We start from the raw sequence: 55,686 nt of genomic DNA, 5'->3' as shown, positions 1-55,686 counted from the left end.
CGAAAACGCGCTGATCTTCGCCCTCGTCGGCCAAGTCGCAGCCGAAGCCGGCGTGCTGCTGATCATCATGTCTGCGGGGCCGGGCTGAGCGCCGTCCCGAAAAATCGACTTCGGCAGCGGGCTGTTAGAGCATGCGGTGACGGATCAGGTCGCGGCCCTGCAGCAATCGCAGCGTTCGCTGCTGGCGGAGATCGCCGAGCGCGAGCGGATCGAGGAGGCGCTGCGGCAGAGCCAGAAGATGGAGGCGATCGGACAGCTCACGGGCGGCGTCGCCCACGACTTCAACAACCTGCTGACCGTCATCCTCGGCAGCATCGATCTTCTCGCCCGCCCGAATCTCGCCGAGGAGAAACGGCAGCGCTATCTGACCGCGATCATGGAAACGGCGGAGCGCGCCGCCAAGCTAACGAACCAGCTTCTGGCGTTCGCGCGGCGGCAGCCGCTGAAGGCGGAGGACTTCGACGTGGTCGAACGCCTTCATCTCAATGGCGACGTGCTGCGGACGGTGACGGGATCGCGGATCGAGATCGGCCTCGACATCCGCTGTGACCCTTGCGTGATCAATGCCGATCCCACCCAGTTCGACACCGCGATCCTCAACATGGCCGTCAATGCCAGGGACGCGATGCAGGGCGAGGGCAAGCTGACGATCCTGGTGGAGGAGCGCAGCGGCATTCCCGCGACCTGGGGGCATGCCGCCGTGGCGGTACGCTTCATCTCTGTCGTCGTCTCCGACACCGGCGCCGGTATCAGCGAGCAAGACCTGCCGCGGATCTTCGAGCCATTCTTTACCACCAAGGATGTCGGTAAGGGGACCGGTCTCGGTCTCAGCCAGGTGTTCGGCTTCGCCAAGCAGTCGGGCGGCGAGATCGTCATCGAGAGCGAACCCGGGCGCGGCGCGTCGTTCACCCTCTATCTCCCCCGCGCCGAGGATCGGAGGGTGCAAGGCGGCGTCGATCTCACGCCTTCAGCGGCCCCGGCGCCTGTTTCGGGCGGCGGATGCGTGCTGCTGGTGGAGGACAATCAGCTCGTCGGCGAGTTCGCGGCGCAGCTCATCGGCGATCTTGGTTATGGCAACATGTGGGTGCCGAGCGCACAGGAAGCGCTGGCGTTGATCGAGGCGGAGCCCGGCAAGTTCGACATGGTCTTCACCGACGTGGTGATGCCGGGCATTTCCGGCGTCGAGCTTGCCGAAACCCTGCGAAACCGCTTTCCGAAGCTCCCCGTCGTGCTCACCAGCGGGTACAGCCAGGTCCTGGCGGCAGAGGGTACGCACGGCTTCGAACTTCTCCAGAAACCCTACACCGCCGATGGCCTCGCGCGCGTGCTGCGCACAGCGATGACGAAATGACCGAGATGGATGCAGCGCAGACGACCTGACTGGAACCCATCGTCTCGGGGAAGGTGTCCCTATCGAATTTGCACCCCCACGTCGAACCCCGCGACGTTGCACTCGTCATGCCGGCTGCCGTTCACTCAGAGCCTCGTGAGCGGAACGTCCCGCGTGCAACTCTCTTGCGAATGCAACTGACTCGCAGTAGCGGGCTTCTGCGACGCACATGAATGAGGGATAATATGCGCACCACTTCCACGGCTTTGGCCGCCATCATCGCATGCCATGCAGGCAGCGCGATGGCGCAGTCTGCCGCAGACGCCGCTCCGGCGGGGCGAGAGATCATCGTCACCGCCACCGGCAAGTCCTCAGCCACGTCGAGCACCAAGACCGACACGCCGATCATCGAATCGCCTCAGTCGATCTCGATCGTGAGCCGTGAGGAAATGGACCTGCGGGCTTCGCCGACTATCGCCGATGCACTGGCTTATACGGCCGGCGTTCAGGCCGAAGCTTTCGGCATCGACAGCCGCGTGGATGAAGTTTCGGTCCGTGGTTTCGGTGCGGGTGGCTTTTCGTCCAACAACAACTTCGTCGACGGCCTGCGCTTGCCTTCGGGCGGCCAGTGGACGCGTCCGGGCTTCGATTCCTTCGCGCTTCAGCAAATTGAAGTTCTGAAGGGGCCTTCCGGCGCGCTTTACGGCCAGACGGCTCCCGGCGGCGTCGTGAATGTCGTGAGCAAGAGGCCGACGGACACCTTCCAGGCCCAGTTCATGCTGCAAGGCATCGGGACGACGGATATGTCCAACTGGAACTATCAGGCTGCCGCCGATCTCTCCGGGCCGCTTACGGGCACGCTCTCGGGCCGTGTGGTGGGGCTTGCCCGCTATGGCGACACACAGGTCGATGGCGTGGAGATCGGGCGCCAGTACATTTCCCCCAGCCTCACCTGGAAGCCCGACGAGAACACCACCTGGACGCTGCTCGGGCAGTACCAGCGCGACGAAGGCGGATCGACGTTCCAGTTCCTTCCCGCGCTCGGCTCGCTCACCGAGACCAACGGCGGCTTTATCGCCAATGACGCGAACATCGGCGAGCCGGACTGGAACACTTTCGATCGCAACCAGTATCTCGCTGCCAGCTTCTTCGAGCACAAGTTCGGGGACAGCGGCCTGACGATCCGCAACAACACCCGCTATACGCATCTCGACACGCTCTACAGGGTCGTCGTCCTCTCCGGAAACACTCTCACGACCTGCCCGGCGACGATTGCCGGGTGCATACCCGGCCAGACCGTCGCTCGCCGGGCGGTACAGGGCATCGGTGAAAGCGACGGCATCGCCACCGACACCCAGTTTCAGTTCGACTTCGAGACGGGGCCCGTCAAGCATACTCTTCTTGGCGGTTTCGACTACTTCCACACCGAATGGCAGCACTACCGCGATCTGGTGTCGGCATCGCTGGTCCTGCCGGTGCTGGACATCCTTGATCCAGAACCGCGAGGCTCGGCAGGATTCGCGACCAATTTGTCCCCCCAGATATATACGGAAACCGTCAGCCGCCAGTCGGGCGCTTACCTGCAGGACCAGATCTCGCTGGGCCGCCTTCGGGTCACCGTAGGTGGGCGTCAGGACTGGGCGCGCGACAAGACCACGAACCCGATCTCGGGGCGGACCTACGTCAACAAGTCCGATGCCTTCACCTGGCGCGCCGGTGCGGTCTACCTGTTCGACAACGGCCTGGCACCTTACGCGAGCTATGCTGAAAGCTTTCTGCCGCAGGTCGCCGATCCGTCCACCACGATCGACGGGCTCGGCTTTGTGCCCACCACCGGGCAGCAGTACGAGGCGGGTTTGCGCTATCAAAGTGGCAGCAACATCTACCTGAGCCTGGGCGCCTACCAGATCACGCAGCAGAACATCGTCACTCCCGCGACACTGGCCGACCTGCCCGCCGGCAGCACCCAGGCGCAATTCGAAGCGCAGGCATGTTACCCGAACTGCCAGGTCCAGACCGGCGAGGGCCGCATTCGGGGCATCGAATTCGAAGGCAAGGCCTCGCTCCCCTGGGGCATGGCGGTGATTGCCACGACCACCAAGAGCTGGAGCAAGATCACCGAAACCAACACGAGCGCACAGCTGGGCAACAAGCTGCCTCAGGTACCGGAATGGATGGCCTCGCTTTTCCTCGACCAGCGCATTACGTCCGGTCCGCTGAACGGCCTCGGCCTTGGCGGCGGTGTGCGCTACACCGGCAAGAGCGTGGGGGAGAACGCCAACACGCTCGACATACCGGATTACGCGCTGTTCGACCTATTCGTGCGCTATGATTTCGGCAACGGCATGGTCGCCTCCGTCAATGCCCGCAACATCGCCGACAAGCGTTATGTCGCGACATGCACGGCGGTCTCTGCGTGCTACTACGGTCAGGGGCGCAGCGTCACCGTCCGCCTGGACACGCGCTGGTGAGGGGCCTGTGGCAGCTTCTGGCGGTTCTTGCGCTGACCGGCGCCGGGCCGCTCGCGGCCGAGCCGTGGCAGCTTGAGCGTTCGAACGTCGAAAGCGTCACCGCGCCGGACGGGCATTCCTACCGTGTGATGGTTGCATGGCCGCAGGGAGAACCTCCTGCCCAAGGGTGGCCGGTGCTGTGGCTGCTCGATGGTGAGGACAACTTCGCCATCGCCGCGACCACTGCCCGCAGGCTCGAGCGCGCGGGTGCCCGGTCCGGCATCGAGCCGGGAGTGATCGTGGCGATCGAGAGCGGCGACCTGCCGCGCCGCGTGCTGGACTACACGCCGCCCGCGCCGGGCTACACGATCCCTCAAGGCATGCCGGCGCACGGGCTTGCGGTAGGCGGAGGCAGCGCATTCCTCGACTTCATCGACCGGCGCCTTCGCCCGCAGATCGCAGAGCGGTTTCGCCTCGATCCCCGCCGCCAGACGCTGATGGGGCACAGCTTCGGCGGCCTTTTGGCTCTCGAGGCCATGTATGAGGGGCGCCCTTACTCGGGCATCGTCGCGGTCAGCCCCTCGCTGTGGTACGGAGACGGTGTGTTGGCACGTGCGGAAGCAAAGGCGGCAAGGGACGCGGGAGCGTCGCTGCTGCTGGCGGCCGCACCCGGCGAGCGAACCGTTGCGGGTCTCTCCGGCTCCGATGGCGAGGCGCTTGTCGGCCGCTGGCGCGCTCAGGGCCACGCCGCTCGCTATCTGCCGCTCCCGGGACAGAATCACGGGTCGACGATGATGGCGGCGATGACGGCCGGGATCGCGGCGGCATTCGGAAAGGGCGGGCAGTGACGCTGTTCTGGATCGGGGCGGCGCTGGTCATGGCGGGCGCGTTCCTGTTGTACCTCGCATCGCCCAACCAGTCCGTCACGGCCGCCGCTCTGCCGCGCCGCACTTTCGGGTGGGGTGGGGCTGCGGGCCTGTCCGGAGGGCAGGCGGTGCTGCTGGGATGGGCCGGTCCGGCAACGGCCGTGTTCATAGCGCTGACCTTCGCCTCGCTGGTCTGGAGCATCGTTCCGTTGCTCTTCCTATGGCTGGGCACCCGCAACGGGGCGGAGCGATGAGTGCGCCGCAACTGACGAGCCGCAACTGGCTGGGCAAGGCGAGCGCGGGGCTGATCCTAGGCTTCGTGCTGGCGCTCGGCCTCAGCGGGCTACTCGCCTGGTCGATCGGGGTGAGCGACACGTTCTTCTCGACCAAGGGCCAGTTGGCGATGTGGTCGATTTCGCCGGTGTGGTGCACCGTTCTCAGCCTCTGCTTCCTGTTCCGCTCGGGACTACGGGCATGGATCGGGCTGGGTCTTGCCAGCGCCGTCGTCTGGGCGGCCCTTTATGGCACCGGAATGCTGGAAGGAATGCTCGCATGAAAGTGCGCACCGACATCGTGCGGATGTACAAGGACATCCACGGCTGGGTCGGCATCGTCTCGGGCCTTGCGCTTTTCGTCGCCTTCTACGCCGGCGCGATCACGATGTTCGAGGAACCGCTGCAGCGCTGGGCTTCGCCGCCGAGCGTGCTGGCGCCGCCGGTGCCTCTCGAACGCACGCCCGAACTGGTGAAGGCAGTGCTGGCGGGGCACCCCGAGGCCGCGAAGGGCTATCAGGTGCACCTGCAGACCGGACGCGAACAGCCTGCGCGGGTAAGCTGGCAGGTTGACGATCCCGCAGGTGGCGAACATGGCGCGCGAAAGACTTTCTACGCAGCGCTCGACGCGGACGGGAAGCTGCAGGTGGAGGAGCGGGGCCCCTCTCCGGTAGCGGAGTTCATCGATGTCCTGCACCAGCAGGTCGGGCTGATGCTGGATCACGAGATCGCGATGCCGATCATGGGAGCGATCTCGCTGCTCTACGCCATTGCGCTGGTCTCCGGCGTGATCGTGCTCCTCCCCAGTCTGGTGAAGGACCTCTTCGCGCTGCGGGGTGGAAGGAACGTCAAGCGCATGTGGCTGGACGTCCACAACCTGCTCGGCGTGTTCAGCCTGCCGTTCCATGTCATCATGGCGCTGACCGCTGTCGTGTTCGCGTTCCACGATCAGTTCTATGACGCACAGGGCGCGACTTTCGCCCAAGCCCGGGAACGCCCTGCCGTGGCAACGCCACCGCAGCCGCTTTCGGCCGGGCCGATCCCTCCGGCTGCGCTTGTCCGGACGCTTGCGCGCGAGGTGCCGGGCTTCACGCCAGTGGCGCTCGCCTACGGCAAGGGACCCGACGGCTCGTTGACGCTGCGGGCGATGGGGCGCGATCCGCGCTATGGCCTGCGGGCGCCAACGTACACCCCGGCCATCCTTGGCCCCGTGACCGGCAGAGTTACGGGCGCAGACTACCTGGGCGGCAGGCAGGATGGCTGGGGCGCGACGATCACCAGCTTCTTCGCGCTGCATTTCGGCAGCTTCGGTGGAGCGGGAGTGCGCTGGGCCTATTTCCTGCTGGGACTGGGCGGCGCATTCCTGTTCTATACCGGCAACCTGCTATGGGTTGAAAGCCGGCGTCGGCGTGAGCGCAAGTCCGGTGCGGTCACGCAGACCCGGTCCACCCGCGTGCTTGGCGCGCTTACCGTCGGTGTGCCTCTGGGCTGCATCTCCGGTATCTCGTTGACGGTGGCTGGTGCCAAGCTTCTCGGCGCGGCTGCAACCTTGGGGTCGCACAGCCTGATCTATCACGTGACGTTCTTTGGCTTCGTTTTCTGGGCGATCGTGCGGGGAAGCGCGCGCAGCGCCGTGGAGCTGTTACCGGCCACCGCGCTGGCCATGGCCTGCATCCCGGCGGTGACGATCCTTGTCCGTTCCATGCACCCGGCAGAGGTTCTGCTTGTAGACTGCGTGGCGGCGGGCGCGGCAGCAGTCTTGCTTGCAGCCTGGACTGCCACGCGCAGGCGCGCCGGCTTCGGGCCGGTCGATAGCGTCTGGAGCGCGCGACGGAACGCGGCCTAGTCCCGAACCTTGGGGGGATAGATGACCACCCTCCGGACAGGGCGTCCTTGCGACCGGATGCAACGGAAGTTCCAGCGTTGCGCTGTCAGGGGCGGGACTGCGACCCAATGTCTCCGACCCACTGGCGCCGTTTATCCGGGCCGCTTCGATTGTGCTTGAACTGACGCGTGTCGTGGTGCTGGTATGGCGCGATGCTGACCTGCCGCCCTCGTGCCTGTCGTTCCCTTGATGGTGCTGCCGCATGACCACGGCTCTGGCCAGCCTTGAAGCGAAGGCGCGGGCGGCCCTTGCGGATGGCGACCTCCAGACGGCTGCTGCGGCCGCGACCGCGCTGGTCTCGCAAAGCCCGGAGCGGTCTGAGGGCTATTTCCTCATGGGCATGGTGGCCGCCGAAGCCGGCCAGATCGGGCGCGCGGTGCCTCTCGTCGAGGCGGCGGTGGAACGGGAGCCTTGTGCAGAGCATCTGGCCCAGCTGGCGCGGCTGCTGATCCTCCTGCGCCGGGACGGGGACGCCGGGAACGCCGCGCGCCAGGCGCTGGCGCTTTCTCCCCGGGATGCCCTGACCCTTGATACCATCGGCTGTGTCCTGGCCCGCCTCGGCGACCACGAGGCGTCGATGGCCCCTTTTACGGCAGCGGCGAACATCGCGCCGGACAATCTGGACTATCGCTACAACCTGGCGGCGGCCAGCGGCTTCACCGGGCGCGTGGAGGAAGCACGCCGGCATTACGAAGCGATCCTGAAGGTCGATCCGGCCAATGCCCGTGTGCACTATGCGCTGGCTATCCTTTCGCGGCAGACGGCGCAGGCCAACCATGTTCCGCGACTGAAAAAGGCGCTGGCATCGGCAGAGCGGCCCGACGACGCGCTTCGCATCCGCTACGCGCTTGCCAAGGAGCTGGAGGATGTCGGCCGCGCTGCCGATGCGTTTTGCCACTTGTCCGCCGCCAATGCCGCGCACAAGCAGGCGATTAGCTATGACTTCGCGCAGGATGCCGCGATCTTCGACGCGATCGAGGATATGTTCACCCGACAACTGGCAACGAGCAGCTTTGATCGCGGCGGTCATGGCAATCCCGATCCGGCGCCGATCTTCGTGGTCGGCATGCCGCGCACCGGCACTACGCTCGTCGACCGGATACTTTCCTCGCACCGCGACGTGGAAGCGGCGGGAGAGTTGCAGGCCATGCCGCTGGCGGTCAAGCAATTGTCGGGCACGCCTTCGCGCCAGGTCATCGATGCCGCGACGATCGCGGCCAGCGCCGCCATCGACCCTGCCGAAATCGGCGACGCCTACCTCGCGCGGGCGGCGCATCATCGGGCGAACGGCAAGGTTCGCTTCACCGACAAGCTGCCGGCCAACTTCCTCTACCTCGGACACATCCTGAGAGCACTGCCGAACGCGCGGATCGTGTGCCTGCGGCGCAACCCGATGGACACGGTGTGGAGCAACTACAAGAACCTCTTCGCCAGCCAGTCGGCCTATTACGCGTACTCCTACGATCTCATGGACACCGCGCGCTATTATCAGCGCTTCGACCGGCTGATGGCGCTTTGGGAAGACCTGTGCCCGGGACGGGTGCTGCAGCTGTCGTACGAAGGACTGGTCACTGATTTCGAAGGCCAGACCCGCCGGCTGCTGGAGCATTGCGGGCTGGATTGGGATGCGGCCTGCCTGTCTTTCCACACCAACCGCGCCGCTGTGGCGACGCCAAGCGCTGCGCAGGTGCGTCGGCCGATCAACGGCGATGCCGTGGGCCGGTGGCGCTCTCACGCGAAGGCGCTGGAGCCGGTGCGTGCCTGGTTTCAGGTGCAGGGCATAAGGCCGGAGTAAGAGCTGTTGGAGGCGCTTCCCCGGCCGGAAAAGCGCCTCCTGCGACATCAATACTTGATGCGTGCCTCGATGCCCACCGTGCGCGGGTTCAGCACCGTCTGGCGATAGTAACGCGCCGCTACTCCATCGTTTACGCCAATGCGCGAGCGATCCTGACCGACGGACACCACCGCGTACTTGTCGAAGATGTTGTTCGCGAAAAGGCTGACTGTGTACTTGTCGGTATCATACGACAGGGTTGCCCGGTGCAGGACGTAGCTCGGGATCTTGTCGCCGTATCCGCGATCCCAGCCGAGGCGCGAGACCACGTTGCCGCGATAGGTCGCGGTCCAGTTCGCACTGAACGTGCCGTCGCCCATCGGGACGGTGTAGGTGGCGCCCAGGCTGCCCGAGTTCTTTGCCGAGCCCGGCAGGCGGTCGCCGTCGAGCGCGTCGAGCTGGGTGAACTTGGCCGGCAGGTTTGGGTTCGCGGCCGACCTGTATGGGCCGTAGTAGCCGGGTATGGTGCGAATGGTGATGATGCCGGGGACGTCCTCGGTCAGCTTGGCATCGGTGTACGAATAGGTGCCCTGGATCGACAGCGACGGGATGGGGCGGAACTGGAACGAGGTTTCGAACCCCTGCGACTTGGCGGAGCCGCCGTTCACGGTGATGCCGGTCACGCCATAGAACGTGGCGGAATCCACCTGAATGCCATCCCATTTGATATGGTAGACGTTGAAGTTGAACGACAGCTTGCGCTCGAACAGCTGCATGCGCACGCCGATTTCCGCGTTCTTGGTCTTGTCCGGGCCATACTGCACTTCGTTCGGCAGAGCGCAGGCATTCTGCTGGTCGGCCGGCACCGGATCGGGGCAGGGTGCCACACGGTTCGGGCCGCCGATGCGGTAGCCCTTGCTGTAGGTGCCGTAGAGCATGAAGTCGGGCGTGAAGTTGTACGAGGTGTTGAACTTCCAGACCCAGCCGTCCTGCTTCGCCTTGCCGCCGGCCGAAGCGACGTCGTAGGGGCTCAGCGGATCGCCGAGCAGGGGCAGCACCAGCGCGCCCTCGACGTCCGACGAATACTTGAAGTACCGCGCGCCGCCGGTCACCTGCCATTCGGGGGTCACCCTGAAAGTGCCCTCGCCAAAGATCGCCTTTTCGGTGATCTTGGACTTTGTAAAGCTGACGTATTCCAGTTCGTCCGGATTGTCGGTGATGCCGTAGAAGCCGGTCAGGCCGGGAACGTATTCGGCGTAGTCGCTGTGCTGCTTCTGCTCGTTGTAGAAGCCGCCCAGCACCCAGCTGAACGGGCCGCCATGCCTTGAGACGAGGCGGATTTCCTGGTTGAACTGCTTGCGGCGGTTATCGGTCTCGTTCCAGCTGGAGAAGGCCGGGAACAGCTCGTAATCATAGTCGAGGTCGAGCAACAGGTCGGTGTTGTCGCTCTGCAGACGGGTGCGCACGTTGGTATAGGCCGTCGTCGAGACGAGATCGGCGATATCGGCCAGGTTCGCGTTCAGTTCCACCGAGGCAAGGTGTGCGCGGCGATTGGCGGGCTCGGCATAGCGGCTGGCGCTCTCGTACTTGCCGGTGCCCATCACGCCGGCGCTGTTCGCCTGCGCGCCGTCGCTCTTGGTACGCTGGAAGGCGTAAGTGAAGATCAGCTTGAGATCCTCGGTGGTCTGCAGGAGCAGCTGGTTGCGCGTTGTGAAGGTCTTCTCGAAGTTGAGATCCTCACGCTTATGGAGATTATCCGTATAGGCCGATCCGGTCGGACGTACATTCCCGCCGGGCTGGGGCAGGGATACACCGGGCTCGTTGATGAGCAACGGATAATCGATGAAGCCCGGATCGTAGTAGTAGCCCGTGGCGGACCGGAACGCGATGTGATCGCGCACGAGCGGGATGTTTATCATGCCATCCACCTGGACGCCCACGTCCACCGAATGGCTCTTCACATAGAGGCGGCCGTGCGCTTCGCTTTCGAAGGCATCGGTGTTGGGACGGTTGGGGATGTAGCGGATCGCGCCGGCAAGCGTGCCGAGGCCGTAGAGCGTGCCTTGCGGGCCGAGCAGCGTTTCCACGCGCGCGATGTCGAGCAGCTTGAAGTCGTAGTAGAGCGGTACTTCGCCAAGGTATACGCCCAGCGCGTCATCGTAGCTTGCGCCGTTCGAATCCGTATCGGAAGCGTTGAGGCCGCGCATGACGATGGATCCGGTCCCACGTGGGCCGGTATCCGAGATCGTGAGGCCGGGCGTGAAATCCGCAAGGTCGCGCACGTCGTCGATCCTCTGCCGCGCAATCTCGTCCGCTCCCAGCGCCGTGATATTGATCGGCGTGTCCATGATCGTGGTGGCGCGGCGTGTGCCGGTGACAACGATGGCGTTGCCGTCGTCGGTCACGGTCGCGTCCTGCGCCATGGCGGGCAGGCCCAGCGTCGTTCCGGTGAATACGGTTGCGGACAGCAGCCCGGCTCTCAATTTCGCGCGATATGTCATGTGCTTCCCCATTTTTCGGTTGATTTGACCCATCCCCGCCTGCTCCCGACAGGCGTGGCGGGATTGTTTTTGAGGACCCTCATTCGGGCGCCGATCCTTGTCGTGCGGTTGCCGCATCGACGCCCGTGCTGCCTCCGGCGGTCTCAAAACCCGCCGGAGCGTTCACTCCCTGTGGTATTCTCGCCCTATTTCGTCGGCGTTCTTTGCTATTCTTGCGTCAGTTGGCGGTGGCCGCCGCTTCGCCCGGCCTTGTCCTGAAGCGGTCGATCAGCGGCTGGAACGGGAACAGGAACTGCTCCTTGATGGACAGGCGCTTGAGATCGTCCTGGCCGACCACAGCGGCCTCGCCCTCGCGGTAGGTGCCGAAGATACGGTCCAGGAGGATCAGCGAGTTGGCGTAGTTGCAGCGCGTGCTCTCGTAGTCCGTCGAATGGTGCAGGCTGTGATGGCGGATGGTGGTGAAGACCTGCGAGTAGAACCGCGGCGGGTTCGCGCGCACGTTGGCGTGGGCGAACGTCGATACGACATTCAGCACGTTGTAGGCGCAGAACACCGCGGTGGGTGAAAGGTCGAACAGCGCCAGCACGCTCAGGCTGATTAGGAACAGCTCGATCGGGTTGCCCACCGCACCCTTGGCGGCGTTCAGCTGCGTGATGTGGTGGTGCGGAGCGTGGGTCAGCCAGAACGGAGTGGAATTGTGCATCAGGCGATGCAACCAGTATTGGCCGAACTCGATGACGAAGACCGCCAGCGCCACCTGCACCAGGAAGGGCATGTGCATCGCCCACTGGGTGCTGATGCCCAGCGAGGCCTTGGCCGCCCTCAGCGGATCCTCCACCAGCGCAACCGAAACCCAGGCGATCGCGGTGGCGCTCAGCACCACATAGAACAGGTCCGTGAAGAACTCGCGCCAGTTCATGCGCCAGCCGGAATGCCGCTCGTGCACGAACTCCAGCCCCAGCACGCCGACGGTGATCAGGGCGGACACGATGACGATGGTCGAGGGATTGCCGAGCAGCGCCTTGGGGCCGAAGGCCCAGAACGCGACGACCGCCGCCACGAACGCCGGGGGCAGCAGGTTGAACACGGTCTGCTTCAGCGCACTGGCGGTGCGTTCACCGGCGGGCGCATGAGCGTCGCCTGGAAGAACCGTGTTGCAGACTGGCAGTCGTTCCATAAGAAAACCCCCCATCCAAGCCGGTTGACCAGCTTGCTGTTACAGATTCTCTCTCCCTGTATTATCGCTCTGCCAGGCGAATTAGCACACGGTATGGATATTACGTTTCTCGTCAAGCGTATTAATTTCGATGGGCCCGTTCTGATTTTGACGCAGCCCGAACCACGCAATCCTGCCGCCTGAATGAACCGGCGTATCACGATGCCGGTGGACCGGGAGCGATAGCGCCCAAGGTCACTGGCGGGCGAATCGGCCGCGGTTGCCTGACTTGCCGTTTCCCTCGCTACCAGGAGGGCCTTGCCGTCAGGTATAGCGATAGGGATTGCGATCGATCGTCGTCGTGCCGCGCGTCTGGTTGCACAGGAACACGGTGCCGGTGAAGTAGATGCCCGGCTCGGTGATGGTCTGGGCATAGGCGTAGGCTTCGCGCAGCTGCTGCACCGTCATCTGCACCGGAGCCTCGTCGGGCTGCCACGTCAGGCCGTAAGGATAGTCCTGTCCGTCCTTGCTGATCTCGACGTGGCAGCCCATCACGTGAGTCACCGGGTGCGTGTCGCAGAAGGCGATCAGGCGCTTCATGCTTTCGAACCAGGGCTCCCAGAACGTGATGTAGCAGCGCCCGCGATAGAACATGTCCCCGGTGTAGAGGATCTGGCTGTAGCTGTCGTAATAGGCGAGTTCCGAGACGACGTGGCCGGGCGAACCCCAGATCAGGATATCGCGCCCGCCAAGGTCCAGCGTCACTCGCTCCTCGGGGAAGTTGGTCATGCCCCAGAAGCCGACGAACTCCTCGTGCGTCAGGCCCATGTAGCGCGTGTTGGGGCGATCTGCGAACTGGTTGGTGGCGGCATAGTGGTCCGCGTGCAGGTGGCTGAAGGCGACCAGCAGTTCCAGGCTGGCGGGATCGCGGCCATTGCGCCGACACCAGTCTTCTATGCACTGGTCCACCACCCCGCGCAGGTCCCAGTCGTTGCGCAGTTGCACGAAGCCTTCGTCGAGCAGCAGCACGCGCTCGTTCCCGAAGTAGAGCGGGGCGAAAGGCGCCTCGTAGCTGTAGGCCTTGTTCTGGCGCAGGATCGCCGTATGGGGATTGTACCAGTGGACCTGCACGGGCGGGTCGGTGTTGTCCATGCACGACGGGGAACCGCAGATCCAGCGGTCCGGGAATGTGCCGGCGGCGGGCAGGTTGCTCTTGAAATCGATCGGCGCGGGCCGGGATGCGGCAACGGCGGCCCGGGACAAGCCGGTGAGCGCCATGCCGGTCAGCGGAACGGCGGCAGCGGCGGCGTTGTAGGTCAGGAAGGAGCGGCGGTCCACGAGCGGTCTCCTCAGAAAGGGCGCGGCGGGTTGATGTTGGGCACGCCCTCGGGCCATACCGGGGTACGCTGGTCGGGGCTGACGCCATTGAACAGCACGAAGTCCGGCCGGATCAGCATCATGTCCTTGCCCCGCACCTCGCGGGCATGGCGCAAGGCATCGCCGATCAGGTCCGGCGTCATCTCCAGCACCCGCTCGTAAGGCTTGTAGGTCGCGAAGCGCGGATAGTATTTGCCGGGCACGAACATCATCTCGACATGCCCGCCCAGCAGCCACTTAACCGGATGGGCGCTGGCGAAAGTCTGCAGTCGCTCAAGCGAGGCAACGAAATCGCCGTCGTTGCCAATGTTTATCTTGCCCGGAAAAAGCAGGTCTCCGGTGAACAGGAAGTCGCAGTAGGGATCATAGAAGGTCACCCCGTCGCGATGGGTGCCCGGCGTGGGGATCACCTCGATCACCCGGCCGCCCAGATCGAGCCTGCCGGTGCCGGCGGGCCAGTTCGTGAGACCATAGGCACGCTGCATCGCTGCCAGCGGCTTGGGGACAATCGTGGTGCCTGGCCGGTCGGCGAACTGTACCAGTCCCTGGTTCTGGGCGACATCCTCGCCCGAAGTGAGCGCCACCGTCAGCGGCACCTTGCTGCGCCCGCGCGCCCTGGACCAGCGCGCGATGATCGCGTCCACCGTTTCGCGCAAGGGATAGTGCGCGGCATTGGCGGTGGCGCCGGTGTCGATCAGCAGCGCGCCTTCGTTGCCGAACAGCAGGTAGGTGAACGGGGCCTCCCAATGGACGCACACGTTCTGGCGCAGGACGAAGGTATCCTCGTTGTACTGCACCACCTGCACGCGCGGATCGCGATTTTTCGCCGCGACATTGGAGCCGTAGGTCCAGCGGAAGGACAGGCTGCCCGGCGCCGGCCCCTCGCAGGCATAGTCGTGCGTGACGGGCTTGCTGCGGTGCAGCGGCACGGCGCTGTCGGTATTGCGCACGCCCGGCGGGTTGTAGCCCAGCGCCGGATTGCCATTGGGATAGGCGCGCCCGGTCGCCGCCTGCGAAGTACTGGAAAACCCGGTGCCACGGGTCGAACTCTGGGCCAAGATATTCCCCCCGGAACAATCGCGAGCGGCGTCGCCGGCTCGATCTGGAGGCAGCATGTAGATATTACGAAACGTGTCAATGTTAATATCATCGTGCCGTCGCAGTATGACGGCCCCTCGATCAGCGGGTGTCATCGCGGTCCTGCTTGGTATAGGGAAGGCGCGAGCCGTCATGCGACGGCGCCGTTTCGAGGACCCGATGATGATCGAGAGGGATGCCGCGTGAGCACCGATCCCGCCAGCCTGGCCCGCCTCAGCATGAGCCTGCCTGCGGACCTGTTCCGCCAGCTGGACGCCATGGTCGAGGAGCGCGGGCTGCCCTCGCGCTCGCAGCTGATCGCCGAGCTTATCCGCCATGCCCTGGCCGAGCACGAGGCGCTGACCCGGCCCGAGGAGATGCTCGCCGGTACGATCACGCTGGTCTATCGCGGAGACAGGGGACGGGTGCGGCATCAATTGGCGCAAAGCCAGGCCGACTACCTGAAGGAAGTCATTTCCTCGCAGCACGTCTTCCTGGAAGATGACCAGTCGCTGGAGGTCCTGCTGGTTCAGGGACCGGCGGCGCGGCTCAAGGAACTGTGCGATGCGCTGCGCGCCATTCGCGGCGTTCACCAGCTCCAGCTCGTCACCACGACCGCGCTGCTGCCACCCCTGCACGAGCAGGACGAAGTGGAGAGGGAGGAGCGCAGAGCTGCCGTGCGCCCCGTCACCGCCTGAGCTTCGGGCGGTCCCGGCCATGACCGGGAACGGCAGCCTTTACCGCAGGCCTTCCTGCGCGAAGTATTACAAAACCAACCAGTCGTAATATTTTTGATGGACAACGGTTCGAATCGCAGCAATGTTGCACTGCGAAAGGGGACCGAGTCATGATCGTATCGATCCGCAGCATTGCCAAGGCCGCATTGTTGGCCGCCGTGATGCCTGGAGCGCTTCTCACCTCCGCCTGTTCGCAGGGACCGGCCGAGGCAACCAAGCGCACCGAATTCAACATCGGATGGTCGATCTACGCGGGCTGGATGCCCTGGCCCTATGCCCAGCAGGCCGGCATCGTGAAGAAGTGGGCCGACAAGTACGGGCTCAAGATCAACATCGTCCAGGTCAACGATTATGTGGAGTCCGTGAACCAGTACACGGCCGGCAAGCTGGACGGCGTGACGGTTGCCAACATGGACGCGCTGACGATCCCCGCCGCCGGTGGCAAGGACACCAGCGCCATCATCGTCGGTGACTATTCCAACGGCAACGACGGCATCGTGATGAAAGGCGCCGCCGACCTCAAGGCGATCAGGGGCCAGTCGGTCAACCTCGTGGAGCTTTCGGTCTCGCACTACCTGCTTGCACGCGGCCTCAACTCGGTCGGGATGCAGCTCAGGGACGTGAAGACGGTCAACACCGGGGATGCGGACATCGTGGGTGCCTTTGCCAGCCCGGACGTCAAGGTGGCGGTCGCATGGAACCCGCAGCTCAACGCGATGAAGGCGCAGCCCGGTGCCAAGGTGGTGTTCAGTTCCGCCGACATCCCCGGCGAAATTCTCGACCTGCTCTGCGTCGACACGGCTACGCTGAAGGCCAATCCGAACCTTGGCAAGGCGCTGGCCGGGATCTGGTACGAGACGACCGCGCTGATGGTCCGCCAGGATGCGCAAGGGCAGGCGGCCCGTGCGGCGATGGCCAAGCTGGCCGGTGCAACGCCTGAAGCGTTCGACAGCCAGTTGAGCACGACACACCTCTATTCCGATCCGAAGGCCGCCGTCGCCGCGACGGATGCGCCCGCGCTGGTCACCACGATGACCCGTGTGCGGGATTTCAGCTTCTCCAAGGGGCTGTTCAAGGGCGCCAGCTCGGCCGACGCGGTGGGCATGTCGTTCCCCGGCGGCAAGACGCTGGGCGATGCGCAGCACGTCACGCTGCGGTTCGACGACAGCTTCATGAAGATGGCAGCCGACGGCAAGCTCTAGTTCGGCGAAGGCCGGGACTGTTCGTCATGGCGAGCGGGGCTTCGGTCCGCCCGCGCCGGCGAAGTGCACTATCAAGACGGGATCGAACACAATGCGCTGGGTGAATCGTCAGGTCGGACGAGGAGGGCGGGTGCTCCTCGGCGCTGTGCCGATCCTGCTGCTCCTGCTCCTCTACATCGTCATGGCCGCGAGCCGCCATGCGGTGAACCCGGCGGACAAAATTCTTCCCCTGCCCGGCGCGATGGTGGAGAGCATGTCCGCCCTGCTGTTCGTGCCGGACCAGCTCACCGGCCAGCTGGTGTTCTGGGCGGACACCGCGGCAAGCCTGCAGCGGCTTGGCATCGGGCTTGGCATCTCCACGCTGACGGCGCTGGTGGTGGGGCTTGCGCTTGGGGTCCTGCCGCCGGTGCGCGCCACCTTCGGCCCGCTCGTCACGGGGATCGCCGTCATACCTCCCATCGCGCTCCTGCCGATCCTGTTCATTGCCCTTGGACTGGGCGAGACGGCCAAGATCGCGCTCATCGTCATCGGCATCGCGCCCGTCATGGTGCGGGATATCGCCGCGCACGTCGCCGCACTCCCGCGCGAGCAGATCATCAAGGCGCTGACGCTGGGCGCGAACAGCTGGCAGGTGATGATCCGCGTAGCCCTGCCGCAAGCCATGCCGCGCCTGCTGCACGCCATGCGCCTGGCGCTCGGCCCGGCATGGGTCTTCCTGATCTCGGCCGAGGCGATCGCGTCGGACGTGGGCCTTGGCTACCGCATCTTCCTCGTGCGCCGGTACCTGTCGATGGACGTGATCCTGCCTTACGTGGCGTGGATCGCACTTCTGGCCATCGTCATGGACGTGGCGCTGACTTTCCTCAGCCGACGGATGTTTCCCTGGGCACATGGAGAAAGCCATTGAGCACGCTCCTGAGCTTTCGCGACGTCTGGGTCGAATATGGCGACCGGATCATCATCGAGAAGCTGAACCTCGACATCGAGGAAGGCGCCTTCGTTTCCATCGTCGGTCCCTCGGGCGCGGGCAAGAGCAGTTTCCTGCGCCTGATCCTGGGCCAGGAGGGGCCGAGCCGGGGCGTCATAACCCTGGACGGCACGGCGCTCGCGCCCGAATGCGGCCCCGATCGCGGGGTGGTGTTCCAGCGTTATTCGGTGTTCCCGCACCTCACCGTGCTGCGCAACACGGTCTTCGGTCTGGAGTGCGCGAAGGCGCCTGTGCTGGGGCGGCTGTTCGGCCGCACCCGGCACGCGGCAGAGGCGGAGGCGACCGAGATGCTGAACGCGGTGGGCCTCGGCCATAGCCTCGATCTTTATCCTGCGCAGATGTCGGGTGGGATGCAGCAACGCCTCGCGATCGCGCAGGCGCTGGTGAAGCGGCCCCGCGTGCTGTTGCTCGACGAGCCGTTCGGCGCGCTCGATCCGGGCATCCGCGCCGACATGCATGCGCTCATCCGCAGGCTTTGGCGGGAATATTCCCTGACCATCGTGATGGTGACGCACGACATCCGTGAGGCCTTCACGCTGGGCACCCGCGTCCTCGCGCTCGACAAGCGTCGCCACGATCCGCACGCACCGCATCGTTACGGCGCCACGGTGGTCTACGACCTGCCCATGCGTGCGCGTCCGGAAGAACTATCCGAAACGAGCGATGATATTACGATTGACGTAATTCGTAATAACTGAAAAGAGTATCGTCATGGGCTCCGAATCCACAAGCCTGGCGCGGCTCAGCATGAGCCTGCCGGCAGATCTCTTCAGACAGCTCGACCTCATGGTGGCGGAACGCGGCCTGCCGTCGCGCTCGCAGTTGATCGCCGAGCTGATCCGCCACGCACTGGCGGAGCACGGTTCGCTGATGCGTCCCGAAGAGATGCTCGCGGGCACCATCACTCTCGTCTACCGGGGCGAGCGCGGCCGGGTGCGACACCTGCTCTCGCAGACCCAGGCCAGCTACCTGAGGGAAGTGATCTCCTCGCAGCACGTCGTGCTCGAGGACGACCAGTCGCTCGAAGTTCTCCTCGTGCAGGGACCGGCCGTGCGGCTGAAGGAACTGTGCGACGCCATTCGCCGGGTGCGCGGGGTGCAGCAGCTCGAGCTGGTCACCACCACCGCCCTCCTGCCGCCCCTGTACGATCAGAGCGGCGACGATTTTCACAGTGTCGGAGCCCATTCATGACCGAGATCCTGGCCGATCCGCTCGCCGCCCGCGACCACGCGCGTGCCCAGGAAGGCACCGTGGTCGAAAGCATGCCCGTGCTGCCGCCCGTGGCCGACGACCTTCCGGACGGCGTGGCGAGCGACGATCTCGTCTGGGAAGAGACGATCGCGGCCGGCGGCTATGCCACGCGCCGCCTGTCTCGCGGCAGCCGCCTGCGGCTGATCGATCTCCAGGGCGATGCCTGCGCCTCGATCCTGGTGTTCAACGCCGAGATGCCGACCGAGCGCCTCAACGTGGCCGACACCGTGAAAGTGCAGTGGAACGCGTACCTCGGCAAGGGCAAGCTGCTGCTGTCCGACATGGGCCGCGTGCTGATGAGCATCGTCTCGGACGACGCGGGTACGCATGATACGTTCTGCGGCACTTCCAATCCCGCCACCAACGCGGCGAAGTACGGGGAGGGGCGCAACTCCGGTGCCTGCCCCAGCGGCCGCGACCGCTTCCTGCTCGGCGTCGCCAAGCACGGCCTCGGCCGCCGCGACGTGCATCCGTGCGTCACCTTGTTCAAGGGCGCGAGGATCGAGGCCGACGGCGCGATCACGCCCGTGGTCGGGCCCTTCGCACCGGGCCGCAGCCTGGTGCTGCGCGCGGAGATGGACGTGATCGTGGTGATCGCCAACGTCCCCCACGTGCTCGATCCGCGCGCGCAATACACGGTGACGCCGCTGCGCGCCTCGGCGTGGCGCGGGGCGGTGACGGGCGAGGACGATCCCGTCCGCACCGCGACGCCCGAAGGCCTGCGCGCCTTCAGGAACGTCGAAGACTACTTCCGCCGCTGAAAGGACACGCGATCATGAGCACCGATCCTCACCTGTCCGGCCTCACCGGCACTGTCGTCCACGACATCGTCGTTCCCGCCCGCGCGCCGTGGCTGCACCCGATCGAGGCCGGGCAGACGCTGCGCATCGTCGATCTGGAGGGCAACCAGGCGGTCGACTTCCTGATCTATTCCGCCGCCGACGACGCCGAGCGCTACAGCGCGCAGGACACCGTGGCCGCACAGGGCAACCTGTTCCTGCGCGAAGGCACGAAGCTGCTTTCCAACGAGGGCAACGCGCTGATGACCATCGCGGCCACCTCGGTCGACTACCACGATACCATCGGCGGCGCATGTTCGTGCGAGAGCAACACGTTGCGCTACGGCCACCACACCAAGGCCGAGCACGCCTGCGTCGAGAACTTCCTGGAAGCCAACCTCACGCAAGGGCGCGGCAAGCGCGACATCGTTTCGAACATCAACTTCTTCATGAACGTGCCCGTCGAGCCCGATGGCTCGCTCGGCATCGTCGACGGTATTTCGGCGCCGGGGCTCACCGTGGACTTGCGCGCCGACATGGACGTGATCGTCGTCGTCTCGAACTGCCCGCAGGTGAACAACCCCTGCAACGGGTTCAATCCCACGCCCGTGCGCATGATCGTCGCCGCATGAGCTTCGACACTGTCCTGATCGCGAACCGCGGCGCGATCGCCACCCGCATCATCCGCACATTGCGCAAGATGGGCCTGAAATCCGTCGCCGTCTATTCGGAGGCGGACGAGAACTCGAACCATGTTTCCGAAGCCGACGAGGCCGTGTTCATCGGCGGCGCCAAGGCCTCGGAAAGCTACCTCAACATTCCCGCGATCCTTGCGGCGGCGAAGAAGACGGGCGCGGGGGCGATCCACCCGGGCTACGGCTTCCTTGCCGAAAACGTCGATTTCGCAGAGGCCTGCGCCGGGGCTGGCATCGTCTTCATCGGACCGACGCCCGACAACATCCGCACTTTCGGCCTCAAGCACAGCGCCCGTGCGCTCGCCGCCGCGCACGACGTGCCGCTGGCGCCGGGCACGGGCCTGCTCACCGACGAGGACGAGGCGGTCGCGGCTGCGGCGGGCGTCGGCTATCCGGTGATCCTGAAGGCCACTGCAGGCGGCGGCGGCATCGGCATGAAGGTCTGCGAGAACGAGGCGGACCTGCGCGAGGGGTTTGCCACTGTCGCGCGGCTTGGCCTTGCGAACTTCGGCGATGCCAGCGTCTTCCTGGAACGCTACGTGCGCCGTGCCCGGCATATCGAAGTGCAGCTGTTCGGTGACGGTGAGGGCCGGGTCATGGCGCTTGGCGAGCGTGACTGCTCGCTCCAGCGCCGCAACCAGAAGGTCGTGGAGGAAGCCCCGGCGCCGCATCTGCCGCAGCACGTGCGGGCCGAACTGATCGCCTCTGCCGTGCGTTTGGGCGAAGCGGCGCGGTATCGCTCGGCGGGTACGGTCGAATACCTGTACGACGCCGATCGCGAGGAGTTCTTCTTCCTCGAGATGAACACCCGCCTGCAGGTGGAGCACGGCGTCACCGAAATGGTGATGGGCATCGACCTGGTGGAATGGATGGTACGTGGCGGCGCGGGAGACTTCGCCTTCCTCGATGCCGAGGCGCCGCACCCGCAGGGCCACTCGGTCCAGATGCGCCTCTACGCCGAGGATCCCGCGCTCGATTACCGGCCCACCTCCGGCCAGCTGACCTGTGTCGAGTTCCCCGAAGATGCGCGCGTCGAGACCTGGTGCAGCTCGGGCGGCACGGTCAGCGCCTGGTACGATCCCATGCTGGCGAAGCTGATCGTCCATGCATCGAGCCGTGAGGAAGCCGTGGAAGCGGCGCAGCGGGCGCTGGACGCAAGCCGGGTGGACGGCATCGAGACGAACCTTCGCTGGCTTCGCGATGTGGTGCGCTCGCCCGCTTTCGTCAGCGGCGAGGTCTCCACCCGGGTGCTCGACGACATCGTCTATCGGCCGCGCTCCATCCGCGTCGTCAGCGGCGGCACCGCGACGACGGTGCAGGACTGGCCGGGCCGCCAGAAGCTGTGGGCCGTGGGCGTGCCGCCTTCGGGACCGATGGACGACCAGTCGTTCCGCCTCGGCAATCGCCTGCTCGGCAACCCGGAAGGCACCGTGGGACTGGAAGCCACTGTCACCGGGCCGACCCTGGCCTTCGTCTCGGCGGCGCGGGTGTGCCTGACGGGTGCGGACTTCGGCGCCACGCTGGACGGCATGCCGGTGGAGCGCGGCGTGCCGATCGACATCGCGGCCGGCCAGACGCTGGCGCTTGGCCGCGCGTCGACGGGTGGCCTGCGCGGCTACATCCTGTTCGCCGGCGGCCTCGACATCGCTCCCTACCTCGACAGCCGCAGTACCTTCGAGCTGGGCCAGTTCGGTGGCCATGCCGCGCGCCGCCTGCTCGCGGGCGATACGCTGCATATGGGCGATGATCCGACAGGCGCGGCCCTGTCGGCGGCGGCCTGTCCAAAGATGGGCAACGAGTGGGCCTTGCGCGTCCTTTACGGCCCGCATGGCGCGCCGGACTTCTTCACGCCCGAGGACGTGGAGATGGTGCTTTCGGCCGAATGGAAGGTGCACTACAACTCCAACCGCACCGGCGTGCGCCTGATCGGGCCCAAGCCCCGCTGGGCGCGCACCGATGGGGGCGAGGCGGGGCTGCACCCCTCCAACATCCACGACAACCCCTATGCCATCGGCGCGGTGGACTTCACCGGCGACATGCCGATCATCCTCGGACCTGACGGACCGTCACTCGGCGGGTTCGTCTGCCCCTTTGTGGTGATCGCCGCCGACCGCTGGAAAATCGGCCAGCTGTCTCCCGGCGACAAGCTGCGCTTCATGCCGGTCACCATCGAGGATGCGACCGCAGCCGATGCTGCGCAGCGTGAACTGATGGCGATGGGCGCGGCGCCTGCCGTCACGCCGATCCGCACGCTTGAGAGCCTCACGCCGATCCTGGCGGAAACTCCCGAGGGCCCCGGGCGGCCGCGCACGGTCTATCGCCAGCAGGGCGACCGCAACATCCTCGTCGAATACGGCCCGATCGTGCTCGACATCGAGCTGCGCATCCGGGTCCACGCGCTGATGACGGAACTGGATCGGCTTGGCGCTCCCGGCATCGTCGATGTGGTGCCGGGCATCCGCTCGCTCCAGCTGCACTTCGACGGCACGACCATGGACCAGAAGGCCGCGCTCGCCATGCTGGTCGCGGCCGAGGAGCGGCTGGGCGACCTTGAGGACTTCGCCATTCCTTCGCGCGTGGTCCACCTGCCGCTCAGCTGGCGCGATCCGGCGACGATCGAGACGATCGAGAAGTACATGGCCACCGTGCGCGACGATGCGCCCTGGTGCCCGGACAATATCGAGTTCATCCGCCGCATCAACGGACTGCCCGATCAGGCCGCGGTGGAGAACCTGATCTTCGAGGCGAACTACCTCGTCATGGGGCTCGGCGACGTTTACCTCGGCGCGCCCGTTGCGACGCCGGTGGACCCGCGCCACCGTCTCGTCACGACGAAGTACAACCCTGCGCGCACGTGGACGCCGCCCAACGTCGTGGGCATCGGCGGCGCCTATATGTGCATCTACGGCATGGAAGGGCCGGGCGGCTACCAGCTGTTCGGCCGCACCGTGCAGGTGTGGAACACTTATCGCGAGACGGAGGCCTTCACCAAGGGCAAGCCCTGGCTGCTGCGCTTCTTCGACCAGATCCGCTTCTATCCCGTGACCGCCGAGGAGCTGGCCGAGTGGCGGCGCGAGTTTCCTGCCGGTCGCCGCGCGCTGAAGATTGAGCCCAGCGAGTTCCGCCTTTCCGACTACCGCGCCTACCTTGCCGAGAATGCCGCCGGGATCGCGGAGTTCGAGCAGCGCCGCCAAGCCGCCTTCGATGCCGAACGCGCCGAATGGCAGCGCCTCGGCGAGTTCGACCACTCGGCCGATCTCGCGGCTACGGATGCGCCGGCAGAGGAAGCGATCGTGCTGCCGGAGGGTTCGGACCTGGTGGAGGCGCCTTACGGCGGCAGCGTCACGCGTCTGCTCGTCGGGCCCGGCGATACCGTCGCGGCCGGAGACCGTATCGCCGTGATAGAGGCGATGAAGATGGAATGCTCGGTGGAAAGCCCGGGTAGCGGCACGGTCGAGGCGCTCTATATGCGCGAAGGCCAGTCGCTGCAGCCCGGCGCGCCGATGCTCGCCCTGAGGAAGCACGCATGACTACAGTAGACCGCCTGAGCGCCAGCCGGATCGCCGCCGCCGTCCGCGCCGGAGAGACGACCGCGCTCGCCGTGGCCGAGGATACTTTCGCCCGCATCGCGGCTTACGACGCGGTACAGCCGCAGGTGTGGATCAGCCGTGCCACGCGCGACGACCTGCTGGCAGCGGCACGCGCCGTCGATGCGCGGGTGGCTGCGGGGGAGGATCTTCCGCTGGCGGGCGTGCCCTTTGCGGTGAAGGACAACATAGACGTGGCCGGCTTCGAGACGACCGCCGCCTGTCCCGCCTTCGCCTATGAGCCCGAAAGCGACGCGGGCGTGATAGAGCGGCTGCTGGCGGCTGGCGCCGTCTGCGTGGGCAAGACCAACCTGGACCAGTTCGCCACCGGCCTCAACGGGTCGCGCAGTCCCTATGGCATTCCCCGCAATGCCTCCAACCTGAACTACGTGAGCGGCGGGTCGAGTTCCGGTTCCTCGGTCGCGGTGGCGGCGGGACTGGTGGCGTTCGCGCTCGGCACCGACACCGCCGGGTCCGGCCGCGTCCCTGCCGCGTTCAACCACCTGATCGGCATGAAGCCCACCAAGGGCCGCTGGTCCACCCGAGGCCTCGTGCCTGCCTGCCGCACGATCGACTGCATCACTGTCTTCACCGACGATACCGCCGATGCCCGGCTGGTGGACGGCGTGGTGGCCGGTTTCGACGTGGCCGATCCCTACTCCAAGGCACTGGCCGACCGGCCCCTTGCCGCAAGGCGCATCGGCGTGCCCCGCCGCGACCAGCGCGTGTTCTTCGGCGATGTCGAGGCCGAGTACCTTTACGAGCGCGCGCTCGCCCGGCTGGCTACTCTGGGCGAGATCGTCGAGATCGATCTTGCGCCGCTGCTCGAGGCGGCACAGCTGCTCTACGGCGGCCCTTGGGTGGCCGAGCGTACGGCCGCGATGGCAGGCATCCTTGCCACCAACCCGCTTGCCGTCGATCCCACCGTGCGCACCGTCGTCGAGCCCGGCAAGGATGTCAGCGCGGTGGAGCTTTTCAACGGCATCTACCGCATGGCCGAGCTCAAGCGACACGCCGACCTGATGTGGGAAGGGATCGACATGCTCGCATTCCCCACAACCGGCACCACGTACCGCGTGTCCGAGATGCTCGCCGCGCCTGTGGCGCTCAACAGCAACCTGGGGCTCTACACCAATTTCGTGAACCTGCTCGACATGGCGGCGCTGGCGGTGCCGGCCGGCGTGCGTGCCAACGCCACTGGCTTCGGGATCACCCTGATCGGCCCGGCCGACACCGACCGCGCCCTTCTGGACGCGGCCGACGCCTACCTTGCGGTCGCGGATTTGCCCGCGCCGCCACCACTCGACCTGGAGGGAAAGATGCAGACTGTGAAACTCGCCGTCGTCGGCGCGCACCTTAAGGACATGCCGCTCCACTGGCAGCTGACCAGCCGAGATGCCGAATTCGTCGGCGCTTTCGAGACCGCGCCCAGCTACAAGCTCTACGCCATCGCCGACAGCGTGCCGCCCAAGCCCGCGCTGGTGCACGACGACGAGGGCGCAGCGATCAAGGTGGAAGTGTACGAGCTGGGCGTCGCCGAGTTCGGCAGCTTTACCGTGGACGTGCCCGCGCCGCTCGCCATCGGCAACGTGACGCTGGCGGACGGAACGAGCGTCAAGGGCTTCGTCTCCGAACCGCGCGCGCTGGTCGGAGCTGAGGACATCACGCAGCTGGGCGGCTGGCGCGCCTACATCGCCAGCAAGGGCTGATCGCCGCGACCACCAAGGGGGGAAATCCATGCGCCGTTTCGCAACGTTGTTTCTGGCGGCCAGCGCCGCACTGCCCTCGCTCGCGTTTGCGCAGGAGGTCATCGAGGTTCCCGGCTTTGCGGATTTCCTGGCGGTTGACGGTGAAACCGTCTGGACCACCAACAAGGGCCGGGTCGAGCAGTGGTCGCGCAAGGGCAAGAAAGCCGAAGTGGCGCTGGCCCGCCCCTGCGGCGCGATGACGATCGCTGCCGGGTCGCTGTGGGTGGCGGACTGCGCGGAGAAGGCGGTCAAGCGGATCGACGTGAAGACGGCGAAGCTCATCGCCACGATCCCAACCGGGATCGCTTCCACCGGCGAACTCAACGTGGTGGCGGGCGCCGGTTCGGTCTGGGTCGCCAGCGACAATGAGAAGGGCCTCGTCGCCCGCATCGATCCCGGCACCAACGCCGTCATCGCTTCGGTGCCTGTGGATGCGGGGACATGGTACCTGACTTCGGGCGTTGGCTCGATCTGGGCCGTCAGCGCGACCGCGCAGTCGCTCCAGCGCATCGATCCGGCCAGCAACACCGTGGTGGCGAAGATCGCACTCGGCAAGGAGCCCGGTTTCCTCGCCGCCGGGGAGGGCGGCGTGTGGGTGCAGGAGCAGGGGGACGGCACGCTCGCCCGGATCGATCCTGTCACCAATGCGATCGCCGCCCGCGTCAGAGTGGGGGACAATCTCAAGTGGGGCGATGTCGATACCGGGGACGGCAAGGTCTGGCTGCGTACCACCGACGATCAGGTCTTCGCGGTGATCGATCCCGCAACCAACAGCGTCGTCGCGCGGATGGGCAAGCCTGCGGGAAGCGGCGCGCTGCGCTGGACGCCCGAGGGCATCTGGACCAGCGCGCATGACGAGCACACGCTGTCGTGGTGGCCTGCTGCGGTACTGGCCGCGGAGGCAGGCTCTCCATCCCGGCCATAACGGAGGTTGACCTCTCCTGCCGCTGTTGCATCGATTTCGTCTATGACCGGGCAGCAACGCGCTATATCGTGCGACCGGGCCTGGGAACGAAAGAAGCATGAGCGAAGATACGCCGTTGACCGACCGGATGTTCGCCAGCCGTGTCGATTGGAACCTGATGCGCACTTTCGTGGACATCGTGCGCGCCGGCGGGATCGGCGCGGCGGCACGCCAGTTGAACAAGCAGCAACCGAGCATCAGCGCGGCGCTGAAGCGGCTGGAGGATCATGTCGGCGCTACCCTGCTGCGCCGCTCCGCGACCGGGGTGGAGATGACTGCGGCCGGCAAGGCGATGATGGCGCTGTGCGAGGATATGCTGGAATCCGCGCGCATGGTGCCGCACCAGATCGCGCAGGCGACGCGGCGTGTCGAAGGCGTCGTGCGGATCCAGATCGTCTCGGCCATCGTCTCCGAAGCATTCGACGAGGCGATCGCCAGCTTCCACCGCCGCAATCCCGACATCCACATCGAGATCCGGGTCTCTCCCTGGCGCAAGGTGCTCGACGCGCTGGAGCGAGGGGAAGTGGAAGTCGGCATCGGCTACGACAGCAGCGTTCGCGGCGGTCTGGTATACGAACCCCTGTTCGTGGAGCGACAGCAACTCTATTGCTCGCGCAATCATCCCTACTGTGGGTATCGCATCGGCCAACTGCGCGAACTGGCGGGAGAGGGCTTCGTGCTCACCGGCGAGGACGAGATCGAGACGGTGACGCACTTGCGCCGTCGATATGGGTTGGGGGCCCGCGTTACCGGACAGGCCGAGGACATGAACGAGGCGCGCCGGCTCATCGCATGCGGAGTGGGGATCGGCTTCCTGCCGGTGCCCGCGGTGCGGTCGGAGGTTGAACGCGGCGCGCTCTGGCCGTTGTTGCATGCGGACTTCGAGCCGTCCTACGACATCTTCCTGCTCGCCCGGGCCGAGCCGGAGCGGGATACCGCCACCCAGCTGTTCATTGATGAAGTGTTCCGGCGCATCCGCGCATCGGCCCGGTCATAGTATTCGTCTATGTTCGCCATAGGAAAATAGCGTCTGCCTCGATGCCTTGCCGCGCCGCACTCTCACGGCAACAGACAAGGCGAAGCGCGGGTATGCGGATCACGGCAATTCTCGAGTTGATGGGGACAAGCGGTTTCCAGGCCGCCTTGCGTTTCCTGCGAAGCGGCCTCGAAGCGCGCGCCTCGGCGATCGGCAGCTTCTCCCGTCAACCCGATCATGGAAGCCGGCCGTGAAGGCGAACTCGAAAGCGGCTCACGTGCTGGCGATTGCAGGCGCGGCCTTTGCCGCAGTGCAGGCGCCGGGCGCCATCGCCGCGCAGGAACCCGCCACCAAGCTGGTTTTCTGTGGGAAGAACGACTGCCTTCTCGTCTCCGGCTTCCGCGCCGATCCTGCATCGCAGGTTCAGTTGAACGGCCATCCGGTGAAGGTCGAAGGCGGCCGGGCCTGGAAGGTCCGTGTGCCGATCGCCACCGTGCGGGCATGGTCCCGGCCAAGGGCGCGGACTCTCGACGTGATGGTCCTGAATGCAGATTCGCGGCTAAATCGCGCCGATCAGGCCGCTTTGCCGATCGGTTTGCTGGGGCAAACGACGCAGCTTGCGTCGCTGGTCATTCGCAGCCGATAGGCCCTGAGTATTACGGCGGACGTTATCGGCTGCAAAAAGGCCCGTTGCGACAAGGGCCTGGAATGCGATGCGAAAATTCTGATGTAGTGAGCGCGTAATACCGGTCACTACCAAGGCCGACTTTTGTACTTGTGCCTGCGATCGCTTGATTGTCAGGCCCTTTTCCGATCGCTATAAGATGTGCCCAACGTAGAGTGCACAAGCTTGTACGTGTTCAGGAGAAGATGATGAAGATCGGTTTCATGGCGCTGGCTTCGCTTGCCTTTGTCGCTACTGGCGTTAGCGCCACCGCAGCGGAAACGCCCTTCGCCCGCGACAAGGCGGTGCTTCACCTCGATGGTCTTGACCTCGCAACCGTTGACGGTCAGCAGCGCCTGTCCGTCCGGATGGATCAGGTTGCACGCACCGTCTGCGGAGAGAACCTCTCTCACCTGCACCTTTCGCTGGAGCGCAAGGCCCAGGATTGCCGCGCGGCGGTGGTGGCGGATATCCGCACGCAGATCGAAACCCGCACCGCCGAGGCCCCTGCCGCGACGCCAGTGCATTTCGCAAGCGCCCGCTGATCCGGCAAGGCCAGAACCGGTCCCGCCGCACCCCGCATGGGCTGGCGGCGGGATCAGGTCCGGGTATGGGCCTGACGCTCAGGCTCTTGCAAGAAGGGGTTCCTGCGGTTCCATCAGGTTCTTCCGGAACAGGGACCTGACCAGCCTCTGTTCCAGGATCCGGCCGACAACATAAAGCGCTGCGAAAATCCCCGCGAACACGTACCCGGGCGTGGGCAAGCGCTTCTTCTTGTCTTTTTCCTTGTCCTTGCTCTTGTCCTTGGCCTCATCCTTCTTCTCAGGGGCTGGCGCGCCAAGGAACTTGTCGATCGAGTGCATTGGGACTTCCGCCTTGTCGGCGTTCTTCTTCTCGAGTTCCTCGGCCAGAGGTTTGTCGAACTTGGCAAGGACGAGGTTCATCTGGGCAAAGCCGAGGAACAGCAGTGGCGCGAGGAAGCAGAGCAACAGCACGCGGCTGGTCAGGTGGTAATGCAGCACCGAAGCGCCGCTGCCGCTTTCGATCCGCAAGGTACCGCCATCGAACACCGACATCTTGTCCTGCGCGGCTTGATCCTTCTTGCGGAAGACCAGGGTATCGCCCTTGCGCTCGTGCGTGGTTCCGACTTCGCGAAACAGCGGGCGGAGGCGCTCGAAGGCATCGTCGCTCGATTGCCCGGGAGCCAGCGTCAGGCTCCCCTTGATGTGCCAGATCCAGTCGATGAAACGTGCGCTCATGTGATCTCCATTGGGAGAGCGGTTCGGTTCTTCTTCACTCGGCCGGTACGGCTACGGGGCGTGCAAAGCGTTCCTTCAGCGACTTCCAGCCCTCGGTGAAGGGGAAAGTCATCTGCTCGCCCAGCGACATGCGGCGGCCGCCTTCCATGCCCAGAAGCTCTGCCTCGCCATCGATGCAGGTTCCGAAGATGCGGTCGATGAAGATGTAGGTATTCGTGTAATTGCTGCGGCTTGCCTCGAAGTCCTGCGAGTGATGAACGCTGTGATGTTCGGTGGTGTGGAACAGGAACCGCCACCAGCGCGGCGAATTGAAGCGCACGTTGATGTGCTGGTACGTGCCGACGGCCATGCCGATGGCGCCGGCGAGCAGAGCGGCCCGGGGCAGGAAGTCGAAGAAGCCGCCGATGCCAAGGCCAATCAGGAACAGCTCGACCGGATTGCCCACCGCGCCCTTGTTGATGTTCAGCTGGGTGATGTAGTGGTGCACCGAGTGGGGCAACCACAGCGGATACCAGTTGTGCATCCCGCGATGCATCCAGTACTGCCCGAAATCGAAGATGAACGAAATCAGGAACGCCTGCAGCAGCAGCGGCATCCCAAGGAACCACGTGAACTTGTCCGCATCGAAGTAATGCTGGATGGATTCGATCCACACTTCGTCACCGATATAGGTCTCGACCGTGCGCAGTATGGTGTAACCCAGCCCGACGAAGAACAGGTCCGTCGTCAGTTCCTTCCATGTAAGCCGCCAGCTTTCGTGGCGGGGGAAGAACCATTCGAGCGCCAGCAGCAGCACCTTGAAGCCGATGCCGATGCCGATCGCGGTGGATGCCTTGGCGATGGAGTTGGGGGCATAGTACCAGAAGGCGATCAGCGCGAACAGCACGGTGGGCTGGAACCACGTGAAGACGAACTGCTTGATCGGCCCGCCTTCGACACGGGGGATGTTCTCCCAGCCGACGATGACGGGCGCTTGCGTGCCTATCATTCGCTTGCCAACCCGCACTCCGTTCATACCCTTGCCCTCGTATTATTTGGTGACTAGCCTAAGTAATACTAATGTCAAATAAGGTAATACGATTCGCCGGGAGCGTCCACACGGTATTGTTGACGCTGAGCGCACGACTTTGCACACAGCGTACTTGTCGGCCTGGAATTGTAGTTTGAGTGATCCCGAAGCGCCATCGGCGGCTCTGCACGACCGCTCGGAGAATGGCGCGAAGCTCCGCAGGCGCGAGTTGAAAGCGACGGCTCCGGCGCGGGCGGTCACCCGGCCAGGCAGCCCCCGTCACCGCCCGTCCGCCCATCTCGTCACCGGGCGTCCAACCGCCCGGGCAGCTTGCTCAGTAGGCCGGTGCCTGCGAGGAGGCGAACTCCTCCAGCACGGGCGCGCGGCCGAGGGCGAGAGGCGCGCGCCATGCGCCGGGGTCCGCGCCGTCAGCGGCAAATCCCTCGAACGGCTGCCACACGCCGCCGCGCTGCTCCAGGATCTGCCTGCCGCTTGCCAGTGCAAGGGCCGCGCCGCCCGCGACGTCCCATATGTTGGGCTGCTCGAACCATGCCATGTCGAGGAGCCCGGCGGCGACGAAGGCGCATTCGATCGCGGCGGAGCCGGTCTTTCGGCCGTCCCAGCTCAGCCGCTGGCGCGAGGCATGGGGTTCGCCGCCCAGCCTGCGGCGCACGGCCGGGTTCCCGTGGGCAGCAAGGGGCGCGCCGTTGAAGCGCAGGTCGCGTCCGACGACCGCGTGGTAGACGCCCGCTTCCAGAGCGTGGCTCGTGCTGCACCAGAGCGCGCCTGCGACGGGACGGCCGCGATAGAGAACGCCCACGCAGGAGGCGAACAGCGGAAACCCGTTGATGAAGTTCGCCGTTCCGTCGATCGGATCGACCGCCCAGGCAAAGTCGTGGCCGCGACCGGGGCGATGGTCCATCTCCTCGCCGATGATGTCGTGCTCGGGGAACTTCCGGGCGAGGTGTTCGCGGATCATCTCCTCCACCCGGCCGTCCACTTCGGAGACCGGGTCCGTCAGCCGCAGGGGATCGTCCTCCAGGCCCTTGTAGCGGATGCGCAGCATGCCGCCGAGCGCGGCCTTGATCTCGTTGCCGCCCAGCTGCGCGAGTTCGACGGCCAGAAGTTCGAGGTCGGCCAGGAAAGCCGGGTCGAGATCGGTTTCAGGGGTCATGTCGTGCCTGCCTTGTCGTGGACGAGGATGCGGACCGGCTGCGGCCGGATGCGAATGGTGACGATGCCCGAGAGCCGATCGTCGGGGGAACGATCGTCGAGGCGGAAGCAGCGGTCATGGACGCCGAGGCGCACCATGGAGGCGCGGCGGGGGGGAAGAGGGCAGGGCGCAGCTTCCGGATCCTTCACCCAGTCGCGCAGGGCCTCGCGGTCGCCCGGCTCCACGATCATGACGTCGAGCAACCCGTCGCCGGGGTCAGCGCCGTGAGCGAGCCTCAGCCGCGGCCCGACGAAGGGGATGCTCAGCACTTCCACCATCAGGCAGTCGCCCTCCCACGACCAGTCGGCGCCGTCGATCCGGCAGGGGAACGGCGCGGCCTCGGCGAGCGCCTGCCGGAAGGCCGCGCGGCCGTTGGCGCGCTTTTCCTCAGCGGTTTCGGGATCGTCGTCGACGTAATCGACGGACTGGGTGAGGACACCGGTGCCCACGGCCTCGATGAACGGACGGCGTCCCCAGGGACCGTCCGCCTCGCACCGGTCGAGAGGCCGCCAGCGCGAGAGCGACCAGTGCGCCGGAATGTCCCGCCAGTCGCCCTCGACGCCGAGCGCGTGGGCGATGTTGTTCGATCCTCCCAGGGGCAGCACGCCAATGGGCCGCTCCACATCGCAGAGGCTCGAGGCGACATCGGCGAGCGTGCCATCGCCGCCTGCCGCGACCACCATGTCGAAGTCCCCCTGCAGCGCCGCGTCGAGATCGTCCTCCAGGTGCGCGCAGTAGGTCGTTCGCAGGCCGACCGCGTGGAGAGCGGCTTCGATCCGTTCGCGAGGCGTGGGGTCGGTGCCCGCGTTCCGGTTGTGGACGAGGAGCGCGCGGCGGGAATCCAGAGGCGATCGGATAGGCATCGCAGGGACAATGCCGCGCCGCCGGGCACGTTCCACGCCGGACATGCATTGTAACAGAGCGGGCGCGGACGTCCCGAGCGGCCCCGGGCACCACGCCGCCGCCGGGTTTGCGCGGTGATGCGGCGCCGGTCCCGGATCGCGCCGGGACCGGCGGCAGGCTAGAGCACCAGCGGTGCGTGGTTGATTTGCGGCAGGACGTGGCGGGAGAACAGGTCCGCCTCGGCCGCGTGCGGGTAGCCCGAGAGGATGAAGGCGTCGATGCCTTCCGCCTGGTAGGCGCGCAGCTTGGCCAGGACCTGGTCGGGATCGCCGACGATGGCAGCGCCGCAGCCCGAGCGGGCGCGCCCGATGCCGGTCCACAGGTTCTCCTCGACGAAGCCGTCGCCGCCCGCCGCCGAGCGCAGCTCCGCCTGGCGGGTGACGCCCACGCTGGCGCTGTCGAGCGACTTCTGCCGGATATCCTGGCCGGTCGCATCGTCCAGCTTGGAGAGCAGGCGGTCGGCATAGGCCCGCGCCTCGTCCTCGGTCTCGCGCACGATGACGTGGGCGCGGTAGCCGAACTTGAGCGTGCGGCCGTGCCTTGCGGCGCGGGCGGTCATGTCGGCGATGGTCTCGCGCACCTTGTCCATGGTGTCGGGCCACATCAGGTACACGTCGCAGCCTTGCGCGGCCGCTTCGCGCGCTTCTTCGGAAAGGCCGCCGAAGTAGAGCGGCGGGCATTTGCCCGAGACGGTTCCGATGCGCGGCGGCGCAAGGTCGAGGTCGTAGAACTCGCCCTGGTACTTCAGATGCTCGCCGTTCAGCATGATCTTGAGGATCTGCATCACCTCGAGGGTGCGCTGGTAGCGTTCGCGGCTGCCCAGCTTCTCGCCGGGAAGGTCGGACGAGATGATGTTGACCGTCAGCCGCCCGCCAAGGATCCGGTCCAGCGTGGCGATGCGGCGCGCCAGCTGCGGCGGCCAGTCCTCGCCCATGCGAACGGCCCAGAGCAGGCGGATCTTCTCCACCAGCGGGGCGATCGCGCCCGCGAACATCGTGGTGTCGATGCCAAGCGCATAGCCGGAGGGGAGCAGGATATTGTCGAACCCGCCCTTTTCCGCCTGCAGGACGATGTTGCGGCAATGCTCCCAGCTTGACGCGAGCGCGGGGTCAGGCTGGCCCAGGAACTCGTAGTCGTCGTCGCACAGCGCGGAGAACCAGCTGACTTCGCAGGCTTTGGTGTCAGTCATGGCAGCGGCTCTCCTTTCGATGCGACCAGCACCGCGTACCAGTCGGCCCGGGTCCAGCGGACCTTGAGGGCGTCGGCCGCCTCGGCGATGCGCTCGGCCTTTTGCGATCCGACGATGGGAATGGGACGCGCTGGGTGCGCCATGATCCAGCTGTAGGCGGCCGCCGTACGCGAGACGCCGTGCTCCTGCGCCGCCTTGTCGAGCAGAGCGGCGACGGCCTTCGTGCGCTCGTCCACCGGATTGGCGATGCGCCCACCACCCAGCGGCGACCATGCCAGCACCGCCATGTCCATGGCTATTGCCTGGTCCAGCTCGCCGTTCTCGAGCGGGGCGAGCCGCAGGGGCGAGAACTCGGGCTGGGTGGAGACGATCGGCACGCTCAGGAACTGGCTCAGCGTGGCGATCTGGCTGGTGGTGAAGTTGGATACGCCGAAGCTGCGGATCTTGCCCGCCTTATGCGCTTCGTCGATGGCCTTTGCGATTTCCGAAGGGTGGGTGAGGATGTCGGGGCGGTGGATCTGCCACAGCTCGACCGTGTCGGTGCCGAGCCGCTCGAGCGAGGCGTCGATGGCCGAGGCGATGTAGGAAGCGCTCGAATCGTAGGGCACCCCCATCGAGATGCCGCCCTTGGTGGCGATCACGAACTTGCCGCGCAGCGACGGGTCCGTGGCCAGCGCGCGGCCGAGCAGGGCTTCCGAGGCGCCGAAAGCCTCGTCGTTGTCGGGGCCATAGATGTCGGCGGTGTCGATGAGCGTGATGCCAGCGTCCAGCGCGGCGTGGAGCAGGCGCACCACCGCGTCCACGTCGTCGCCGCAAAGGCGCCAGTTGCCCCAGGCCAGGGCCGATACTTCGATGCCGCTCGTGCCGAGCGGGCGGCGGGCGGGTGGGAAGGGAAGATGCGTCATGAAAGGTCCTGTCAGCGGAGGATATCGGGATTGATGGGAGCGACCGAGGCGCGTTCGACCAGATCGTGCGGCAGGCGCCGGTGGGTAAGCTGCGCGCCGCCCAGAAGCAGCCGGGTCGCCTCGAGCGCGAGTTCGCGCGTTGGCTGGCGGATGGTGGTGAGCTGCGGCCAGACCATGCGCGCGACCATGGTGTCGTCGAAGCCGACCACCGAGAGGTCCTGCGGCACGTCGAGCCCCATGTCATGCGCGACCGAGAGCACGCCCGCGGCCATGTCGTCGTTGCTGGCGAAGATGGCACTGGGGCGGCGGGCAGCGGACAGCAGATGGCGGGCGGCCACGACGCCGCTCTCGAAGTCGAACGCGCCGGGCATGACGAGGGCCGGTTCGAAAGAAAGACCCGCCCGGTCGAGCGCGCGGCGATAGCCGAACAGCCGCTCCTCGGAGGCCATGTGGTTGGAGTGGCCCTTCACGAAGCCGATCTGGCGATGGCCTTTCGCGATGAGGTAGCTCGTCATGTCGTCGGCGGCCTGCGCGTCGTCCATGAAGACCGAGGAGGTTATCGCGCGGTTGGCCCCCGGCGAGATGCGGACGAAGGGAATGTCCATGCCGTCCAGCGCCTTGAGAACCGGCTCGCAGTCCGTCACTGGAGAGGAAAGCACCACCCCGTCCACGTGCGTTTCGGTGACGAGGCCGCGAACCTGTTCGCCCACCAGCGGGTCGGCGACGTCCACCGGCTGCGCGAGCAGGCGCGAGCCCGCCTGCTGGCACGCTTCCCAGCAGCCCATCTGCACCTGGTTCATGTAGTAGGGGCTGTGATTGTCGTAGATGAGCGCGATCTGCCCGGACTTGGTTCCGGCCAGGATGCGCGCGGCGACGCTCGGCCGGAAGCCGAGTTCCTGCATCGCCTTCTCGACGCGCTCCTTCGTGTCGGTGCTGACGTAGCGATGGCCGTTCAGCACGCGGCTGACCGTCTTGATCGACACGCCCGCCAGCGCCGACACGTCCTTGATGTTGGACCGCTCGCTCATCCGCTCTCCCTGACGCGGGCGAACAGAGGCGCGAACGGACTGGCGGGCAAGTAGAAAACGGGCGGCTCGCCGTACGGCGCAGGGATGGTGTGAGTGCCCGGCGCGAAGTCCTCGCCCGTCCACAGGTGGCGCCACGGCGTGTCGCCCGGAAGGATTACGTCGCGCGCCGCCGCATCAGCCTCGACCACGGGGGCGACGAGCATGTCGGCGCCGTAGAGGTACTGGTCCTGCACGGCGAACAGCGCTTCCTCGAAGTAGTGCAGGAACAGCGGGCGCTGGACGGGAAGACCCGTGGCCGCCGCCTCGTCGCTGAGGTGGCGTACATAAGGGGCGAGCGCCTTGTGCACGCGCGACATGCGGGCGAACTGGGCAAGAAGCTGCGGGCTGGAATCGATCTGCAGGTTGTCGTCCGGACGGTTGCCCTCGTGGCTGCGCATGACCGGGGAGAACGCGCCCAGTTCGCACCAGCGCATCATCAGGTCCGCCGTGCGCACGTTGCCGTGCAGGCTGGTGTAGCCGCCCACGTCGCTGTGCGAATAGGCATTGCCGACGAGCCCTGCGGAGAGCGCGGCGGTGATGACGGTGTTGATCCCGTCGTGCCGGGTGAAGTCCACCGACTGGTCCCCCGCCCACAGCAGGGGGCAGTGCGCCTGCACGCCCGAGAACCCCGCGCGCATGAAGAACACGGCCTCGCCCGTCAGCCCCCGCGATGCCACGGCACGCGCGTTCGCCTCGGCCCAGAGCACCGGCCAGCGGTTGTGCATCAGCATCGGGTCGCTGCCATCGTGGAGCCTGAGGTCCACCGGCAGGTATTCGCCGAAGTCCGCCATCCAGCCCGAGAGGCCGAAGTCGAGCATCTCGCGGCCGATCACGCGCTCGGCGAACCAGTCCATCGCGGCCGGGTTGGTGAAATCCACCACGCCGCAGTCGAACTCGCCGAAATCAACGAGGTAGACCTCCTCGCTGTCCTGCCGCAGCGCGAGGTAGCCCAGCGCCTGCGCCTCGGCGAACTGGCTGCCGTCGTTGGCGAGATAGGGGTTCACATAGCCGAGGAACCGCACGCCGCGTTCCGCCAGCTCCGCGATGCGCCCGGGAAGGGCGGGATAGCGTGCCTCGTTCCAGGACCAGTCCCAGAACAGGCGGCGCCCGAACGTGGTCTGGCGAATGCCGATCCAGTCTTCGCACCACAGGGCTGAGACTTCGCTGCCCGCTTCCATGATGGCGGCGAGCCGCGCGAAGCTGTTGTCGCCGTCCTTGAGGCCGACGATGGCGCCGCCGATCGTCCAGTCGGGCAGGGGAGGCTGGCGTCCGAAGCGGCCGGCGAGCCTGCCCACCAGCGCCGGCAGGTCGTCGGCCGCGAAGAATTCGAGAGTGAAGGCGCCTTCCCACACCTCCACCCGGTGACGGTCGGCACAGGTGAAATCGAGCACCGAGTAGGCGCTGGAGCCCAGATGGCACGCCCACAAGCCGGAGGTAAGGAAAGTGGGCTGCGGGTAGTTGGTCCACCAGTAGTCGCCGCCCGCCATGCCCTGCTCGTCCATCAGGCGGGTAAGCTCGGTGGACTTGTCGCGCCCCACGCCGGGTTCGCTGGTCCAGATGGGGAAGCGGCGGCCCGACAGGTCGAGGTAGCTCATCTGCTCGCCTCCGCCCCAGACATGCTCGCCCGGCAGCGCGGCAAGGTCGACCCGCACCCGGTCGTATCCGGGCTCGAGCGTCTGCACGCGCAGAGCCTCGCCGTCTATCGCAAGGCGCAGAAGAGGCGCGCCGCCCGGTTGCGCAGACAGGAGCAGGTCGGCGCCGTCGAGCCGGGCGAAGGCGGGTGCCACCTCATCGAACGGGGCATCGTCGATGGCGAAGTTGCCGCGCACCATCTTCACCTGCGGCGCGCCGCGCGCAATGGCAAAGGCCGGCGCGCCCGCAAGGCTTCGCAGCACTTCGCGCGATCCCAGCAGGCAGGCGAAACCATCTTCCCGAACGTCGAAGGTCAGCGACACGAATCCAATCCCGGCGAGTGCCCATAGTCCGGCGAACAGGTCGCCGTGTGTTTCTTTTGCAGCACTGGCGTTCGCGCCGCTTGGTCCTGATGTGACAACGGTTGACAGAAATGGCAGGGGCAATCAAGAGGGTCGCAACCGACAGGGCCACCTGAGGTTTCAACGACCCAGGCTCATCGGATTCGGAGGGGAGAATCATGATTTTCGCACAAGGCACCACCGCGTCGGCCAAGCGCGCCGTGCTGGCGCTTTCGGCGTCGGCGGCCGCGCTCCTCGCCGCGCAGCCCACCCTTGCGCAGGTCAACGAGATCGTCGTGACTGCGCAGAAGGTGGAGCAGAACGTCCAGGACGTGCCCATCGCCATCTCCGCCGTGACCGACGAGGCGTTCCAGCGCGCCGGGGCCCGGAGCCTCGAGGACATCACCACCATCGTCCCCTCGGTGACTTTCCGCAAGGGCACGACCAACGCCAACAGCGCCATCGTGATGCGCGGCGTGGGCACCATCAGCTTCTCGATCGCGGCCGAGCCCAGCGTGTCCACCGTGGTCGACGGCATCGTGCTCAGCCGCTCGGGCCAGTCGTTCCTCGACCTGGTGGATTTCGACAGGCTTGAGGTCCTGCGCGGACCGCAGGGCACGCTGTTCGGCAAGAACGCGTCCGCCGGCCTCGTCAACATCGTGTCGAAGGGCGGCACCGAGGACTTCGAGGCCGAAGCCAACCTTTCGGGCACCACGGACGAGGAATACCGCGCCCGCCTCACCCTGTCGGGCCCGCTGGGCGAGAACCTGTCGGGCCGCCTGACCGGGTTCTACGGCAACTTCGACGGCAACATCAGGAACACGTTCCACGACGAGACCGTCAACGGCTACGAGCACTACGGCGCGCGCGGCGTGCTGGACTATGACGGCGAGGGCGGGCGCCTGCGCCTCATCGCCGACTATTTCAAGGCCGACGACGACTGCTGCGCCGAAGTGACCGGCGTGTCGCGCGGGTCGGTCATCGACGGCGAGCTGGGCATCGTGCCGCGCGGCGAAGACACGCGCGACGTCAACCAGAACCTCGTCACCCGCTCGCTCGACCGCCAGTACAGCTTCACGCTGAACGCGGACATCGACACTTTCGCCGACCACACGTTCTCGATCGTGACCGGCTACCGCAACTGGAAGAACACCGAGGTCCGCGACGGCGACTTCCTGCCCCGCGCGATCATTGATCCCTCGCAGACAACCCCCGTCAGCACGCCGGAACTGCACGACCGGGGCACTGTCGAGACCGACCAGGTCTCCGCCGAGGTCCGCCTCGCCTCGCCGCAGGACCAGGCGCTGACCTATCAGGTCGGCGGGTTCCTGTGGTATTCCAAGAACACGCAGGACTTCACCCGCCGCGACGTGACTTGCGCCGCGTCCACATCGCCGGTCGATCCGGTGACGGGCGCGCAGCCGTGCAACCTTGCGGACACCGTCAACACGCTGTTCCCCACCGCCACCTCGCGCAGCGACGTCTCGTTCCGCAACTGGGCGGTCTTCGGGCAGGCGACATATGCCTTCACCGAAGCGCTGCGCCTGACGCTGGGCGGGCGTTTTACGCATGACGACGTGCGGTATGTCCACACCCGCGCGCCGTCGGTCAACGCGGCCACCGGTCTTCCCGCCACCGGCGCCGGGCTTTCCGGCGTGGGTGCGGGGGGCACGATCGCTGGCGGCGGCAACGGCACCAACACCTCGCGCGGGCAGACCGAGGCCGACAACTTCTCGGGCAAGGCCGTGCTGCAGTACGACGTGGCCGACGACGTGATGGTCTATGGCAGCTATACGCGCGGCTACAAGGGACCGGCGTTCAACGTCTTCTTCAACCACACCGCGCCCACCAATTCGGCTCCGATCGATCCGGAAAAGTCGGACAGCTTCGAGCTTGGCTTCAAGAGCCAGTTCCTCGACCGCATGGTTCAGCTGAACGCGGCGGCCTTCCTGGTCGACTACAAGGGCTTCCAGGCGAACAACTTCGTGCTGCTGAACGGCGCGGTGGTGACGAACCTGACGAACGCGGGCACCGTGCGTTCCAAGGGCTTCGAAGCCGACCTGACCGTCGCTCCGGCAGAAGGGCTGACCCTGCGCGCCAACGCCGCCTACGCCGATGCGAAGGTGCGCCGCTTCAATCCCAACCCGCTGACCAACGCCCCCGACGCGCGCGACGGCACTCGCCTGCCGCTCGCCCCCAAGTTCAGCTACACCATCGGCGCGGACTACGACGTGCCCGTCGGCCCGGTGAAGCTCTACCTGTCGAGCGACTGGCACCACGTCAGCAAGCAATATTCGGACCTTGGCGAAAGCGGCCCGATCGACCACTACGGCATCTGGAATGCCAGCATCGGCGTGTCGGATGCGCAGGACAAGTATCGCCTGACGTTCATGGTCAGGAACATCCTGGATGACAGTTACGTGCTGCTCAATACCACGGCGGGCCAGCGCCTGATGATCCCGCGCGACGCGGATCGGTTCGCCGGCCTCAACCTGCGGGCGCGCTTCAACTGACGCGATTGGCCCGGTCAAGCGCCAGGCCCTGCAAGAAGAAGCCCCGGGCAGTCGCTGCACCGGGGCTTTTCCTTGCGCGCTTGACTTGTATAACCAATTAGGTTATACGCCGCAGCATCGATTTTGATCTTTTTGGATCACGATCGAGCAAAGCGGCGGGCCGGGAGCGTGTAGCTGACGCTTTCCCTCTCCCGGCGCGGTCGGCGCTTCGGTCGTGGACACCGGAACAGCCACACCAGGATGCGCGGACGAAGATGAGGGTATGCCCTCAGGGAAGACGGCATGGGATGCGAGCCCTGCCCGTCACCCCCGCGCACCGCACGGGCTCGGCCATCGGGAGTTCTTCATAGCCTCTCCCTAGGCCCTCGGCGAACAAAAGGTTTGAACCGGCAGTCCTTGCGTGATGCCCGCAAGGAACCCCCAGCGCCGACCGCCTCGCCGTCCGCTGAACTTCCCCCCGGCGTTATCCCGCAGTCGCCAGCGGGCGATCAGGCGTGCCCGGCGATCAGTCCGCAGCGCTGAGGCGCGGCTGCATCAGGTGGATGAACGCCGTCGCCACCAGATAGGCCGAGCCGCAGATGACGAACAGCGGCGCGTAGCCGAGCCCGTTGTCGAGCGACCATCCTGCGAACTCGATGATCCCGGTCCCCGTCAGGTTTCCGGCCACTGCGCCCAGCGCGATCACGGTCGCCATGCGGCGCGCCGGGATGATCTCGGTCGCCATGCCGAAGATGCTGGTGGAAAAGCCCTGGTGCGCGAAGAGGCCCAGCCCGATGCACACCGCCGCGATCCACGGGTTCTGCGCCAGGAGCGCCAGCGGCATCACCAGCACGATCAGCGCATAGGCCAGCATCGTGCCCTTGCGCGCGCGATTCATCGAGATCCCGCGCAGCAGCAGCGCGGGATAGAGCGCGCCCGAGCTTACCGCGCCCAGCGCCGCAAGCGTGAAGATGACCGCGATCGGCCATCCCAGCGCGCCTTGTCCGAGCCCGAACTGGCGCGAGAAGAAGTCCGGCGTCCAGAACAGCACGAACCACCAGACAAGGTCGGTGAAGGCCTTGGCGCCGATCACGGTCCAGCTGCGCCTGTCGCGGAGGATGGCGCCCCATTTCACCTTGCCGCCTTTTTCGGCGGCGGCGAGCGCGGGCGCGGCGCCTCGCACCGGCGTGAGCTTCGCGGTGTTTAGCTGCCAGGCGATCAGCCACACGATGCCCAGCGCTCCGGTGACCAGGAAAGCCGCCTGCCATCCGAACGCAATGGCGAAAGGCGGGATCACCAGCGGCGTCAGGATCGCGCCGATATTGGGCGCGGTGTTGATGATGCCGATGCCCACCGACCGGCGCGCTGCCGGAAGATAGACGGCCGCGGTCTTCATCGCGGCGGGCGTGTTGACGGATTCGGCGGTGGCCAGCACGGCCCGCGCGATGACGAACTGCTGGACGGTGGCGGCCAGCGCATGGGCCATGCCCGCGAGGCTCCATACGAGCACCGCGATTCCGTAGGCGAAGCGCACGCCGAAACGGTCCACGAACCAGCCCACGCCCAGCAGCGACACCGCGGCCGCAAGCTGGAAGACGGACCCCAGGTGGGCGAACTGCTGGTCGCTCCACTGGAACTGCGCTTCGAGCATGGGCTTGAGCAGCGCCAGCACCTGACGGTCGATGTAGTTCAGCGCCGTCGCGAAGAAGATCAGCGCGATGAGCACGTTCTGCGCGCGGGTGGCCGCATGGTCGGCGGACGGGTGCGGCTCTGCCGCGGCGTTCTCGATGGTCATTCTCGCTCTCCCCTATCCCACGCTCGCACCGGCGGCAATTCGTTCGCGCCGCCTTTCGCAAAGCTCTTGCCCCGTCTTCAGCGCCGCCATACAAAACCTATGACAGCGCAGGACAGGCGGCAAGCGTCTTCGGCCAGGGAAAGGGCGCGAGGGAACAGGGAGAGGTCAGTGAGCGCACAGCACGCAGGTGATCTTTACGGCGAGATGTTCCTTGCCGAGCAGCCCGGCCCTGCCACCCGGCCGAGCCGCCTGGAGCTGTGGAAGACGTTCTGGCCCGGCCTTGCCCTTTGCGGGATCGCGAGCATCGCGGCGGCATGGCTTGCCGAGCACTACGGCGCGCCGATCATCCTCATGGGGCTGCTCATCGGCCTGTCGCTGAACTTCGTGACGGGCGAGGCGCGCACGCACGCCGGCCTCGATTTCGCCTCCAAGTCGTGCCTGCGCTGGGGCATCGTGGTGCTGGGCACGCAGGTCACGCTGGCGCAGATCGTGGCGCTGGGCCCGGTTCCGTTCCTGGCGCTGCTCATGGTCATGGCCGCCGCGATAGGCGCGGCGCTCGTGGTTGCGAGAATGACGGGCGCGTCCCTTGCCATCGGGGTTCTTGCCGGCGGCGCCACCGCGATCTGCGGTGCGTCGGCCGCGCTCGCCCTGTTCGGCGTGCTGGGCGCGAGGCGGGTGAGCCAGGCGCAGTTTGCGCTGACCCTGGTGGTGGTCTCGATGGCGAGCGCCATCGCCATGTCGTTCTACCCGCCGCTCGCGGGGGCGCTGCACCTTGACGACCGGCAGGCCGGGTTCCTCATCGGCGCCTCGATCCACGATGTCGCGCAGGCGATCGGCGGCGGCTATGCCTTTTCCGACGTCGCGGGCAGTTACGCCACCATCGTCAAGCTTTCCCGCGTGGCGCTGCTGGCGCCCGTGGTCGCGGCGGTCTCGCTGCTCTGTTCTGACCCGGGGGAGGGACAGCGCCACTGGATCAAGAAGCTGGCGATGCCGTGGTTCATCACGCTGTTCCTGGCGGTGGTGGTGCTGAACTCCCTTGTCGCGATCCCTGCATGGCTGGTGCAGGTGAACCTGACGCTTTCCAAGGCGCTGCTGCTGCTGGCGGTAACGGCGACGGCGATGCGCTCGCGGCTTGACCTCGTTATGCAGATGGGCTGGCGCGGAGCGATGCCGGTGGTCGCGGCGACGCTCGCCTCGCTGGTGGTGGCGCTGGCGTTCAGCCTCCTGGTGCTGTGACGCGCAGCGCTACCCGCGTCTTCCCGCCAGGGCAGCCAGTTCGTCCAGCGCGTCGGCGTTCGCGCGGCCCCAGGCGTGGAGAAGCTCCACCGGCTCTACGAAGCGCCGGCCCAGCGCAGTAAGGCGATATTCCACCGCAGGCGGAACGGTGCCCTGGACATGGCGGGAGACAAGGCCGCTCGCCTCCATCTCGCGCAGGGTCTGGACCAGCATCTTCTTCGAAATTCCGGGGAGGCTGCGCTGGAGCACGCCTGTCCGCGCCACCCCGCCATGGCGGGCGTCGAGCGTGTGGAGGATCATGCTCGTCCATTTCGTGGTGAAGATGTCGAGCACGCGGCGCGGCGCGCAGTCCTCGCGCCATTCGTCTTCGGGGGTGCCCGCGCGCATGGGTGGTTACCTCCTGGTGTCTATGTCCCAATGCGGTGCCTTCTAGAACAGCTCGCCCGCGTTGCCTAGATCACGCCGAGCACGAAGACAGGAGAATGACATGGCCGGAACGGCACTGGTGGTGGGCGCAAGCGGGATAGTGGGGGCAGCGACGGCTTCGTTGCTGGTGGAGCAGGGCTGGACGGTGCACGGACTGGCCCGGCGCCCGGTGGAGCAGGAAGGCGTGCTTCCCGTCGCGGCAGACCTGTTGGATGCGGGCGCGACTGCCGAGGCGCTGGAGAATGTCCGCCCGGACGCGGTGTTCGTCAGCACCTGGCTTCGCCAGAGCAGCGAGGCCGAGAACATCCGCGTGAACGCCGCGATGGTCCGCAACCTGCTCGACGGCCTGCGCAAGGGCGGCAGCGTGCGCCATGTCGCGCTGGTGACGGGGCTGAAGCACTACCTCGGCCCGTTCGAGGCCTATGGCAAGGGCACGCTGCCGCAGACCCCCTTCCGCGAGGAGCAGGGCCGGCTCGACATCGACAACTTCTATTACGCGCAGGAAGACGAAGTCTTCGCCGCCGCCGAGCGCGACGGTTTCAGCTGGAGCGTGCACCGCCCGCACACCGTCATCGGCAAGGCGGTGGGCAATGCCATGAACATGGGCACCACTCTGGCGACGTATGCCACGATCTGCCGCGAGACCGGCAGGCCTTTCGTGTTCCCAGGATCGGCCGCGCAGTGGAACGGGCTGACCGACATGACCGACGCGCGTATGCTGGCGCGCCACCTCGTCTGGGCGGCGACGACGGACGCGGCACGCAACGAGGCGTTCAACGTCGTCAACGGCGATGTCTTCCGCTGGAGCTGGATGTGGCGGCGGATCGCGGACTGGTTCGGCGTGGAGGCACAGGAGTTCGACGGCACGGTGCGGCCGCTTGAAGTGCAGATGGCGCAGGACGGACCGGTCTGGCGCGGGATCGCCGAACGGGAGGGACTTGCCGAGCTCGACCTTTCGCGGCTCGCATCGCCCTGGCACACCGATGCCGATCTCGGCCGCCCGATCGAGGTGGTGACAGACATGTCGAAGAGCCGCCGCCTTGGCTTCCTCGATTATCAGTCCACGGACGATGCGTTCTTCGATCTTTTCACGCGCCTGAGGCAGGACCGCATCATTCCCTGAGCATGGCGGATCACCGTCCTGCCCCGACGCAGGTCAGGACGGTGATCCGGTCCATGCCGCGCAGCCTGCGGGAGAACCCGTGCCGCTGACCAGCAGCGCGCCGCGACGATAGAAGTCCAGCGCCCGCGCCTCGCCGGGAAGGTCGACGACCATGACGGCAAGGGCGGGGTCGGCCCAGACCAAACGTCCGCCCGTAGCCATCACCGCGCCGGTTGCCTCGGCCGCGGAGACGCCGGGCGCGAAGACGATGGTGGTGAACGAAGGGCCGGGCGGCGGCCTCAGCGACCACCCGCCCAGCATCGCGGCCAGGGCTCCGGCACCCAGCAGCGTCGCGGCTGTGCCTCCGCCCCTGCCGGTACCTCCGCTCGCGCCATCGCCTTGCAGCAGGCGAAGGCCGGCAAGCCCGGGAGCGATCCCGAAGATGGCCAGCCATCCCAAGTCCCAAAGCAGGGGATGATCGCTGTCCAGCCTGATGCGGTGCAACCCGAGCACCCAGTGCGAGAGAACCGCGTCCAGCCCGTGCCAGGCGCCGAAGCCCAGCATGATCGCTCCGCCGACCTTGCGGGCCGGATACCGCGACAGGTCGCCGCGCTGTCGCCAGAGCATCACCAGCGCGGCCAAGGCCAGCACATACATGAGGGCGTGGAAGTAACCGTCCCACAGAACCTGCGCGCGAAGGTCGCCGATGCCCGGAACAAGGCTCAGCAGATGGTGCCACTGCAGGATCTGGTGCAGCAGCACGCCGTCGAAGAAGCCGCCGATGGCGATGCCGAGCACGGCCGCCCAGCGGAGCGTCGATCGGACCTTTGCCGGTGCCGAGGTCACGCCGCGCCCCGCCTCTCGCCTGTGGGCGAGGCGAAGAGGAACGCCGCGCCGGGCACCGGCAGGCGGGCCGTGACCCGGCCGCTCGCCATGTCCACCCGCGTGACGCATTCCCCTTCTTCGTGCGCGATAAAGGCGGTGCCTGCATCGACGATGAAGTGGCGGGGCGAGGAGCCGCCGGTGCGGCACCATTCGCGCATCGCAAGCCTGCCGCCCTCGAGCGCGAAGGAGACGAGGCTGTCGTGGCCGCGGTTCGTCACGCGCACGATGCCTTCTTCATCGATGGCCAGATGACCGCCGAGGTTCTCCCCGGAAACGGGCTCCGGCGCGGTGGGCACGTCCTGCACGCAGCGCAGCAGCGTTCCTTCGCGTCGCAGGAGCAGGAGGCGGGCGGCGAGTTCGCAGACGAGCAGCGCATGTTCCCCGTCCGGGTGGAAAGCCAAGTGGCGCGGCCCGTAGCCTGCGGGCGCCTGAAACGCGACTTGCGTTTCCGTCAGGCCGTTCTCGTCGAGGTCATGCCTGAAGACCCTGTCCAGCCCGAGGTCCACGTGGTAGATGGCCCGGCCTTCCTCGGCGAAGATGGCGCAGTGGGCGTGGGGGCCTTCCTGCCGCTCCGGGTCCTTGCCGGTGCCTGCGGGCCGGAAATGGCCGAGCGGCCGGAGAAGCGCGCCTGTCCCGGGATCGAGCGCGATGAGGCCGAGCGAACCGTCGCCATAGTTCGCCACTGCCATCCGCGTGCCGTCAGGCGAGATCGAGAGGTAGCAGGGCGCGGCGCCGCCGCTGCCCAGCGAGCCCAGCGGCGACCAGCCATCGTCCGTCCGCCGCCATGCCCCGACCTGTCCTTCCTCCTGCTCGTCCACGAAGTAGGCCACCGCCCCATCGGGCGACCATGCGGCGAAAGAGGCGTTCGCAATCTCGCGCACGCCGTCGCGAAGCTGCGGCGCACCGCCAAGGTCCGTCAGTGGCTGGAGGCCGGCGCCGCCCTTGGCTTCATACGTTCCTGCCCAGATCATGCGCGCTCAGCCGGTCTTCTGCCGGATCGGCTCGATCCGCAGGAGGGGAATGTCGCAGCGGCTCGACCGCGTGAGGACGAAGGCGATGGCCTCGGCGATCTCCTCGGCGAAGAGCATTTCCCCCCGCGCGATCGCCTCGCGCTGTTCCTCGGCGTCGCACGGCTGCATGTCGCTTCCGACCGAGCCGGGCTGGATCACGGAGATGCGGATGCCTTCGTCTGCCACTTCCTTGCGCAAGGTGAGCGCGAAGGCATCGATGCCGCCCTTCGTCGCCGCGTAGACGCTCTCGCCCGCGGCCTTGATCTCGGGGCTGATGGAGCTGACCAGCACGATGTGCCCGCTGCCTTGCGCCAGCATCCGGTCGAGCGCCGCGCGCGCACAGGCCATGTACCCGACGAGATTGGTTTCCACCACCTCGCGCCAGTCCTCGTCGGCCATTTCGTGGATCGGTTTCGCCCCAAGGCCCGCGCAGGCGACCAGCACGTCGATCCCGCCCAGTCGTTCATCCACGGCAGCGAAGACGCGCTCGATGTCCGCGGGATCGCCCGCGTCGGCGGTGAGGCCGAACTTCTCGACCAGCTCCGCCGCCGCGAGCGCCTCGCGCAAGGCCGTGGGATCGCGCCCGAAGGTCAGCACCCGGGCACGCTGCGCCGCAAGGGAGACCAGCACCGCGCGGCCGATGCCGGTGGTGCCGCCGGTGATGAGTATCCTGCGCCCGGCAAGCGGCTCGTGAGGGGTCTTGTCCTGCATACCGGGCCAATCGCGCGCACGCCCGCCCGGTTCCGGCGCACCAACCTGGATCGCGTTGCCGCAACCCGCCGGCCGTTCCCGCATTGCGCATGCGCTCAGATCTTTCGGAAGGAGGAAACGCGGATGTCGCGCGTCGACACGGTGCAGGCCATCAACCCGGCTACGGTCCTGGCCAGCAAGTTCCTGCACGAGGCAAGCGGCACGCCGGTAGCCACCGCGCGGCAGGGTGGGCTCGACATCGAAGTGCGGCTCGAGCGCGACACGCTGTGGATCGTCATGCGCCGGGGCGAGATGGGTGGGCTGGCGCTGCGCATGCCGGTGTTCAGTCCCGAAGCGCGCTGCCGGCCGCTGAAGATCGCGGACGCTCTTGCGGCCGTGGAGTGCAAGGGCGAACTCGGCACTAGTCGCCTGGTGCTGCGCGGCGACCCGTTCGGGGTGGAGGAGCTGCGCGCCACGCTGACGTTCAAGCCGGCGCGCGACCTGGCGATCGAATGGCTGCCGCGCGATCTCGTGCCCTTCGACGCGGAGGGCGATGCCGTCCTGACGCAGGGAAGGATCGAGGCGGACCAGCGCAAGACCAACACGGGCCTTATCTATTTCACGCTGGAGCGCCCCGCCTTCGGCAAAGTGCTCTACCTGCAGAATTTCACCGCGCTCAACGACTACTTCAACCTGACGGGGAGCACGCCGAGCGAAGTGGTGGGCGGCGACTGGCCGGAGATGGGCTATCGACCACCGGTCAACCCGGAGACGGGCAAGGCGGTGCTGCCGGCGGGCCGGGAGGTCACGCTCTACGACACCATCCTCTCGATCCGCGCCTATCCGCAGCAGGAGGAAACCGCTTCGGCTTGGCAGTTCCTGGACATGCTGGGCGCGCTGTACCACTGGCTCTCACCGCCCACCCCGGCGATGCACGACTGGAACGCGCGGGCGCAGGGAACCATGCGCGACCTTGCCAAGGCACCCGAGGCGCGGGTCAGGCACTACGGGCACACCTACTTCCGGCCATACACCGCTGCCGAATATCCAGACGCCATGGTCCAGCTCTCGATAGCCTCGGCGCTGCGGGACTGGAACGCGTGGAACGGCGACGAGCAGGATCCCCTCTACCGCGAGATCATGGCCGGTATTGGCAAGTTCTACGACGAGAAGCTGCAGACCCTGCGCCGCTACCTGCCCAACGTGGGCAAGGACAAGGACGCGGACGCGGTGGACAGCTGGTATCTGTACCACCCGCTGCTCAATCTCTCCAACCTGGCGATCAGCGGCGACGAGCAGGCGCGCGAGCTTTTCCTGAAGTCCATAGACTACGGCATCAGGGCTGCGCAGCACTTCGACTACAAGTGGCCGATCATGTACAAGATCGACGATTTCAGCGTCATCACCGACGTGGCGGAGGCGGACAATCGCGGCCAGACCGACGTTGGCGGCATCTACGCCTGGGTGATGCTCCAGGCGTTCGAGCTCACCCACGACGTTCGCTTCCTCGGCGAAGCGGAAAAGGCGCTCGAGGCGGCCGAGGGGATGCGCTTCGATCTCAACTACCAGGCCAACCTCACCGCCTGGGGAGCGGCGGCGTGCATTCGCCTGTGGCGCATCACCAACCGCAAGAAGCACCTTGACCAGAGCTACGTCTATCTCGCCAGCTTCTTCCACAACAGCCAGATCTGGAAGAGCGAGATCGGGATCGCCAGCAACTGGACGAACTTCCTGGGCGTCACGTGCCTCCAGGATGCGCCCTACATGGCCGCCTACGAGTGCTTCGACAGCTACGCCGCATTCGAGCGCTACCTCGACTATGGCGGGCCTCACGTGATCTCCAGCGTGAAGCTGCTGGTGAACGAGTTCTGCCGCCACGCGCTCGACCGGGCGTGGTACTACTACCCCGATGCCATTCCGGAGGAAACGCTCGCCAGCGAGGTGCGCAACGGGCACATCGACTGCAAGCTGAACTTCCCGGTGGAGGACCTGTATTCCGATGGCCAGAAGGCGGGGCAGGTCGGGCAGGAGATCTACGGCGCGGGCGCGGCGATGATCTATGCCACGCGGGTGTTCCACCGCATCGAGGGCGCGCCCTTCCTGCTGTTCTGCGACAACTTCGTGCGCGCGATACACCGGCTGGACGGCAGCACCGTCAACCTCAAGATCGACGGTCACGAGACGACCCGCGCAAGGCTGGCGCTATTTCCGCATGGGAACAGCGGCAAGCCTCCTGCGGCAAGGCTCTGGTCATCCGAGCAGGAAGTGCTGGAGCTGGAGTGGAAGGACGGGCGCTACGAAGCGTGGGTGCCTGCGAACGTCACCCTGCTGCTGGCCTGGGACGAGGCGAGCTGATCAAACCGGTCGGGGAGCGCCATCGCGGCTGGCATGCGAAGGGCGGGGAACGATCGAGGGCTCCCCGCCCGGTGCGGTTTTCAGGGCCTCAGGCGGCTATCCTGCCGCCGGCCTGCTCATCCGCCAGATCGGCGGACCAGCGCGCGATCTCGGCCTCGGTGACGCGGCGCAGCTGCGCGAGGCGTTCCGCCTCCTGCGCCGCCGAACGCCTGCGCGCAGCGGCCATGGCTTCTTCCAGGCGCGCGCGCTCGCGCTGGAGGTAGGTGAGGAACACGTCGTTCATCGCGGCGAGTTCCCTTTCCGGTTCCTGGATTCCGGATGCTGCGAGGCGCAGGTCTCGCGCGAGACCTGTGTGGTTCGACGGGAGAACGATGCCAGGATGGCCCGCTCCACTTCCGGCTCGAGCCGTGGACGCGGCGGTGGCGCCGAAGAAGGATGCGAAAAAGAGAGGGGCATGGACGACCTCCTTTCCGTTTTGCCGAAGCTTTCCTCTCTGACGGACAAGCCGTCACGCGAAGAACTAGGAAGCGGCGCGCCCGGTTCAAGATCGCCGCAGCAATCCGGCGCAGGCGCGCCCCGTTTCATCCAACGGTCGCCATTCGAGCCCCCCACATTGACGTTCGCGTTGGCGTTGCTGCGCTCAGTCTCCCGAGGAGCCGGAATTGACGTTGCCGCCCGGCTTCAGGTTTTTGTCGCCCAGCTTCCCGCTGCCATGGTAGCCGATGGTGGACTGGCCGCCGTGGCCCAGGACGGTGTTGCCCATGTCCTCGCGCTCGGCGTCCGACTTGCCGGTGTGCGGGTTGGGATAGGGCGCACCGACATCGCTGCCGTCGCTCGAATTGAACTGCGCCTGCGTGTTGACGCCGTCGGGGGCTCCGGGCCGTCCATCGTGCGGCATGGCCTGCGTCTGGTGGGTGCTGCCGCCCGCCACGTCGGCAAGTCCTTCCGTCACGGGCGGCGCCGAAGTGCGCGGGCCGGCATCGGCCATGGCGTGTTCGCCGGTTTCCTGCCGATACCGGCCGTATTCCTCGTTGAAGCGAGCCGTGACGCGCTGCTTTTCTTCGGGCGACAGTTCGGAGGCGAGCGCCGGAAGCCAGCTGCTTTCCTCCTGGTACATGTGCTGCTGCAGCGCGCTTTCGATGTGGCGCAGCTTCTCTTGCCATTCCTCGCTCATGGGCTCGATCTTCTCGAGCAGGGCCATTTGCACTTTGGTCATGGCGTGTTCTTCGTAGGCCATGACCGCATGGGCCTTGCTGTCGAACTCGGAGATATCGGGATAGACCACCACTTCTTCCGCGCTCGAATGTGCGGTCAGCACGGCGGCGAGCTGGCGCATGCCCTTGATCCGGCCATCGGCGGTGTTCGCGTTGATGGCCTCGAGGATGAGGCTCTCGATCTGCTTGTGCTGGTCGACGATGGTCGCGATCCACGGTTCGGAGGCGCCCAGGCGCTGAGCCTCGCGGCGGGCCTCGCCTCGCGCCTCGTCGGAAGCCGCGGGTGCAACTGCTGCTGCTATCTTGTCCAGAAACGACATGGTCGAACTCCATCCGTGAAAGTTATGGGCCGCCTTGCCGCAGCCGGTTATCCTTCGTGAACGGGGGCGCGAAACACTTGGTTCCGGCTCAGGGCGAGCCCTGCTCCCAGCTTGACGGAGATTAGGGAACGGCCGCTCAGACCGGGTGCGGAGCCAGGGGGAAGCGGGTGAGCCGCAGGTCTGCGCTCCGCGAGGGACGGGCATAGACCGAGAGCCCCGGCTCGCGCCTCACCTCGATGTCACCGGCAGCGAAGCTTTCGATTGCGCGGGAGACATCCTCCAGCCCGGCCGACCAGCGTCCCGCCGCCGAGCGAGGCGAGAAGTCGAAGGCTTTCCCGCTCACTTCGCGTTCCTGACTGGAGTAGGACAGATGGACCAGCGTGGTCGGCCGCCCCTCGCCGCGCCGGGCGCGCTCGTCGAAGATCGCCTGCCATGCGGCGATGGCCCGGCGGCTCTGCGTCGCGAAGATGAGGTCCTGCATCCGCAGCGCCGAACCGGAAAGCCCCGCCGGGCGCACCCCGTGCAGCGGCAGAAGGTCGATGGCGAGGCACAGCAGCGGCCCTTTGCCGGGCTGCGACAGCACGCAGTCCAGCGGCAGGTTGGCCGAGATCCCGGCATCGCCGAACGTGCGCCCGTCGATTTCGACCGGCGGGAACAGCGGCAGCAGCGCGGCGCTGGCGCGCAGGTGATCGACGGTGAGGGGATGGGCGCGGCTGTCGAAGACGACGTCCTCTCCGCTCTCGATGTCGATGGCGGTGGCGGAAAGACGGGGGGCCGAAGCGCCGTTGAGCAGGGTGAAGTCGGCAAGACGCTCCAGTTCGCCGCGCATCGGGAGGGTATCGTAAAGGCTTCCGGGCTCCGGCGTCGCGAAGCCGCCGAGCAGCCACGACAGGTGCTTGGGCACGAAAATGCCCGGGCGGCCCGCGACAAGCGTCATCGTGGCCGCCGCTGTCCTGCGTACATCCTCGAACAGGCCGCCGAGGTCAAAGTCGGGGAGGGCGGCGGCGGATGGCCTCCACAAGGCCCGAAGCCGCTCGATCCGCCGGGAGGCCTCGTTTCCGCAAATGAGCGCCCCGTTGATCGCACCGGCCGAGCCTCCGGCCACCCAGTCGGGCAACCAGCCCACCTTGTGCATGGCCTCGTAGGCGCCGGCCTGATAGGCGCCCAGAGCGTTTCCGCCGCTGAGGACAAGGGCAAGGTCGAACGAGCCCGCCTTCACCATTTCGTCTCGCGCATGTCGTGATCCTCTCTTCACGGAGGCCGCACCGCCGCAGTGGGAGTTCGAGAAGCGGCCCGCGCCGATGCGCAAGGCCCACGAGTGCCAAAGACCGGGAGCGCGCAAAGGGTTCCCGCATGTTGAGCGATGAGAGGCCAACGCTCGCCTGTGCGGTCACTCGGTGACAAGCGGCAAGTAGGGTGGACCGGCCGGGACCGCAAAGGTCTACCGGCCGGGGATGCTGGTTCCGCGAATCATCGACGCGGAACCTCTCGGCGTGTCATGCCTGTGTGCGCGTGGGGTCGATATAGCCGGAGGAGCGCGTCGCCTTTCGCGTCTCGGCCTGGCGCTTCTCGCTGTACTTCTTCATTCCGTATCCGCCGGCGGCGACGGCGATCAGGCCGAGCGGACCCAGGCGCCGCAGGACCGTCGTTGCCGCGACGCCGAGCAGGGCGCCGTTGGTGCCGCCAATGCCGCGCACGTGCTTGGACGCCTGCTTGCCGGCGATCGCTCCGATAATCTTGCCAATCATGTGAAATTCTCCTTCCCCTTTATAAGGAAGACGAGCCCGCTGGGTTCCGGACCTGATTACCGCGGGCTGCTTTGTTCCACCTGCTGCGCTTCTCGTTTCAGCCCCTCCGCCTGCTTTTCCGCCGCATCGCGCAGCCGCTCGGCCTCGGCTTCCAGCTTCTCGGCGGCGACGTCCGCCTCTCTTTCGACCGCGGTCGCCTTGGCCTCGAGGGCGTCTGCGGAAGCTTCCCGGGCCTTGCGCGAGGCTGCATCCGCCTTGTCGCGGACTTCGCCGGCGCGCTCTGCAGGGCCGGTGCCGTCGTATTCGACGCCGGCGGCCGTAGCGGCAGCCTCATCCTGTTTCTTGCCCGCCTGCTCGTTCGGACCGTCGCAGGCGGCGAGGGCAAGAGGAATGGCGAGGGGCGCGGCAAGGAGAACATGGGGCAGTTTCATGAGGACGACTCCTGGGTTTGCAGGATGAACGCTCACCTGCGGAATCGGGTTCGCGCAAAAAGGGGGTCCTCTCGCCTCTCCTCCCACTCTGTGGCCGCCCATCGCCGGTTTCCTTGAGCGCGCAATCGGCTAAGGATGCATGGCATGGCAGTCACCGATATCGCTAGGCGCACCTACGACCACAACTTCCGGCTCGACCCGATCGTGCGCAGTCTGCTCGATACGGACTTCTACAAGCTGCTGATGCTCCAGATGATCCGTCATATCCATTCGGATGTGCAGGCGACTTTCGCGCTTATCAACCGCACGCAGACCGTGCGGCTTGCCGAGGTCATCGACGAGGCTGAACTGCGCGCGCAGCTTGACCACGCCCGCACGGTCAGGTTCACCAAGAAGGAACTGATCTGGCTGGCGGGCAACACCTTCTACGGCAAGCAGCAGATGTTCGCGCCCGACTTCATATCCTGGCTAGCCGATTTCAGCCTGCCCGAGTACGACCTGCGCAAGGTCGACGGCCAGTACGAGTTGCGGTTCGAAGGCCCCTGGACCCACACCACCATGTGGGAGATCCCGGCCCTCACGATCATCAACGAACTGCGCTCGCGCTCGGCCCTGCGCGACAAGGGCAAGTTCGCGCTCGACGTGCTTTATGCCCGCGCGAAGGCGCGGCTCTGGGAAAAGGTGGAGCGGCTGCGCGAGCTCCCCGATCTGGTGCTGTCGGACTTCGGCACGCGGCGTCGCCACGGCTTCCTGTGGCAGCGCTGGTGCGTGGAGGCGCTGAAGGAGGGGCTGGACAATCGCTTCATCGGCACATCCAACGTGCTGCTGGCGATGGATGCCGACCTCGAGGCGATCGGGACCAACGCCCATGAACTGCCGATGGTGGCCGCAGCTCGGGCGGAGAGCGACGAGGGACTGGCCCGCGCGCCCTACCAGGTGCTCGAGGAGTGGCGCGCCCACTACAACGGCAACCTGCTGATCGCGCTGCCGGATGCTTTCGGCACGACCGCCTTCCTGCGCGACGCGCCCGACTGGCTGGCGGACTGGACGGGTTTCCGCCCGGACAGCGCTCCGCCCATCGAAGGCGGGGAGCAGATCATCCGCTGGTGGCAGGAACGCGGTGTCGATCCGCGCACCCGGCTTCTGATCTTCTCCGACGGGATGGACATCGACACCATCGAACAGACCTACCGCCATTTTCATGGGCGGGTGCGGATGAGCTTTGGCTGGGGAACCAACCTCACCAACGACTTTCGCGGCTGCGATCCGGACGGCGCGCCGGGACTGGAGCCGATCTCGCTCGTCTGCAAGGTGGTCAGCGCCGACGGCCGGCCCGCCGTCAAGCTTTCGGACAACCCCGTCAAGGCGACCGGCGAGCCGGAGGAGATCGCCCGCTACCTTCGCGTGTTCGGCTCCGCCGGGCAGGTGGAGAAGGCGGTCTCCGTCTGAGCGGGCGCGCACCGCCTGCGCCGCAAGCCCCGCCCACCCCGAAAACCGCATCCTCCGCGTGCACGCTCGCGACGCGCGGCGCGTCCTCGACATGCGCCCCGCGTCGGGGCCGTCGGCGGCATTGACTCTCCGGCAGGGCACTCTATGCAAGTAGTATACGATATTCGATAGGAGTTTTCGGAGATGAAGGCCAATCGGCGCGAATGGATGGCGGGCGTGGCCGCGCTGGCCGTCTGCTCTGTTCCGTTCAGGGGTTTTGCAGCTGTCATAGCTCCCCGCTTCCCGATCCGGGCGGAGCCGCTGCCGCTCACCGACGTGCGCCTGCGCCCTTCGGACTATGCGACCGCGGTCGAGGTCAACCGCGACTATCTCCTGTCCCTCAGCGCCGACCGCTTCCTGCACAACTTCCGCAAGTATGCCGGGCTCGAGCCCAAGGCGCCGATCTACGGTGGCTGGGAATCGGACACCATCGCGGGCCACACGCTCGGCCACTATATCACGGCGCTGGTCCTCGTCTGGCAGCAGACGGGCGATGCCGAATGCCGCACCCGCGCCGACTATATCGTCAGCGAGCTGGCGCTCTGCCAGTCGCGCCGCGAAGACGGCTATGTGGGCGCGCTTGGCCGCAAGAACGCGCAAGGTGCGATCGTTGACGGCCGCGAGGTGTTCGACGAGGTGCGGCAAGGGCGGATCAAGTCCGGCGGCTTCGATCTCAATGGCTCGTGGGCGCCGCTCT

General features: G+C 66.5%; 48 protein-coding genes (1 of these 48 cut by a window edge). 26 read left to right on the top strand and 22 right to left on the bottom strand.

All coding sequences use genetic code 11. From position 1 onward, the window contains the following. The first annotated feature begins 136 nt into the window (after positions 1–136). From GR702_RS16595 to GR702_RS16565, 7 genes are all read left to right on the top strand, one after another. Entirely contained in the window at positions 137–1,351 is a 1,215-nt protein-coding gene (locus GR702_RS16595; RefSeq protein WP_337192633.1) for an ATP-binding protein, read from the top strand. A gap of 224 nt (positions 1,352–1,575) precedes the next feature. Beyond that, entirely contained in the window at positions 1,576–3,801 is a 2,226-nt protein-coding gene (locus GR702_RS16590; protein WP_237449759.1) for a TonB-dependent siderophore receptor, read from the top strand. Further along, complete coding sequence (locus GR702_RS16585; RefSeq protein WP_160986897.1) at positions 3,798–4,628, top strand: alpha/beta hydrolase-fold protein; 831 nt, start codon at positions 3,798–3,800, stop codon at positions 4,626–4,628. Before GR702_RS16590 ends, GR702_RS16585 begins: the two co-directional genes overlap by 4 nt. Beyond that, complete coding sequence (locus GR702_RS16580) at positions 4,625–4,900, top strand: hypothetical protein (RefSeq protein WP_160986896.1); 276 nt, start codon at positions 4,625–4,627, stop codon at positions 4,898–4,900. The genes GR702_RS16585 and GR702_RS16580 overlap by 4 nt, the downstream gene beginning before the upstream one ends. Further along, positions 4,897–5,202 (top strand): hypothetical protein, encoded by a 306-nt coding sequence (locus tag GR702_RS16575; protein ID WP_160986895.1) that lies wholly within the window; start codon positions 4,897–4,899, stop codon positions 5,200–5,202. The genes GR702_RS16580 and GR702_RS16575 overlap by 4 nt, the downstream gene beginning before the upstream one ends. After that, positions 5,199–6,764 carry a PepSY-associated TM helix domain-containing protein gene (locus GR702_RS16570; RefSeq protein ID WP_160986894.1) on the top strand — a complete coding sequence of 522 codons (1,566 nt, stop codon included), beginning with the start codon at positions 5,199–5,201 and terminating at the stop codon, positions 6,762–6,764. The genes GR702_RS16575 and GR702_RS16570 overlap by 4 nt, the downstream gene beginning before the upstream one ends. A gap of 241 nt (positions 6,765–7,005) precedes the next feature. Then, a complete protein-coding gene (locus GR702_RS16565; protein ID WP_160986893.1) occupies positions 7,006–8,598 on the top strand; it encodes a tetratricopeptide repeat-containing sulfotransferase family protein in 1,593 nt (530 codons plus the stop codon). A 47-nt stretch (positions 8,599–8,645) separates the two neighbouring features. Here GR702_RS16565 and GR702_RS16560 read toward each other — a convergent pair whose 3' ends face one another. The 4 genes from GR702_RS16560 to GR702_RS16545 form a co-directional block, all read right to left on the bottom strand. Continuing rightward, the gene (locus GR702_RS16560; RefSeq protein ID WP_160986892.1) at positions 8,646–11,078 is read right to left on the bottom strand and encodes a TonB-dependent receptor; all 2,433 of its coding nucleotides are present in this window, start codon (positions 11,076–11,078) and stop codon (positions 8,646–8,648) included. Between the two features lie 217 nt (positions 11,079–11,295). After that, positions 11,296–12,255 (bottom strand): sterol desaturase family protein, encoded by a 960-nt coding sequence (locus GR702_RS16555; RefSeq protein WP_160986891.1) that lies wholly within the window; start codon positions 12,253–12,255, stop codon positions 11,296–11,298. 303 nt (positions 12,256–12,558) lie between these two features. Continuing rightward, positions 12,559–13,572, bottom strand: a complete 1,014-nt coding sequence (locus GR702_RS16550) for an MBL fold metallo-hydrolase (RefSeq protein WP_160986890.1) — start codon at positions 13,570–13,572, stop codon at positions 12,559–12,561. 11 nt (positions 13,573–13,583) lie between these two features. Next, complete coding sequence (locus GR702_RS16545) at positions 13,584–14,669, bottom strand: MBL fold metallo-hydrolase (RefSeq protein WP_237449758.1); 1,086 nt, start codon at positions 14,667–14,669, stop codon at positions 13,584–13,586. A 222-nt stretch (positions 14,670–14,891) separates the two neighbouring features. Here GR702_RS16545 and GR702_RS16540 point away from each other — a divergent pair, with 222 nt between their 5' ends. The 13 genes from GR702_RS16540 (at position 14,892) to GR702_RS16480 (ending at position 28,824) form a co-directional block, all read left to right on the top strand. After that, the gene (locus tag GR702_RS16540) at positions 14,892–15,386 is read left to right on the top strand and encodes a CopG family ribbon-helix-helix protein (RefSeq protein WP_337192632.1); all 495 of its coding nucleotides are present in this window, start codon (positions 14,892–14,894) and stop codon (positions 15,384–15,386) included. Positions 15,387–15,535: 149 nt separating this feature from the next. Continuing rightward, positions 15,536–16,627, top strand: a complete 1,092-nt coding sequence (locus GR702_RS16535; RefSeq protein WP_160986888.1) for a putative urea ABC transporter substrate-binding protein — start codon at positions 15,536–15,538, stop codon at positions 16,625–16,627. A 91-nt stretch (positions 16,628–16,718) separates the two neighbouring features. Continuing rightward, the gene (locus GR702_RS16530; protein ID WP_160986887.1) at positions 16,719–17,534 is read left to right on the top strand and encodes an ABC transporter permease; all 816 of its coding nucleotides are present in this window, start codon (positions 16,719–16,721) and stop codon (positions 17,532–17,534) included. Further along, a complete protein-coding gene (locus tag GR702_RS16525) occupies positions 17,531–18,313 on the top strand; it encodes an ABC transporter ATP-binding protein (protein ID WP_160986886.1) in 783 nt (260 codons plus the stop codon). Before GR702_RS16530 ends, GR702_RS16525 begins: the two co-directional genes overlap by 4 nt. Before the next feature lie 13 nt (positions 18,314–18,326). After that, positions 18,327–18,806, top strand: a complete 480-nt coding sequence (locus GR702_RS16520) for a CopG family ribbon-helix-helix protein (protein ID WP_160986885.1) — start codon at positions 18,327–18,329, stop codon at positions 18,804–18,806. Further along, positions 18,803–19,627, top strand: coding sequence for an urea amidolyase associated protein UAAP1 (locus tag GR702_RS16515; RefSeq protein ID WP_160986884.1), 825 nt, complete (start codon positions 18,803–18,805; stop codon positions 19,625–19,627). The genes GR702_RS16520 and GR702_RS16515 overlap by 4 nt, the downstream gene beginning before the upstream one ends. Positions 19,628–19,641: 14 nt before the next feature. After that, positions 19,642–20,277 (top strand): urea amidolyase associated protein UAAP2, encoded by a 636-nt coding sequence (locus tag GR702_RS16510; RefSeq protein ID WP_160986883.1) that lies wholly within the window; start codon positions 19,642–19,644, stop codon positions 20,275–20,277. Beyond that, positions 20,274–23,870 carry an urea carboxylase gene (gene uca, locus GR702_RS16505; protein WP_160986882.1) on the top strand — a complete coding sequence of 1,199 codons (3,597 nt, stop codon included), beginning with the start codon at positions 20,274–20,276 and terminating at the stop codon, positions 23,868–23,870. Before GR702_RS16510 ends, uca begins: the two co-directional genes overlap by 4 nt. After that, on the top strand, positions 23,867–25,636 hold the full coding sequence (gene atzF, locus GR702_RS16500) for an allophanate hydrolase (protein WP_160986881.1): 1,770 nt from the start codon (positions 23,867–23,869) through the stop codon (positions 25,634–25,636). Before uca ends, atzF begins: the two co-directional genes overlap by 4 nt. A 28-nt stretch (positions 25,637–25,664) precedes the next feature. Beyond that, complete coding sequence (locus tag GR702_RS16495) at positions 25,665–26,600, top strand: Vgb family protein (RefSeq protein WP_160986880.1); 936 nt, start codon at positions 25,665–25,667, stop codon at positions 26,598–26,600. A gap of 97 nt (positions 26,601–26,697) precedes the next feature. Then, positions 26,698–27,636, top strand: a complete 939-nt coding sequence (locus tag GR702_RS16490) for a LysR family transcriptional regulator (protein ID WP_160986879.1) — start codon at positions 26,698–26,700, stop codon at positions 27,634–27,636. Positions 27,637–27,865: 229 nt separating this feature from the next. Continuing rightward, complete coding sequence (locus tag GR702_RS16485) at positions 27,866–28,261, top strand: hypothetical protein (RefSeq protein ID WP_337192631.1); 396 nt, start codon at positions 27,866–27,868, stop codon at positions 28,259–28,261. Positions 28,262–28,488: 227 nt separating this feature from the next. Further along, positions 28,489–28,824, top strand: a complete 336-nt coding sequence (locus GR702_RS16480; protein WP_160986878.1) for a UrcA family protein — start codon at positions 28,489–28,491, stop codon at positions 28,822–28,824. 78 nt (positions 28,825–28,902) lie between these two features. Here the strand turns inward: GR702_RS16480 and GR702_RS16475 are convergent, their stop codons facing one another. The 8 genes from GR702_RS16475 to GR702_RS16440 form a co-directional block, all read right to left on the bottom strand. Further along, entirely contained in the window at positions 28,903–29,538 is a 636-nt protein-coding gene (locus GR702_RS16475; RefSeq protein WP_160986877.1) for a hypothetical protein, read from the bottom strand. A 34-nt stretch (positions 29,539–29,572) separates the two neighbouring features. Continuing rightward, positions 29,573–30,553, bottom strand: coding sequence for a sterol desaturase family protein (locus tag GR702_RS16470; protein WP_160986876.1), 981 nt, complete (start codon positions 30,551–30,553; stop codon positions 29,573–29,575). Between the two features lie 328 nt (positions 30,554–30,881). Continuing rightward, positions 30,882–31,721 (bottom strand): inositol monophosphatase family protein, encoded by an 840-nt coding sequence (locus tag GR702_RS16465; protein ID WP_160986875.1) that lies wholly within the window; start codon positions 31,719–31,721, stop codon positions 30,882–30,884. Beyond that, the gene (locus GR702_RS16460; protein ID WP_160986874.1) at positions 31,718–32,623 is read right to left on the bottom strand and encodes a diacylglycerol/lipid kinase family protein; all 906 of its coding nucleotides are present in this window, start codon (positions 32,621–32,623) and stop codon (positions 31,718–31,720) included. Before GR702_RS16460 ends, GR702_RS16465 begins: the two co-directional genes overlap by 4 nt. A 158-nt stretch (positions 32,624–32,781) precedes the next feature. After that, positions 32,782–33,852: an LLM class flavin-dependent oxidoreductase gene (locus GR702_RS16455; protein WP_160986873.1), complete on the bottom strand. Its 1,071-nt coding sequence runs from the start codon at positions 33,850–33,852 to the stop codon at positions 32,782–32,784. Beyond that, the gene (locus GR702_RS16450) at positions 33,849–34,757 is read right to left on the bottom strand and encodes an aldo/keto reductase (RefSeq protein WP_160986872.1); all 909 of its coding nucleotides are present in this window, start codon (positions 34,755–34,757) and stop codon (positions 33,849–33,851) included. Before GR702_RS16450 ends, GR702_RS16455 begins: the two co-directional genes overlap by 4 nt. Positions 34,758–34,768: 11 nt before the next feature. After that, the gene (locus GR702_RS16445; RefSeq protein ID WP_160986871.1) at positions 34,769–35,785 is read right to left on the bottom strand and encodes a LacI family DNA-binding transcriptional regulator; all 1,017 of its coding nucleotides are present in this window, start codon (positions 35,783–35,785) and stop codon (positions 34,769–34,771) included. Beyond that, entirely contained in the window at positions 35,782–37,779 is a 1,998-nt protein-coding gene (locus GR702_RS16440) for an alpha-glucosidase (RefSeq protein ID WP_337192630.1), read from the bottom strand. The genes GR702_RS16445 and GR702_RS16440 overlap by 4 nt, the downstream gene beginning before the upstream one ends. 197 nt (positions 37,780–37,976) lie before the next feature. Between GR702_RS16440 and GR702_RS16435 the strand changes: the two genes are divergently transcribed. After that, positions 37,977–40,310: a TonB-dependent receptor gene (locus GR702_RS16435; RefSeq protein ID WP_160986870.1), complete on the top strand. Its 2,334-nt coding sequence runs from the start codon at positions 37,977–37,979 to the stop codon at positions 40,308–40,310. Positions 40,311–40,815: 505 nt separating this feature from the next. On the opposite strand, the gene GR702_RS16430 is transcribed toward GR702_RS16435, so the two are convergent. Further along, complete coding sequence (locus GR702_RS16430; protein ID WP_160986869.1) at positions 40,816–42,084, bottom strand: MFS transporter; 1,269 nt, start codon at positions 42,082–42,084, stop codon at positions 40,816–40,818. Positions 42,085–42,252: 168 nt separating this feature from the next. On the opposite strand from GR702_RS16430, the gene GR702_RS16425 reads away from it, so the two are divergent. Then, entirely contained in the window at positions 42,253–43,320 is a 1,068-nt protein-coding gene (locus GR702_RS16425) for a putative sulfate exporter family transporter (protein ID WP_160986868.1), read from the top strand. 9 nt (positions 43,321–43,329) lie between these two features. On the opposite strand, the gene GR702_RS16420 is transcribed toward GR702_RS16425, so the two are convergent. Further along, a complete protein-coding gene (locus GR702_RS16420; protein WP_160986867.1) occupies positions 43,330–43,707 on the bottom strand; it encodes a winged helix-turn-helix transcriptional regulator in 378 nt (125 codons plus the stop codon). A 100-nt stretch (positions 43,708–43,807) separates the two neighbouring features. On the opposite strand from GR702_RS16420, the gene GR702_RS16415 reads away from it, so the two are divergent. Then, positions 43,808–44,869: an SDR family oxidoreductase gene (locus tag GR702_RS16415; RefSeq protein ID WP_160986866.1), complete on the top strand. Its 1,062-nt coding sequence runs from the start codon at positions 43,808–43,810 to the stop codon at positions 44,867–44,869. A 33-nt stretch (positions 44,870–44,902) separates the two neighbouring features. On the opposite strand, the gene GR702_RS16410 is transcribed toward GR702_RS16415, so the two are convergent. From GR702_RS16410 to GR702_RS16400, 3 genes are read right to left on the bottom strand one after another with little or no spacing between them, the layout of a single operon-like run. Continuing rightward, a complete protein-coding gene (locus GR702_RS16410; protein ID WP_202408324.1) occupies positions 44,903–45,694 on the bottom strand; it encodes a DUF2243 domain-containing protein in 792 nt (263 codons plus the stop codon). Further along, positions 45,691–46,704 (bottom strand): lactonase family protein, encoded by a 1,014-nt coding sequence (locus tag GR702_RS16405; RefSeq protein ID WP_160986864.1) that lies wholly within the window; start codon positions 46,702–46,704, stop codon positions 45,691–45,693. The genes GR702_RS16410 and GR702_RS16405 overlap by 4 nt, the downstream gene beginning before the upstream one ends. Before the next feature lie 6 nt (positions 46,705–46,710). Next, positions 46,711–47,454 carry an SDR family oxidoreductase gene (locus tag GR702_RS16400; RefSeq protein ID WP_160986863.1) on the bottom strand — a complete coding sequence of 248 codons (744 nt, stop codon included), beginning with the start codon at positions 47,452–47,454 and terminating at the stop codon, positions 46,711–46,713. A gap of 123 nt (positions 47,455–47,577) precedes the next feature. On the opposite strand from GR702_RS16400, the gene GR702_RS16395 reads away from it, so the two are divergent. Beyond that, the gene (locus tag GR702_RS16395; protein ID WP_160986862.1) at positions 47,578–49,788 is read left to right on the top strand and encodes a hypothetical protein; all 2,211 of its coding nucleotides are present in this window, start codon (positions 47,578–47,580) and stop codon (positions 49,786–49,788) included. A gap of 88 nt (positions 49,789–49,876) precedes the next feature. On the opposite strand, the gene GR702_RS16390 is transcribed toward GR702_RS16395, so the two are convergent. From GR702_RS16390 to GR702_RS16370, 5 genes are all read right to left on the bottom strand, one after another. Then, a complete protein-coding gene (locus tag GR702_RS16390) occupies positions 49,877–50,071 on the bottom strand; it encodes a hypothetical protein (RefSeq protein ID WP_160986861.1) in 195 nt (64 codons plus the stop codon). Between the two features lie 357 nt (positions 50,072–50,428). Beyond that, positions 50,429–51,322, bottom strand: coding sequence for a hemerythrin domain-containing protein (locus GR702_RS16385; protein ID WP_160986860.1), 894 nt, complete (start codon positions 51,320–51,322; stop codon positions 50,429–50,431). Between the two features lie 136 nt (positions 51,323–51,458). Further along, a complete protein-coding gene (locus GR702_RS16380) occupies positions 51,459–52,544 on the bottom strand; it encodes a patatin-like phospholipase family protein (protein WP_160986859.1) in 1,086 nt (361 codons plus the stop codon). Between the two features lie 274 nt (positions 52,545–52,818). After that, the gene (locus GR702_RS16375; RefSeq protein WP_160986858.1) at positions 52,819–53,070 is read right to left on the bottom strand and encodes a hypothetical protein; all 252 of its coding nucleotides are present in this window, start codon (positions 53,068–53,070) and stop codon (positions 52,819–52,821) included. A gap of 56 nt (positions 53,071–53,126) precedes the next feature. Then, positions 53,127–53,501: a hypothetical protein gene (locus tag GR702_RS16370; protein WP_160986857.1), complete on the bottom strand. Its 375-nt coding sequence runs from the start codon at positions 53,499–53,501 to the stop codon at positions 53,127–53,129. Positions 53,502–53,645: 144 nt separating this feature from the next. Between GR702_RS16370 and pncB the strand changes: the two genes are divergently transcribed. Both pncB and GR702_RS16360 read left to right on the top strand, forming a co-directional pair. Then, positions 53,646–54,950, top strand: coding sequence for a nicotinate phosphoribosyltransferase (gene pncB, locus GR702_RS16365; protein WP_160986856.1), 1,305 nt, complete (start codon positions 53,646–53,648; stop codon positions 54,948–54,950). Between the two features lie 183 nt (positions 54,951–55,133). After that, on the top strand, positions 55,134–55,686 hold the 5' end (the start) of the coding sequence (locus tag GR702_RS16360; RefSeq protein WP_237449757.1) for a glycoside hydrolase family 127 protein. Its footprint extends 1,823 nt past the window's final position; the window shows 553 of its 2,376 coding nt (coding positions 1–553); its start codon is at positions 55,134–55,136; the stop codon falls past the right edge of the window.

Source organism: Novosphingobium silvae (genome assembly GCF_009856825.1).
GTDB classification, from domain to species: Bacteria; Pseudomonadota; Alphaproteobacteria; order Sphingomonadales; family Sphingomonadaceae; genus Novosphingobium; species Novosphingobium silvae.
This window is presented reverse-complemented; position numbering and strand designations above follow the sequence as displayed.

Excerpts from the sequence above, each read along its gene's own strand:
- GR702_RS16590 (WP_237449759.1), top strand. The coding sequence starts at position 1,576 with ATGCGCACCACTTCCACGGCTTTGGCCGCCATCATCGCATGCCATGCA.
- GR702_RS16390 (WP_160986861.1), bottom strand. The coding sequence starts at position 50,071 with ATGAACGACGTGTTCCTCACCTACCTCCAGCGCGAGCGCGCGCGCCTG.
- GR702_RS16460 (WP_160986874.1), bottom strand. The coding sequence starts at position 32,623 with ATGCCTATCCGATCGCCTCTGGATTCCCGCCGCGCGCTCCTCGTCCAC.
- GR702_RS16535 (WP_160986888.1), top strand. The coding sequence starts at position 15,536 with ATGATCGTATCGATCCGCAGCATTGCCAAGGCCGCATTGTTGGCCGCC.
- GR702_RS16570 (WP_160986894.1), top strand. The coding sequence starts at position 5,199 with ATGAAAGTGCGCACCGACATCGTGCGGATGTACAAGGACATCCACGGC.
- GR702_RS16450 (WP_160986872.1), bottom strand. The coding sequence starts at position 34,757 with ATGACGCATCTTCCCTTCCCACCCGCCCGCCGCCCGCTCGGCACGAGC.
- GR702_RS16465 (WP_160986875.1), bottom strand. The coding sequence starts at position 31,721 with ATGACCCCTGAAACCGATCTCGACCCGGCTTTCCTGGCCGACCTCGAA.
- GR702_RS16395 (WP_160986862.1), top strand. The coding sequence starts at position 47,578 with ATGTCGCGCGTCGACACGGTGCAGGCCATCAACCCGGCTACGGTCCTG.
- GR702_RS16415 (WP_160986866.1), top strand. The coding sequence starts at position 43,808 with ATGGCCGGAACGGCACTGGTGGTGGGCGCAAGCGGGATAGTGGGGGCA.
- GR702_RS16430 (WP_160986869.1), bottom strand. The coding sequence starts at position 42,084 with ATGACCATCGAGAACGCCGCGGCAGAGCCGCACCCGTCCGCCGACCAT.
- pncB (WP_160986856.1), top strand. The coding sequence starts at position 53,646 with ATGGCAGTCACCGATATCGCTAGGCGCACCTACGACCACAACTTCCGG.
- GR702_RS16385 (WP_160986860.1), bottom strand. The coding sequence starts at position 51,322 with ATGTCGTTTCTGGACAAGATAGCAGCAGCAGTTGCACCCGCGGCTTCC.
- GR702_RS16475 (WP_160986877.1), bottom strand. The coding sequence starts at position 29,538 with ATGAGCGCACGTTTCATCGACTGGATCTGGCACATCAAGGGGAGCCTG.
- GR702_RS16515 (WP_160986884.1), top strand. The coding sequence starts at position 18,803 with ATGACCGAGATCCTGGCCGATCCGCTCGCCGCCCGCGACCACGCGCGT.
- GR702_RS16565 (WP_160986893.1), top strand. The coding sequence starts at position 7,006 with ATGACCACGGCTCTGGCCAGCCTTGAAGCGAAGGCGCGGGCGGCCCTT.
- GR702_RS16400 (WP_160986863.1), bottom strand. The coding sequence starts at position 47,454 with ATGCAGGACAAGACCCCTCACGAGCCGCTTGCCGGGCGCAGGATACTC.
- GR702_RS16555 (WP_160986891.1), bottom strand. The coding sequence starts at position 12,255 with ATGGAACGACTGCCAGTCTGCAACACGGTTCTTCCAGGCGACGCTCAT.
- GR702_RS16380 (WP_160986859.1), bottom strand. The coding sequence starts at position 52,544 with ATGGTGAAGGCGGGCTCGTTCGACCTTGCCCTTGTCCTCAGCGGCGGA.
- GR702_RS16530 (WP_160986887.1), top strand. The coding sequence starts at position 16,719 with ATGCGCTGGGTGAATCGTCAGGTCGGACGAGGAGGGCGGGTGCTCCTC.
- GR702_RS16480 (WP_160986878.1), top strand. The coding sequence starts at position 28,489 with ATGAAGATCGGTTTCATGGCGCTGGCTTCGCTTGCCTTTGTCGCTACT.
- atzF (WP_160986881.1), top strand. The coding sequence starts at position 23,867 with ATGACTACAGTAGACCGCCTGAGCGCCAGCCGGATCGCCGCCGCCGTC.
- GR702_RS16510 (WP_160986883.1), top strand. The coding sequence starts at position 19,642 with ATGAGCACCGATCCTCACCTGTCCGGCCTCACCGGCACTGTCGTCCAC.
- GR702_RS16405 (WP_160986864.1), bottom strand. The coding sequence starts at position 46,704 with ATGATCTGGGCAGGAACGTATGAAGCCAAGGGCGGCGCCGGCCTCCAG.
- GR702_RS16490 (WP_160986879.1), top strand. The coding sequence starts at position 26,698 with ATGAGCGAAGATACGCCGTTGACCGACCGGATGTTCGCCAGCCGTGTC.
- GR702_RS16575 (WP_160986895.1), top strand. The coding sequence starts at position 4,897 with ATGAGTGCGCCGCAACTGACGAGCCGCAACTGGCTGGGCAAGGCGAGC.
- GR702_RS16560 (WP_160986892.1), bottom strand. The coding sequence starts at position 11,078 with ATGACATATCGCGCGAAATTGAGAGCCGGGCTGCTGTCCGCAACCGTA.
- GR702_RS16520 (WP_160986885.1), top strand. The coding sequence starts at position 18,327 with ATGGGCTCCGAATCCACAAGCCTGGCGCGGCTCAGCATGAGCCTGCCG.
- GR702_RS16420 (WP_160986867.1), bottom strand. The coding sequence starts at position 43,707 with ATGCGCGCGGGCACCCCCGAAGACGAATGGCGCGAGGACTGCGCGCCG.
- GR702_RS16495 (WP_160986880.1), top strand. The coding sequence starts at position 25,665 with ATGCGCCGTTTCGCAACGTTGTTTCTGGCGGCCAGCGCCGCACTGCCC.
- GR702_RS16445 (WP_160986871.1), bottom strand. The coding sequence starts at position 35,785 with ATGAGCGAGCGGTCCAACATCAAGGACGTGTCGGCGCTGGCGGGCGTG.
- GR702_RS16435 (WP_160986870.1), top strand. The coding sequence starts at position 37,977 with ATGATTTTCGCACAAGGCACCACCGCGTCGGCCAAGCGCGCCGTGCTG.
- GR702_RS16370 (WP_160986857.1), bottom strand. The coding sequence starts at position 53,501 with ATGAAACTGCCCCATGTTCTCCTTGCCGCGCCCCTCGCCATTCCTCTT.
- GR702_RS16470 (WP_160986876.1), bottom strand. The coding sequence starts at position 30,553 with ATGAACGGAGTGCGGGTTGGCAAGCGAATGATAGGCACGCAAGCGCCC.
- GR702_RS16375 (WP_160986858.1), bottom strand. The coding sequence starts at position 53,070 with ATGATTGGCAAGATTATCGGAGCGATCGCCGGCAAGCAGGCGTCCAAG.
- uca (WP_160986882.1), top strand. The coding sequence starts at position 20,274 with ATGAGCTTCGACACTGTCCTGATCGCGAACCGCGGCGCGATCGCCACC.
- GR702_RS16455 (WP_160986873.1), bottom strand. The coding sequence starts at position 33,852 with ATGACTGACACCAAAGCCTGCGAAGTCAGCTGGTTCTCCGCGCTGTGC.